Below are 57,671 nucleotides of genomic sequence, written 5' to 3'. Positions count from 1 at the left end.
ATGCGCGGGATGCAGGAACAACTCCTCGCTCGGAGCGATCTCTACCAGTTTACCAAGATACATAACTCCAATGCGGTTGGAAATATGGCGGACAATTTGCAGTCCATGAGCAATGAACAGGTAAGTAAGCCCCATCCTGCTTTGCAAATCCTGCAGCAGATTGACGATTTGCGATTGAACGGATACGTCGAGTGCAGATACAGCTTCATCAGCCATAATAAACTTGGGATTAAGCGCAATGGCTCTCGCTATACCAATTCTTTGCCGCTGTCCACCTGAAAATTCATGAGGATACCGGTTATACCATGACGCGCTTAAGCCTACCCATTCAAGCAGCTCCTCGACACGTGCTCTTCTCTCCTTCCCTTTCAACAGGTTATGCACCTCAAGAGGCTCACCTATAATATCTCCGACCTTCCAACGGGGACTAAGAGATCCGTACGGGTCCTGAAATATCATTTGCATGTCGCGTCGTGCTTTACGCAGCTCATCTCCATGTTGGAGAGTTAAATCATTTCCTTGGAACAGCACTTTGCCTGCCGTTGCTTTCTCCAGCTGTAGAAGCACCCGTCCTAGCGTCGATTTCCCGCTGCCGGATTCCCCTACAAGACCGAATACCTCTCCTTGTTGAATAGAAAAAGAAACATCATCCACAGCGCGGATGAACATACTGTTTTTATTGAAAATCCTCTTCTTGGCTTTATAAAATTTTTGCAATCCTCTTACTTCAAATAAATTACGCTTCGCGGCAGCTTCCCCTAGAGCAGTATCCACTGTATCTCATCGGTTAAAATCGCTTGGGCAGCCGGAAAAGACAGATTACGCTGCTGAGCTCCCCATTGTGTCTCAACCAGCTCTTCGGCATGCCAGCAGGCCACTTCCCGCCCGTTGATCTCTTGCAGCGGAGGATTGAATCTTACGCACTTATCCGTAGCGTAGGAGCAGCGTGGATGAAATCGGCAGCCTTCCGGAAGCTCCGTCAGGCTCGGAATCGATCCTTCTATCGAGTATAGTCTTTTATCCCGGTTGCCTTCCAACGTAAGAATCGATTGCAGCAAAGCTTTCGTATAGGGATGGTACGGCTGTTGAAAGAGCTCGATGGCTGCTGCTTGCTCCATGACCCTGCCTGCATACATAACAACAATCCGATCCGCTAATTGTGCAGCAATACCCATGTCATGCGTAATTAATAAAATAGACATGTTATATTCGGCTTTCAATTCTTGCAGCAGCTGCAAAATTTGCGCCTGAATGGTCACATCCAGTGCCGTAGTAGGCTCATCAGCAATGAGCAGCTCTGGCTCGCAGGACAAAGCCATTGCAATCATTGCACGCTGCAGCATACCGCCGGAAAGCTCGTTCGGATATTGGCGCATCCTCAGCTCAGGCTCCGGTATGCCTACTCTGTACAGCAGTTGGATGGACTGCTGCGCGGCAGCCTGTTTGCTCACTCGTTTATGCTGAATAATATTATCCACAATCTGACTGCCTATTGTAAAAACAGGATCGAAAGCTGCCATAGGCTCCTGAAAGATCATCGCTATTTTTTTGCCACGCAGCACCCGTAGCTGCTCCTGGGATAAGGCAGCTAGATCAACTCCTTCCAGCAGGATGCTGCCTTTGGAGATTACGCCGTTCTCATAATCAATCAACCTCATTATCGACTTGGAAGCTACCGTCTTGCCGCTTCCCGATTCTCCAACCAGGCACACGGTTTCGCCAGCTTTAATGGAAAGTGATACATCCGTAATCGCAGTAAGCAGCCCATGTTTTGTGGCAAAATCGACGGTCAAATGTTGAATATCGAGAAGTGTCAAGTCAATCCCTCCTGGAAAGATATCTTTAAGTGTAACTTAAATTCTTTTTTTCTTAGGGTCCAAGTGATCTCTGAACTTATCGCCTATTAAATTAACAGAAAGAACAAACAAAGTTATGGCCAACCCAGGAAAGCTCGCCATCCACCAAGCAACCGTTAAATACCCTCTTCCCTGGGACAGCAGCGTACCCCAATCCGGTATTTCTCTAAATACACCTAGACCAAGAAAGCTGAGCCCGGAGCCAATGAGAATGGAAGAGCCTACTCCAATCGTCCCCATAACAAGCAGAGGGGATAACGAATTCGGCAATATATGGCGCGTAAATATATGCCAGTGATTGGAGCCTATCGAATAGGAGGCGGTAATAAAAGGACGTCCTTTCATCGCAATCGCTTGACTCCTCATAACTCTGGCATAGCCCGGAATAGCGGAAACACTGACAGCTAACACCACATTGAAAAAGCTTGGACCAAGGGCAGCAGCAATGGCGAGTGCCAGCAAAAGACCGGGAATGGTCATTAGGACATCGACAATCCGCATAAGAACCCCATCGATCCAGCCTCCAATATAGCCGGACAACGCTCCCATGGTGCCTCCGGTTATCCCGCCAATAAGCACGGAGACAACTCCGATAAACAAGGAGTCACGGCTTCCGAATACGACTAAGGAAAATACGTCCCTGCCGTAATAATCGGTACCGAACAGATGTGCCGCACTCGGCGGCTTCAAGATGGCATCAGCCATCATTTGCGTGGGGGCGTAAGGTGCAATCCATTGCGGAAAAAGAGCGCATATACTAATTAGCAGGATGATAAGTCCGGCTATATAGACTAATGAATCCGTAATGGACAGCTTTTTATTGCCAATTTTAAGTAGGGATAGATGCAGCCTTTTTCCAGGCAATACAACTTCTGCTGACGCGGCATGCTTCACAAACCATTCTCCTTTCCTCAAAAAAGCTTCTACGCTGAACGTCTTACCCTGGGATCAATCGCAGAGTATGACACGTCAACCAGTAAATTTACAAGAACATACATAACGGCCGTGAACAAAATAATTCCCTGAACGACGGGCAAATCCTTGGCAGTAATGGCGTCCGCCAGCAGCCTGCCGACGCCCTGACGGGAAAACACGGTTTCGATTACGACGGCTCCGGCTAGCAGCTCCCCTATTTGCACGCCCAGCATCGTAATAGCGGGAATGAGCGCATTGCGCAGCGCATGTCGATACATAATGATGCGTTCAGGCAGCCCTTTGGAACGGAGCGTCACAATGAACTGCTCGTGAATGACATCCAGCATGCTGTTTCTTACCATCCGAACGATAAAGCCGGAGGTAACAAATCCAAGCGCCAAGGCAGGAAGCACCAGCGTGCTGAATCCATCCGACCCCATAGCCGGGAACCAATGAAGCTGAACGGAAAATATGAGAATTAACAGAATTCCTGACCAAAACGTTGGCGTCGATATGCCGAACAAGCTGATGATCCTTGCGATAATGTCAATAAACCGGTTATGGTGAACCGCTGAGAGCACTCCCAACAGAACGCCGATAACTATTGACACCAGGGAGCTGGCTAGAGTTAAAGCAACCGTCGATGGAAGCTGCTCCCAAATCTTAGGTAATACCGGATCTCCATTTACGAGCGATTTGCCAAAGTCGCCTCGAATCATATCCCAGAAGTAATGAGCGAATTGTATACCCAAAGGTTTATCCAAGCCTAGCTGCTGGCGCAGATTTTGCACGGCTTCCGGACTGGCGCTCACTCCATCCAGCATCGCCAAGACCGGGTCACCGGGAAGCAGGTACAGAATAAAGAAAACGAGCACCAGCGACCCGATAATGACCAGAAGGGAAGTGAAAGCCCTACGAATAATGGCTGAAGCCATAGCGATCCTTCCTTTCGAGGCTTATTTTTTCACCACATATGCATCATAGAACAGCGGGTAGCCTAGTGCGTCAAATTTCAAGCCTTTGGCCGTTTTTGCCGAGGCCACCGTGTAAGGGAATATATATATGGGAAATCCGATAGCATTTTCCACTACATAGCTTTGAATTTTTTTGTAAACTTCGCTCCGCTTTTGAGGGTCCTGCTCCTTCAGACCTTCTTCCAACCATTTATCAAGCTGCGGATCGGACAGATGGGTATGATTATGCCCCCAACGGCCTTCCTTTGGTATCGCATTAGTATGGAAAAAGCTGCGCAGAATATCAGGATCACCCGTCACATTGCTGACTCCGTACAAATCATTAGTTCCTTTGTCCATGACGATTGTTTGGGCATTCGTACTGGTCGTAATTTCAACATTAACTTGGATCCCCACCTGCTTAAGCTGCTGCTGGATCATCGCTGCTATATCATTACGTTTCTCGCGGTTTGGCGTGCTTGTCACGAAATACAGGCTCAACGGCTTCCCATTCTTCGCCCGTATCCCATCAGCTCCGCGCACCCATCCCAACTCGTCAAGCAGCTGATTCGCTTTGGGGATATCCGGCTTAATTGAATTTTCAAGTGAAGTATTATAGCCAAGTACAGAAGGCGTAAGAGGCGACCATGCCCGCTTATAAGTACCCAGATAAAGTGTTTTTACGATCGTGTCGACGTCTATAGCCAACTGCACCGCTTTTCTCGCTTTCAGCTCATTCCATGGAGCGTGGTCCTGATTGAGCATCAAAGTGAAAGGAATGCCGGCCGATTCTGCTTCTATTAAAGTAATGTTCGGATCATTTTTGAGCGAAATCAGATTCTGAGGCGGCACCGTTTCTACCGCAGAAATTTGCCCGCTCTGCACGGAACCGATCCTGGTTGCTTCCTCCGGAATGATTTTGAACGTCAGCTTGTCGATGTAGGCGGCACCCTTGTTTTGCGCTATTGGCGGACCCCAGTTGTAATCCGGGTTTCTATCAAGCGTAATCGCTGCATTTTCAACCCAGCTAACAAATTTAAACGGTCCTGTACCGACTGGATTTTTGGCGAGATTCTCGCCATATTTCTGAGCGGCCGCCGGAGAAACAATACCAAGGAACGCTTGGCTCAAGCTGCTCAAAAAAGCGCTGTACGGCGATTTCAAATTCACCTTTACTGTAAACTCGTCTATCACTTCTGAAGATTCATACGGTCCGATTAACGTTACGGCAAACCTCGACTTCGTGTCGGGATTCACAATCCGGTCAAAATTGTATTTAACAGCAGCCGCATTAAATGGGGTTCCGTCATGGAATTTCACGTCTTTACGCAGCTTAAAGGTGTAGCTTTTGGCATCCGGTGAAACGGTCCATTCCGTAGCCAGCCATGGCTTGAATGTCTGATCCGGCATCTGAACGATCAAGCTGTCAAAGATTGACCGCATAATTCGGTAATCCCCGGCACCTGGAAACACATTGGGGTCAAGCCCTCCCGGCGATGCAGCCACGCCAAATGTCAGCTCACCGCCCTTGGTGACGGCCTCCTGCTGATTGGCCCCCTGTGCTGCAGTCGGAGCTACATTACTCTTATCTCCTGAGCAGCCTGCTGCAACCAGCATCAGCGTTGTAAATATCGTCAACCTTTTCAATAAATTGCCCCTCATTGGAAGCCCCCCGTCCCTATATAAATGTTTAAAAATGAGTTCTATTCTTACGCAGATTCTTCAGCTGCTTATTTGCCGACAGCATCAGCGATTGCATCAGCTACTGTCTCAACGGCCGCCTCTTTATTCGATCTTGCCAAAGTGTAACGGTTTTCCGGGAACGGAAGCCCCAGATTGCCTCGCAAAGTATCATGCTCATAGTCAGTCCGGAACAAGCCTCGTTCTTGTAAGATAGGAACGACATGATCAACAAAATCATTTAGCCCCGTTGGAAGCACAGCACTCCCGATCATAAATCCGTCAGCTGCCCCCTCTTCGAACCAGCGCTGTATCGTATCCGCTATTTGTACAGGCGTTCCTGTAAAACCGCTTCTCGGCGAAGTGACTCTAAGCGCCAGCTGCCGCAATGTCAGATTTTCGTCTTTTGCCATTTTTTTAATGCGCTCGCTTGTGCTCTTAAAGCCTTCACTTCCCAAATCTCCGAGATCGGGCAAGGGTTCGTCCAGAGGGAACTGTTTAAAATCAAAATGGTCAAAAAACCGCCCCAAGTAATGTAAGGCAACATTAATATCAACAAGATTGGCAATTTGCTCGTACTTCGCTTTGGCCTCTTCCTCAGTAGAACCTACAATCGGGCTAATGCCCGGGAATATCAATACATCGCCTGCCGAACGTCCGAATTTCACGGCTCTCCTTTTCACATCCTGATAAAAGCTCTTAGCTTCTTCTATCGTTTCGTGCCCGGTAAATACCGCATCTGCCTCTTTGGCTGCCAAATCTTTGCCTGCATCTGACGATCCCGCTTGAAAAATTAGAGGCTGCCCCTGCCTCGATCTGGCAATATTAAGTGGACCCTGTACCGAATAAAACTCGCCCTTATGGTTTAAACGATGCATTTTAGAAGGATCTATAAATTGACCGGATTCCTTATCGCGTACAAAAGCATCATCCTCCCATGAATCCCACAGCCCTTTTGCTATCTGCAAATACTCTTCGGCGATTCGATAACGCAGCTCATGTGACGGATGCTCTGTTTTACTGTAGTTTAAAGCCGAGCCCTCCAAAGGAGAAGTTACCGCATTCCAGCCCGCACGACCGCCACTGATCATATCGATCGTTGCGAACTGTCTGGCAACCGTATACGGCTCACTGTAAGAGGTGGAGAGTGTTCCAACAAGGCCAATGTGTGAGCTTACTCCAGCCAAAGCCGATAAAACCGCAACCGGCTCAAACCGGTTCAAAAAATTCGGATGCGAAATTTCGTTAATATACAAGCCGTCTGCCACAAAAACCAAATCGAGCTTACCCGCCTCAGCCTTCTGAACAAGCTGCTTATAAAATTCAAAGTTTACACTTGCATCAGCAACGGCTTCAGGATGTCTCCAAGCCGCCATATGCCCGCCCGCTCCGTGCAGCATCGCGCCAATTTTCAACTTTCTTTGCTGTGTAATGGTAATCCCCTCCCAATGTTATATAGTGACTACTAAACGGTCAGCTCTGAAAAAGCTTCCTGCAGCAGTACATAAGCATAAAGCCGTTTTGCAAATTCAGGTAATGCAACACTAATAATAAGCTCGTCAATTTGATATTTGTGCTGAATGGCGATCAGCTTCTGACGGACTGTTTCTTTGGAACCGTAAATGATATTGGCCTTCGTTTCCTCAATCGTATAAGGCTCCGTTGTTTGCCGCCCGTATTCCTCTATCTGCTCTATGCTTCTCACCGTCAACGTCCGTCCGCTTTCCAACCGAATTTTGAAAATCTTCGAATTAGCTGCGGCCAGTTGCTCCGCTTCTTCGTCTGTATTAGTCAAGATGACAGATAAAGCGAGAATAGCTTGGGGCTGCTTCAAGTTCCCTGGCTGGAACTGCGAACGGTAGAGCTCAAAGGCTTCGCTTATAGTCCTTTCCTCACAGTTGATCGACTGTGAGAATACATAAGGGATTCCTAGACTAGCCGCCAGCCCAGCGCTCTCTATACTGGCTCCAAGCAAATACAAGTCGGCTGCTTTCTGCGGAAATGGCGTTGCTCTCACACCGTGAAGCGGATCATTAACGTCCAGCTCGTTAGCTAGAAATTGCTTCAATTCCACAAGCTTTTCTCCCAACGACTTGCTGTTCCCATAAGCATCCTGTTGCAGCGCTCTGGTCGAACGCGGTAAGCCTCCAGGCGCTCTGCCTATACCAAGGTCGACACGTCCTGGTTCGAGAGAAGCAAGAACATTAAAGTTCTCTGCCACCTTATAAGGGCTATAATGCTGCAGCATCACACCGCCCGATCCTACACGAATCTTTTTGGTTTTGGCCAATAAGTAAGAAATCAGCACCTCCGGCGAGGAACCGGCCAGTCTATCCGAATCGTGATGCTCGGATACCCAGAAACGGTAATAGCCCAGTTCCTCCGCCTTCTGCGCAAGCTTAACCGTATTCTGAAATGCCTCGCTGGCCGTTTCCTTCTCTCCAATCGGGCTTTGATCCAAGATGCTTAGCCGGAGTCCCATTATTTACACGCTCCCAATTAAATTATTTCCTATAGGTTTTGTTGGTATTAACTCTTATTAAAACTGTAACACCGCCTCTAGACACCGTCAATCGGTCGGATAATAGGTTCTTTCTATCCATTAATTTAATAATTCTATTAGAAGCATGATTTGAAATTTATTCCTTTAACCGTTTCCTGAAACAATTTATGCCAATGCAAGCTTTCCCCGTTCAGCGAGATCAGGTTGGTACGAAGTGAGAGACTATTTAAAGTCGGAAGCTCGATAGGAACCAGCAGGTTATCCTGAACCTCCTTTTGAACACAGAGCTCGGGAAGAAAGCTGATACCTACTCCCTTGAGCACCAGCTTTTTGGCTGTTTCCAAATTATCGATATGGTACACAATATTAGGGGGGAGGTGCAGCGAATCGAACAGCCTGTGAATTTTCATCCAGTCCAGAGAGCCGCATTCAAAAAATACCAATGGCTCATTAACAACATCCTCTACAGTCACAGCATCCATCCTTGCGAACGCATGCTCCTGACGTACAAAAAGACGGATAGGATCCTCATAAAACTTAACGGAATGGATATGGGGATGAGCAATGTTACGAACAAGTCCTAAGTCGATCTCTTTGCTTAACAATTTTTCTAATAAAGTCTCGGATGGAGCGGTGGTCAGTTTTATTTGAACATCAGGTACCTGCTCTTTCAGCAAAGGAAGTATTTCGGGAATCAAATAATTCGATACGGATACCGTACATCCAATTCTCAACTCATCAAGCGAAGAACTCTTATGCTGCAGCTGCTGCTTACCCTTTTTATAAGATTGCAAAATTTGCTGGGCGTAGGGCAGAAACTGTTTTCCTTTATCCGTTAAGCTGAAATGCTTGCCTTCTCTGTCAAAAAGCAGTGCATTTAATTCTCTTTCCAATGATTGAATTCGGGCTGAAATCGATGGTTGGGATAGAAATAAAGCGTCGGCAGCTTTATTGAAGCTGTTGAAATGGATTACATACACGAAAGCTTCCAGATTATCAATATTCATTCCATCATCCCTTTTCTTATGAAAATTTCATCTCCTCAACAATCCTGCTGTGCCCCGAAAACAAATAGAGATACACCCGCCTCAAAAAGAGGAATGATGTATCTCCTGGTAATCCGGTAGATAATTGATTATTCCGATATGTTTAGTATATTTTAAATATAGACCACCACAACTGTTATGTCAATGCTCTTATTCTTCTGTCATTAACTCAAAAAAGCTGCAGACAGCCGCAGCTTTAATGTATCTTTAAAGGCAATCATAGGGTAAACAAGCCCTTAATCACCATTAAAAATTGGCAATCAAACCTTGCGTTAAAGCGGATGATTTATTGTCCCACACCGTGCTTGGAATAAACCGCCGCAGTACGGGGGCAACTTCGGAAGCAAACCGTTCGACCTGCTCCAGCTGCTCCGATTCCGTCAACCCATCCACGCTGATACTAAGCACCTGATGCCCATAAGCGGAATGATAGTTCAAAATCTTCTCAATCACGCTCTCAGGGCTGCCTACCAGAATGGGACCGTTCTCTATGTTATCCTCCAGATTTTTGAAAGGCGTATGGTTGTGCTTGGCTGATGCTGTAGATTGAAAAGCATTGTAGTAAGGCCGGAAGCGATTGATTGCTTCTTCCTTGGTATTAGCCAGGTATAAGCTGCCCGCACCCGATCCGACGAGCGCCTTCGCAGGGTCATGTCCATAATGCTCCAAACGTTCCCGATAATGATCGATTAACGCTTTATATTTGGCCTGCGGGTGAAAAGTATTCGATGAGAAGATAGGCTCTCCATATTTGGCGGCCAGCTCGGTTGATAAGGTGCTTGATGCACTGCCGTGCCACACGGGGATAGGCAGCTGAAAAGGCCTAGGCTGTGTCGTTACATTATCCAGCGGCGAGCGATAACGCCCCTGCCATGTGACATTTTCCTCATTCCACAAACGCTTGAGAAGAGCGTACCGCTCAGCGAGCGATTCCCACTGCTCCTCCTCTGAAATCCCAAATAGCGGATAGTGACGCGGATCATTTCCTTTGCCAATGATCAGCTCAATGCGTCCGCCTGAGAGATGATCAAGAGTCGCATAGTCCTCAGCAACACGGACAGGGTCCAGCACACTTAAAACTGTAACCGTCGTTAACAGCCGAATCCTGGAGGTTCTCGCGGCGATAGCACTCAGGACAACCGGTGGCGAGGAAGACAAGAAAGGCTCTCCATGCCGCTCGCCTACACCATATGCCTCAAATCCCAGCCGTTCAGCAAGAATCGCCTGCTTCAGAACGTTCTCAAACTTTTGCTGCGTGTTCAAAGCTTCACCCGTCACAGCATTGGGTAAATTCATCATTAGGCTAAACAATGCGAATTTCATCTTGCATGGGCCCCCTCGTCAAAAGTTCTGTTTTCGGTGAATTCCATATTCGAAGCCGTGCCTATTCATGGGAGGCATTCCCATTATTGCGTAGGCTCCAGTGCTCGTTTCGACTCTGCGGCATAGCGGTTCACCGGAATGGTGAGTCCTAAATTTTCTCGCAAAGTATTATGCTCATATTCCGTTCTAAAGAGGCCGCGTTCTTGCAATATAGGCACGACTAGCTCAACAAAATCAGATAATCCCCCCGGCACCACGGTGCGAATATTAAAGCCATCGGCGGCTTCCTCCTCGAACCATTGCTGGATCAGGTCAGCGATCTTCTCCGGTGTGCCCATAAATGCGCCCCTTGGCGTTGATGCACGAATGGCAACCTGGCGCAGTGTCAGGTTTTGCTCTTTCGCTTCTTTTTTTATTCGGTCAGTTGTACTGCGAAAGCTGTTGCTTCCGAACTCCCCTAGATCAGGAAACGGTTCATCAAGAGGATATTGGGAGAAATCGAAATGCTCGAAGTATCGGCCCAAATAATCAAGTGCACTTTCAATAGTGACTAGCTCTGCCACCTCCTTATATTTGCGCTCGACTTCCTCATCCGTACGTCCAACAATCGGTCCGATGCCTGGGAAAATAAGGATATCCTCTGCGGAACGCCCATACAATTTAGCTCTGGATTTGACATCCCGGTAAAAAAGCTTCGCTTCCTCAATAGAATCATGTCCGGTATAAACGGCATCCGCCGATTTCGCTGCTAACTCCTTGCCCGATTCAGATGAACCGGCTTGGAAAACGACTGGATAGCCTTGCTTGGAGCGGGCGATATTAAGTGGTCCTTGCACAGAAAAGAATTGCCCTTGATGATTCAACCGATGCATTTTCTCCGAATTAAAAAACACGCCGCTCTTTTTATCTGCTACAAAAGCATCGTCTTCCCATGAGTCCCACAGCCCTTTTACAACCTCCAGAAATTCCTCCGCTATTTGATAGCGTAAAGAGTGAGATGGATGCTCATCCTTACTGAAATTTTTCGCTGAGCCTTCAAGTGGTGAGGTCACAACGTTCCATCCCGCCCTGCCTCCGCTTAATTTATCAAGTGAACCAAACTGGCGCGCAACCGTAAAAGGCTCGCTATAGGATGAGGAAAGCGTTGCTACAAGGCCAATCTTGGAAGTGACTGCGCTTAAAGCAGACAATATAGTAAGCGGCTCGAACCTGTTTAAAAAATGGGGGTTGGATTTTTCATTTATATAGAGGCCATCCGCAATAAAAAGAAGATCGAATTTTCCTGCCTCCGCAATTAATGCCTGCTGCCTATAGAACTCAAAATCAACACTCGCTTCGGTTGACACCTGTGGATGCTTCCAATAGGACATACTATTACCAACACCATTAATATTTGCACCAAGCTTCAACATTCGTCGTTTAGACATATTCGCACTCCTTAGCTTATAGTTTATTCGTTAATACCAATTATTCATATAGGAATTAATTTAAATCTTACTTTATCTCTCACAGTTAGTCTAATAGACATTTTCTATTTAAAAATATAAAAATCTGATCCATGTGACATTTTCAGAACGAAAGCTGTACATCAGCGTGGGGAGCTTCTAAGAAGAGCGGTCAGTGCTGTACCACGTGCAACACTCCAGCGCGTGGTGCGGCCCGGCGCTGCATGGCGACCGGTCAAACACCACGCAGCATCCCGGAAGCGAACGATAATAGCGGAAGCGTTGTTCCTTTATCGCCCGGAAAATCCCAAAAACAGAGAGACAACGGAACGGCTAGTTCCGTTATCTCTCTGTTTTTGGGCATATTGCGCCTATTCATCCGAAATAACGGAATCCCGACTTCCGCTATAGCCTCGAATTGGAAGCGGCAGACAAAATAACGGAAATCACTGTTCCGTTTCGCACCACGCAACACTCCAGCGCGTGGTGCGGCCCGGCGCCGCATGGCGACCAGCCGAACACCACGCAGCATCCCGGAAGCGAACGATAATAGCGGAAGCGTTGTTCCTTTATCGCCCGGAAAGCCCAAAAACAGAGAGACAACGGAACGGCTAGTTCCGTTATCTCTCTGTTTTTGGGCATATTGCGCCTATTCATCCGAAATAACGGAATCCCGACTTCCGCTATAGCCTCGAATTGGATGCGGTAAACAAAATAACGGAAATGTCTGTTCCGTTTCGCACCGCGCGCAGCGATTCTGCACGCGGTGTGGCGCTGCATGACCGTCGATCAGCTGCAACTTTCCTACAGAACTCCAGGTTGCTTCGCGCTTCGCTTCGATGCTACCCACAAACCCTTCTGATCATTGAGCAAGTTAAACGCAAAAAAACCAGATCAGCCTCAAAGGCCTCACTGGTTTATGTAAAGATCTATTTACAGGATTAAGCAGATACCACTTTGATCACGTTGCGAACGGAATCAGCGGATTTATCAAGAGCAGTCTTCTCTTCAGGCAGAAGCTCCAATTCGAAAATTTTCTCGATGCCTTCGCCGCCCAACAATGTAGGTACGCCCATGAACAAGTTGTCATAGCCATATTCGCCTTGAAGCAATGCGATAGCAGGGATAATACGCTTCTTGTCCTTGATGATAGCTTCAGCCATTTGAACAAGGGATGCTGCAGGTGCATAGTATGCGCTGCCGTTGCCCAACAGGTTAACGATTTCGCCGCCGCCTGTACGAGTACGTTGTACAATAGCTTCGATGCGATCAGCAGGAATCAATTTCTCGATTGGAATACCGCCAACATTGGAGTAACGTACCAAAGGAACCATGTCATCACCATGACCGCCCAATACGAAGCCGCGCACATCTTCAACAGATACGTTCAACTCTTGAGCGATAAATGTGCAATAACGTGCTGTATCCAATACGCCGGATTGGCCGATTACGCGTTCTTTTGGGAAACCCAAAGCTTGGTAAGCCACATAAGTCATAGCATCAACCGGGTTGCTCAAAATGATTACAATGGAGTTAGGGCTCGTTCTTTTTACGTTTTCGCAAACGGATCTTACGATGCCTGCATTCGTGTTAACGAGATCATCACGGCTCATACCCGGTTTACGAGCGATACCTGCTGTGATGATAACGATATCGGAGTTAGCTGTATCGTCGTAGTTGGAAGTACCAACGATGTTGCTGTCGAATCCTTGAACAGGCGAAGCTTCCAGCATGTCCAAAGCTTTACCTTTTGTAGGATTTTCCAGCTGTGGGATGTCCAGCAATACAACGTCTCCCAATTCTTTTTGAGCTGCTAGAAATGCAGTAGTCGCTCCAGTAAAACCAGCTCCGACAACAGTTATCTTTTTACGTGCGATTGCCATGATTAATTACCTCCTGAAATGTAGTTTCTAAAGATTCAAAAAGTGAGCTAACCAGGTTTAGGGATGTGCCTCCGGCCGTTGTTGAAAGTGTGTTCTTACACATTTCCCGAATCCTTATCACTCTTTTTGAAAAATTGTAAAAGCAACCTTTCACTCGGTTGAGTGTGCTCTCGCTGACGTACGCGTTGCTTTCTACTCACAGCTAACTTCGAACCAATTTCACATACACGCTAAAAGCGTGTCAGCGAGACGCTTGGGCGTTAGCCTCAAGCTCTCGCTGACGTACGCGCTCCACGTTCCCCAAGTCCCATCGAAGCTCCTCACTCCCGCCACAGACAACCTTCGTGGTCCAGGAGGCAAAACCTCTAGGGTCTCCCCCTCACTAAGGGGGATTTAAGGGATGTATTACGCCATATGCTTGATGATTTGGTCAGCGAACTCGGAGCATTTTACTTCAGTAGCGCCTTCCATCAAACGTGCAAAGTCATAAGTAACGGTTTTGTTGTTGATCGATGTTTCCATACCTTTGTAGATCAACTCAACAGCTTCCAACCAGCCCAGGTGCTCAAGCATCATAACGCCGGACAAGATTACGGAACCTGGGTTTACTACGTCCAAGCCAGCATACTTAGGAGCAGTACCATGAGTAGCTTCGAAGATCGCGTGTCCAGTTACATAGTTAATATTTGCTCCAGGAGCAATACCAATACCGCCAACTTGTGCAGCCAATGCATCGGACAAGTAGTCGCCGTTCAGGTTCAATGTAGCGATAACGTCGAAATCAGTAGGACGAGTCAAAACTTGCTGCAACGCGATATCCGCGATAGCGTCTTTTACGATAACTTTGCCAGCTGCTTCAGCATCTTTTTGTGCTTGATTTGCAGCATCTGTACCTTGCTCAGCTTTGATTCTATCGTATTGTGCCCAAGTGAAAGTTTTATCGCCGAATTCTCTTTCAGCCAGCTCATAACCCCAGTTCTTGAATGCACCTTCAGTAAATTTCATGATGTTGCCTTTGTGTACCAGAGTCAATGTTTTACGGTTGTGCTTGATTGCGTACTCGATTGCAGCGCGAACCAAACGCTCAGTACCTTCGGAGGAAACAGGCTTAACACCGATACCGGAAGTTTCAGGGAAACGGATTTTCTTAACGCCCATTTCATTTTGCAAGAAATCGATCACTTTCTTAACTTCAGCGGAACCAGCTTCCCACTCGATACCTGCATAGATATCTTCTGTATTTTCACGGAAAATAACCATGTCAACAAGCTCAGGACGTTTAACAGGGGATGGTACGCCGTTGAAATAACGAACTGGACGAGAGCATACATACAGGTCAAGCTCTTGACGAAGTGCTACGTTCAAAGAACGGATACCGCCGCCGATTGGAGTTGTCAAAGGACCTTTGATAGCTACGATGTATTCACGAATAGCTGTCAAAGTGTCATTTGGCAACCAGCTGTTGTATTTATTAAAAGCTTTTTCGCCGGCATATACTTCGTACCAAGCGATTTTCTTTTCGCCTTTGTATGCTTTTTCTACAGCTGCATCCAATACGCGTTTGGAAGCTGCCCAGATGTCAGGACCTGTTCCGTCGCCTTCAATAAAAGGAATGATAGGGTTGTTAGGTACGTTTAGCTTGCCGTCCGTGATAGTAATTTTTTCGCCTTCAGTAGGTGCGCTAAAGTTTTCGAATTGAGTCATGATTTCGTTTGCCTCCTTAAAATTGGGAAAGTATAAACACAAAATTGAACGGGAGCCACGGCGCTTGTCCAGTTCAAAAGAACCAGACTTGGATCACGCTGTAACAACCCGTTGGTTGCAGTAGACTTTATTGAAATCGATTAACGATTATCAATCGGAACATATTTTTGGTTGGAAAGACCTGTGTACTCAGCGCGAGGACGGATCAAACGATTGTTCTCGAACTGCTCAAGAATGTGAGCTGTCCATCCGGATGTACGGCTTACCGCAAAAATCGGTGTGAATAAATCACGAGGAATCTCCAGAGAAGTATAAACGGAAGCGGAGTAAAAGTCCACATTTGGCTTTAAGCCTTTTTGTCCGGTTACGATTTCTTCGATCTTAATTGACATATTATACCAGTTCATATTACCTGTAATTTTGCCCAACTGTTCGGACATTTTTTGCAAATGCTTGGCACGTGGATCGCCGTTTTTGTATACACGGTGACCAAAGCCCATAATTTTTTCTTTATTAGCCAGCTTCTCGTTGACATAGGCCTCTGCTTTTTCAAAAGTACCGATATCCTCAAGCATAGCCATAACCGCTTCATTCGCACCGCCATGTAATGGTCCTTTAAGAGCTCCGATAGCAGAAGTTACGCCGGAATAAATGTCGGACAATGTAGCTACAGTAACGCGAGCCGCGAAAGTTGATGCGTTCAATTCGTGGTCTGCATGCAGCACCAAAGCTTTATCCAATGCTTCGATTGCCACTTTATCCGGGTCTTTGCCAATCAGCATGTATAGGAAATTCTCGGCAACGGAATCGCTTTGCTTAGGAGCAATCGGCTCTTTGCCTTCACGAATACGAGCAAATGCAGCAATGATAGTAGGAATTTGAGCTTGCAATTTAATCGCTTTGCGCAGGTTGGATTCCGGCGACATATCGTTAGCTTCTTCGTCATACAAGGCCAGACTGGAAACAGCCGTACGAAGTGCAGCCATCGAATTCGTATCCTTAGGATACGTTCTGATTTGATCGATCACTTGACTTGGTACAGCTGCATATTGATTTAGATCTTTAACCAATTGAGCCAATTCGGAACGGTTAGGCAGCTTGCCATACCATAGCAAATAAGCTACCTCTTCAAATGTCGCATTTTCAGCCAAATCATCAATATCATAGCCGCGGTAAGTTAAAACACCGTCAATAATGGAGCTGATCGAGGACGTTGTAGCAACAATGCCTTCTAAACCTTTAGTAGCAGTCAAAACAATCTCTCCTTTACTTTACATGTTCGTATAATAACTACTATATCATAAATTACTGTTCACAAGAAAAACTCCTGATCGAAGTCCTTTTCGAAGAAATACATTCGTTACGGTATCATTCATTTTACCCAAGGTCGAATGTTTATTACTCTACTATAATTGATTTGGCAAACAATGTGAACAAAACAAGACATAAAAATTCATTATCAGCACAATAAACTTATGCTATCCCTTAATATTAAGATTGACTCCAGACACTCGATGCTACGGGCTTATTCTTTCCATTATCCGCTTAATGAACCCTAATAAATCATGGTGAATGAATCATATTGTGTGGAAAATGCAGGCTGGAAATCGCAGCGGACCTAATTAGTGATTCGTATGCCCCAGACAAAAAAAAACTCTCAATCCTTGAGGAAAGAGAGTTATTTGTTCAATAGCAATCAGCTCCCTATTCAAATAACGCTCGCTTTGGAGCCTTCTATAAGATTTGGATCAATTGTGTTTGTGCTGCTGTTCTCGTTGTTCGCAACACTCCCAATTGAATCACCAGGAGAAAATGCTGCTGCACCCCCATAGTTTCTGGAGGAGCTTGAAAGCACGATGCAAGCAGTATCCCCGATTTGAACGTTTGAACTTTGGCTAACGCTATTAATCTTAATATTTCCGACGATTGAGGGCATTGGTTGAAACCTCTTCCATCAAATTTACAAGCTAATGTAATATGTTATGGAATTATCGCCCAAACGTTCCGCTTCAGCTCCAGGGATGCTAAGACTGGAAAGTAGACAAATAACACAGAACCCATAGGTTTATGAGAGTCATACCTGTAATGAAGTTTTTTCCCTACAATTTGAAACTGTTAAATTATTGTTAGAAATTTTGCTCTCACTGAAATAGGTGGTAAAATAGTGCTTATATGTCCAAAAAAAATTAATGTTCACTAAAAGCGATACGCTACAATGTGCACACTATGGAGGAGTCTTATGCCAAACAGCCGCAGAATCGGCATCATTGATATCGGTTCCAATTCCATACGTCTTGTTATTTATGAAATAAATCCGCTAAATGCCTATAGAGTTATTGGAGAATTCAAGCAATCCGCCCGGTTAAGCCAAAGAATTGGTCCTGACAATACTCTGCCGCCTGACGATGTTCAAGCTATTGTCGGGATTTTATCGCATTTTAAACAAATATGTAATGCTAATCAGGTGACGGAAATTCGTGCAGCGGCGACAGCTGCCATACGTAATGCTGCTAATTCTCAAGCTATCATTCAAACGTTACATATTGAGTCCGGCATACAAGTTGAGCTTCTATCCGGCGAGGACGAAGCAAGGCTCGGTTTTCTTGGCATGATTCATTCATTGGATATTCCAGATGGAATCGTTATCGATATTGGTGGGGGGAGCACAGAGGTTACGATATTCCGCAACCGCACAAGATTGAAAAGTGTCTCGTTTCCATTTGGTGCGGTAAATACAGGCCGCAGATTTGCTACCAACGGTGATTGCAGCGAAGAGCAATTAAAACAAATTCGCCACATGGTTCAAGAAGCCGTTGCTAACGAGCCGTGGATTAAAATGCATCCCGGATTGCCTCTTATAGGGCTAGGTGGAACGATCCGCAGCCTTTGCAAGATCAATCAAAAAAGGCAAAAGTACTCACTTCCGGTTACACATAATTACCCTATATCCTCCATGGATATGGATGAGCTGATGCAATGGCTGTCCTCCCTCCCAAGTGATAAGAGAAAGAAAGTGGATGGCTTATCCAAAGAACGATTCGACATCATTGTTCCTGGAATGATCCTTTTGCAAACCTTGTTCGAAGCAACAGGCTCAACCCATTATGTAATTAGCGGCGCAGGCTTGCGCGACGGGCTATTCCTTGAAACTTTTTTACCTGATCATTTTGCTTCCATGAGCCTTCTGGAGCATAGCACACGCAACCTTCTGGCCCTTCACTCCACAGCCCCTGTCGCCCATCTGGAGCAGGTTACAGCGAATGCTGCAGTGCTGTTTAATGCTCTGCAAGCCATACATGAATTGGACGGTCGCAGCCTGCAAGTATTGCGCGCTGCCGCCTTATTGCACCGTATCGGCGTGGCTGTAAATTATTATCAGTTTGTTAAGCATTCCTTTTATTTAATTGCCCATTCCCGGCTCGACGGACTATCTCACAGAGAAACTCTTGTATGCGCAGCTGCCGCTTCCTATAAAACCAAAAACAAAGCCCAGCAGGTTTGTTTGCAGCATAAGGATATACTGTCCGATGTCGATTTGGATGTAATTACAAAGCTCGGAACGATTCTCCAACTGGCAATAGCTTTGGATATTTCCGAAACACAATCAATATCGTCGATCACCGCCGATATTGATCCCAAAAGCTTACTTATCCATGCTCAATTGAAAAAAGACCCCTCTTTTGAATTAAGAGAGGCCGAATCTGTACAAAAGGAATTCAGCAAAATTTGGGGCTTGAAGCCGATTATTCATACTTCTTGATGCTGCGGCTTCTTTTTCCATGATTTAATTTTCATTGCTTCAAACTGGCTGCGCAGCGGTTTCTTCTCATTGACTATCCGTGAATATAAGCCGCTCGACTGCAGCAGGCGTGCCTTGACGTTGTCCCCCAAGCTTAGCTCAAGTATCCGGATCAGCGTTTCCTGAAGATGCTTGTCAAACACTGGACAAATAAGCTCAATTCTCCGAGTTAAATTCCGCGTCATCCAATCCGCACTGGAAATATACACTTCTGGCTCTTGATCGTTTTGGAAATATAAAATACGCGAGTGCTCCAAAAACCTGTCGACTATGCTAATAACCTGAATATTTTCGCTTAATCCCGGTACGCCCGGACGCAAGCAGCAAACACCGCGTATGATTAAATCTATCTTGACTCCGGCTTTGGAAGCCTCGTACAGCTCCTCCACCATCTGTTGATTCGATAAGGAATTTAGCTTGGCAATAATATGAGCCGGCTTGCCCTCTAAGGCATGCTGGGCTTCACGGCGTATTTTCTCGAACAGCTTATCCTTCAAGTCTGTGGGCGCGACTCCAAACGCCTTCCAATTATGCGGTGCGGAATAACCCGTAACTTCGTTAAAGAGCGCAGACGCATCCTCTCCAATGATCATATGGGATGTGAACAGACCTACATCTGTATACAGCCTCGCAGTGCTGTCATTATAATTGCCTGTCCCTACATGCACATAACGCCGCAATCCGTCCTGTTCCTGACGCACTACCAATGTGATTTTTGCATGTGTTTTCAAGCCAACCAGACCATATACAACATGGCAACCAGCCTGCTCAAGCTTTCTGGCCCAAGCAATATTACGCTCCTCGTCAAACCGCGCCTTCAGCTCAACCACAACCGTAACCTGCTTGCCGGACTCCGCAGCACTTGCCAAAGCTTGAATCAACGGTGAATTTCCGCTAACCCGATACAACGTCATTTTGATAGCCAAAACTTGACTGTCGTAGGCCGCTTGGCAAATAAAATCAGTTACAGCATCAAAAGATTCATAAGGATGATAGAGCAGTACATCCTGATGCTTCAGCTTATTAAAAATATCTTCCGTGTCAGCCAATTCATGAGGATAAGCAGCCTCAACCGGCTTATACCTCAATTGCTCATAACCTTTTAAAGTGCCTGCCAGCTTCATAAAATAAGTCAAATCCAAAGGACCGTCGATTTCAAAAATATTGTCCATAATTTCGAATTCATCCTGAAGCACAGTGAGCGCATACGGATGAATTCCCTTCTGCACCTCCAGACGGACCGGAGAGCCCCAGCGCCGGCGGCGCAGCTCCTTCTCAATTTCCTCCAACAGATCCTCCGCGCCTTCTTCATTCAAGGTTAAATCGGCATTGCGCGTCAATCTGAAGCCATGTACAGAAATAGGAGTGTAGCCGGAAAACAACGTATGGATATGCTGTTCAATTAAATCCTCCAGAAGGACAAATTCATGCTTCTTGCTGTTGGATCGTGCAGGCACCTCAATACAACGCGATAAATTGGAGGGAACCTGAACAATGGCAAAATAAGGCTCGTCCTCCGGGTCATCGCCTTCCTTCATCAGAACTACCGCTAAATATACAGCTTGAGTATGTACCAAGGGAAATGGACGGCTCTGATCGACTGCCATAGGGGTCAGCACTGGAAATACGATTTCATGATAGTAAGAATCCATCGCTTTGCGCTGATTCATATTGAGGTCTTCGTAATCCGTAAAGAGAATGCCTTCTTTGGCCAGCTGCCTGGTAACGTCACGATATGATTTGTATTGTTCCGCTACCATTTTGGCCGACCGCTTCATGATACGTTTGAATAAACCTGCCGGTGTGTAGCCGGTAAAATCCTTTTTCACGTACCCGGCTTTAATCTGATCTTTGACCCCAGCAACACGAACGCTCATAAATTCATCCAAATTGGATGAAACGATGGCAAGGAATTTGACCCTTTCCAGCAACGGTGTATCGGCATCCTGAGCTTCCTCAAGCACCCGCCAGTTAAACTCGATCCAGCTCAAGTCGCGATTGATATAGTTTGATGAAGCTTCTCTTTCTCTTTGCGCCATCTCTTTCATATTGTCCTCGTAACCTCCATAGGATTCGACCGTTTTCGCGAATGAAATAAACAAAAGCGAGCTAATCTATTATCATTCATCTATCTTCATGGTAGTTCGACAATGTAATCAGAAGATGTGAAGTTTGTAAATTGTATGTAAAGATGAGAAAAGCTTTTTTTGATTAAGATACATTCATGTCTTTGTAAGTATCTCTTTCTATAAGCAGCTTATCGTTGAATATTTTATTGCATTTGCAGTAATTTATACAGTTCAGGAGCCGCTTTGTCGATACGCGTCGGCTTCCAATCCCGATTCACCCACACATGCCGCGTGCTCCCACTAACGAGCAGCTCGGTTCCGCGTCTAATTTCCGAACTAAAATGCACTCGCAAATGTGTATATTCTTCAATCCTTGTACATATGGTTATCAAATCATCGTATTTAGCCGGAAGCTTGAACTGCATCTGCGCATCCACTAAAGGCAGCAGTAATCCCTGCTCTTCGATTTTATGATAAGGCATGCCAAGGGTGCGAATTAACTCAGTCCGGCCTATTTCAAACCAATTTAAATAATTCGCATGATAAACGACACCCATTTGATCCGTCTCTTGATAACGAACCCTTATTGTATGCTCAAACCATGGTGATGAAGAAGACGACACATAGGAACCCCCTTAGAGATATCGCAAGAAATCTATTGGTCATGAGTAAAAAAAAAAGAGTGAAACCGATGTATAGACTCGACTTCACTCTTGGGGGGAAGCTACAACGCCCTAGCTTCTATTATAGGACGCGTGCACGACCCGAATAGATTACGCCTACTTCCGGATAGATCGATACCTCTACACCGTCTCTGATGAGCTCCAAAGCGCCATCAACACCAACAATAACAGGCTTGCTCAAGCTGATGCCGACAACTGCCGCGTGGGAAGTAATGCCGCCTGTCTCTGTAATGATTGCAGAAGCTTTCTCAATGGCAGGGATGTATTCCTTGTCCGTAGTTAAGGTAACAAGAATGCAGCCTTCCACCGCTTTGGCATTAGCTTCTTGTGCAGTGCGGGCAACGACAACCTTGCCGGTAGCGATTTGTGTTCCAATACCTTGACCCTTGGCAATCATTTCACCAATTTGGTGAACTTTAATTATGTTTGTTGTTCCCGAGCGGCCTACAGGTACGCCTGCCGTAATGACAACTGTATCGCCAAGGCTAACATGGCCGGCTTTTACACTGCTGTCTACTGCATGCTCGAACAGCTCGTCCGTCGTTTTGCAGTCTTCACCTTTAATTGGCACAACACCCCATACCAACGATAGACGGCGCAAAACATGATCAATTGGAGTAACGGCAATGATTGGAGCTTTCGGACGGTATTTGGAAACCATACGTGCCGTATATCCGCTTTCCGTAGCTGTCAAAATCGCTCTCGCTTCCAAATCCAAAGCTGAGCTGGCTACCGCTTGGCTGATTGCTTCGGTAACTGTTTTTTGCTGTGCATTGCTTTGACGAATGAAAATTTCGCGATGCTCAAGCGCCGCTTCTGCACGCTCAGAAATTTTGGCCATAGTCAAAACGGACTCAATCGGGTATTTCCCAGCAGCCGTTTCGCCTGACAGCATAACAGCATCCGTTCCATCAAAAATCGCATTCGCCACGTCACTTGCTTCCGCACGAGTCGGACGCGGGTTGCGCTGCATCGAATCCAACATCATAGTAGCTGTAATAACCGGTTTACCCGCCTGGTTACATTTTTTGATCATTGCCTTTTGTACGATCGGCACATCTTCAGCAGGAATCTCAACTCCAAGGTCACCACGCGCTACCATCAAACCATCCGAAACCTCAAGGATTTCATCCAAATTATCGACACCCTCTTGGTTTTCGATTTTGGAAATAATCTGAATATGGTTGGCATTGTGACGTTCCAGAATTTCACGAATCTCAATAACGTCACTCGCTTTGCGCACGAATGAAGCAGCGATGAAATCTACCCCCTGCTCAATACCAAACACTATATCATTAGCGTCCTTTTCCGTAATACCAGGCAAATTGATTTTCACGCCAGGTACATTAACGCCCTTCTTACCGCCCAACAGACCCCCGTTAACGATACGGCATTTGATTTCGGTGCTGTTCACATCCGCAACTTCCAAACCGATCAAACCATCGTCAATTAAAATGGTCGCACCAATTTTAACATCCTTCGGCAAATCTTTATACGTAATATGAACACGCTCAGCGTCCCCAACAATTTCTTCTGTTGTCAGTGTAATAAAGTTGTCTTGAACAAGCTCAACCTTCTGGTCATCCTTCAGCTTGCCTGTACGAATCTCCGGTCCCTTGGTATCCAACAGGATGGCTACGATTTTATCCAATTCCTGAGAAGCTTGGCGTACATTCTTGATCCGGTTGCCGTGCTCTTCAAAGTCGCCGTGTGAGAAGTTCAGTCTAGCTACGTTCATACCTGCATTTATAAGCTTTTTGAACATGTCCAGTGATTCGCTCACCGGACCGATTGTACATACAATTTTCGTTTTACGCATGATTATGATTACCCTCCTGAATGTAAGTAAACCTTCCGATTTGTCTGAACTTTTTATACCGATCTTCGACTAGTTCTTTCTCTGTAAGAGCCGTTAGTTCCTGCAAATGCTTTATTAAGGTTTGTTTAATCTCCAGAGCCAATGATTGGACATCACGGTGGGCTCCTCCGCGTGGTTCTTGGATAATCCCGTCGATAACGCCAAGATTTAAAATATGCTCCGCAGTGATTTTCATGGCATCAGCTGCTTCCCCTGACCTTGATGCATCTTTATATAGGATCGATGAAGCCGCCTCAGGCGTACTAACTGAATAAATCGCGTTCTCCAGCATAAAGACCCGGTTGCCTACTCCTAATGCAAGCGCGCCTCCGCTTCCGCCTTCCCCGATAACTACACATAGAATTGGAACTCCAAAAGAAGCCATTTCCATTAGATTTCTGGCAATTGCTTCGCTTTGTCCACGCTCTTCAGCTGCGCTGCCGGGATAAGCTCCAGGCGTATCGATAAAAGTAATGATAGGACGTTTAAACTTGTTCGCTTGTTTCATTAATCGCAAGCCTTTACGCAGTCCGTCAGGATGAGGCATACCGAAGTGTCTTGCAATATTATCCTTCGTATCCTTACCCTTTTGATGGCCGACCACCGTTACCGGTATTCCGTTCAAACGCGCCAATCCACCGACGATAGCCAAGTCGTCACCATATAACCTATCGCCATGCAGCTCCATAAAATCTGTAAAAATAAGCTGTATGTAATCCAAAGTCGTTGGACGCTGAGGATGACGAGCCAGCTGCATTTTCTCAGAGGTCGACATGCTGCTGTATAGCTGAGCAGCCAGCTGCTCGTAGCGCTGCTCCAATCGGGCTATTTCATCCGAGAAGTCCATTTGCTTATCAGAGCCGAATTTCCTAAGCTCCTCAATTTTGGCCTTTAGCTCAAGAAGCGGCTGCTCAAAGGGCAATTCACCCGCCATTTGCCACATCCCCCTTCACTACGTGCATATCCAATAGTCTAACTAGCGTGCCTTTAATTTCCTTACGGGCTACTACCATATCCACATGACCATGCTTTAAGTTGAACTCTGCTGTCTGGAAGTTATCCGGAAGCTTCTGACGGATCGTCTGTTCAATAACCCGGCGCCCGGTAAAACCGAAGGCTGCTCCAGGCTCAGCAATAATGTAATCACCAAGCATCGCATAACTAGCCGAAACGCCTCCGAAGGTCGGATCTGTAATTACCGAAATAAACAAGCCGCCTTGTTCATTCAACTGAGCTATGGCTGCGCTTGTCTTGGCCATTTGCATCAAGCTGAGTATACTCTCCTGCATGCGGGCTCCCCCGGAGGTGGAGAATACAATCAACGGATATTTCTTCTGAATGGCATGCTCAATAGCTATCGTCACTTTCTCACCGACAACAGAACCAAGAGAGCCGCCCATAAAATCGAAGCTCATTACAGCAACGATGACCGGAAAACCGCCTATAGTTCCTTCGCCTGTAATAACCGCGTCACTCATGCCAGTAGCTTCCGTAGCTTTATTGTATTTGTTCACATAATCCGGAAATTCAAGCGGATCCTCTGAAATCATTTCACTATCATATTCAAAAAAACGGCCCTCATCCATAACCAACTGAATGCGCTCGACCGCATTTAATTTGAAATGATAACCACAGGCTGTACAAACCTTAAGGTTTTTGTCCAATTCCTTAGTAAATTGAATGGTGGCGCACTTCGGACATTTATTCATTAAGCCTTCAGGAATTTCCCTTCTTGGCTTGTCCTCAGGAACTATTTTCACACCATCCGCCGCACGCTGAACAGGTCTATCCGAGCCTGGTATTGTGGCGTACTTTCTCTTCTTCTGAAATAAATCTTTAAATTGCACGATCTGCACCTCGCTTGCGGTTGATGTTCAAATGCGGTCCATCTAAGATCTATGCAAAATGGAATTCAGCACATCTTGAACCTCTTCCAGTTCACCTTCAGGGACTACAATTTCAAACTGGTTTTTCGTCATATTAATGGCCCGCACCTGGACAAGAAAGCCCTCTTCTGTCAGTTTCGTCTTGATTCTATCCGCAATTTTCGCTGTCGGAGCTATATAAATAACGGTCCACATGAAAAAAGACCTCCTGAACATAATGCACTAATAATATCATATCTTCTCTTTTTCCCGCAACAAAGGCTTATTGCTAATTATAATGTGTATGGAAATACCGAGGCCAGCTCCCGTCAGAGCGGCCGCAGGTATATAATCATCCCTTTATGTTGGTTCGTCTTTCGTATGCGGCACATCCAGATCCATTTCATCTTGATGCCTGTGAGCTATACGTGCGGATGCTGCAGCGGCAAGGCCGGCAACTAAATCATCAAGAAATACATGAATACCGCTTGGGTGGTCATTGAGCTCCCGTATAATTCCCATCTTTTCTTTATCCAAATAGCCAAAGCTGGTTAGGCCAATCATACCATAGACATGTACAATACCGAGAGCCAACGTCTCATCGACACCATACAAGGATTCATCACGTTCCATAATGGATTGCAGCGGCTCAGGAAGCAGCTTTTGTTCAGCCAATTCATCCAAAGCAATGCCTGTATATAAGGTATATTGCACTTCTCGCTTTTTCAAAACGGTAAGGACGCTGTCGATGCAGTCTTCCTTTTGCAGCTGCGGATTGTAAGGAAACTGCAGCTTGTAAACGATATCGGCCACCTTCTCAACGGTGACTCCCCGTCTTCCCAAGCTTTCCACTATGTGCTGATGGGACATGTGACATCGCCTCCTCCATAACTCGGAATGACCTTCCGGGTTACTAAATGTATGCGGAGGAGCAGCGATTTATAATATCATAATTTATTAGTTTATTGCGAAGCTCAACGATTTTGTAAGTAAAAAAATTATTTCACTTTCACGGATTCTTTGCCAAGCAGCTCTTCAATGGCCTGGAACAGCTTCGGTGAAGGCTTCACTTTATATTGATCGCTCAAGCCCAACGTTTTTTGGCTTTTCTCATAATACAGAATAACGGACAAGGGTCCTCCTTGCTCTGCAAGCAGCTGCTTCAGAGCTGTCAATACTTGCGGCTGCTCATGATCAGCCGAGATTTTGACATACACCCGCTGCGGACGCGATGCCGTCGATGAGGACGTGCCTGCCGGAGCGGCCGATCTGGTCGGCTGGTCAGCGGCCGCGGGACTTACTGCTCGGCCCGGCGAATTCGGCCGTGCAGCGGAGCCAGACTGAGGCGGACGCGCCGTCTGGCCGGACGAAGCCACGCGCGGCGCGGCAGCGCCTTCGCGGGCCTGTGGCTGCGGCGAAGCTTGCGCTTGGCGGCTGGGAGCCGCAGAGCGGCCCCCAGTGCCGGCAGGAGCTGCACGATCGCCGCCAGTGCGGGCGGAAGCATTATGCGCCGCAGGGCGGCGCACAGCCTTCAGCTGCAGCTGAGGATCACTCAGCGCTACCAGCTGATCGGCAAACAGCTTAATATCCTCGTCCCCCTGCTGCAGCTTGGCCCGGACCAGAACGGGATTCCCCTTCTGGACGAGTGGCGCGAACTGCTTCCAAGCTTCCGGAAACAATACGACCTCCACCTTGGCTACACGGTCCTCCAGCTCCATGAAAGCCATGGGCTGGCCTTTCTTGGTCACTATCGTCTTGTTGGACAGCACCAATCCCGCTACAATCACCTCGCTGTTGTCAGGCAGCTCCTGCAGCTGATGGAGCATATCAACCTCAATCACCCGCAGCACCGCTTCATAGTCATCCAACGGACTGCCAGAGATGTAAAGTCCCAACAGCTCTCGCTCCAGCTCCAGTTGCTGGGTCATCGTAAAGGGACGAATCTCCGGATATTCGACCTCCCAGTGAACGTCCTCGACGAACCCGAACAAATGCAGCTGCAAGTCATCCCGCTCCTTGCGCCATTTGACAGCAGCTTCAATCGTCTCTTCGAGCATCGCCAGCTTTTGAGCCCGGTGTCCAGTCAGCGAGTCGGCGGCTCCGCCTTGAATAAGCGACTCAAGCACCCGCTTATTGCACACGCGCAGATCGACCCGCCGGCACAGGTCGAGCAAACTCTTGTAGGGGCCGCTGCCGCGCTCCTGCATGATCGACTCGATCGCATGCGTGCCGACGTTCTTGATCGCGGCGAGCCCGAAGCGAATCGCGCCCGCGCGCGATTGCGCTGCAGCTGCATCCACGCCGGATGCGCCCTCGGCGTCAGCAGCGGCACTGCCGCCTGCGAGGCTCGGCTGCGCCGCAGGCGTAAACACGATGCCGCTCTCATTGACGTCGGGCGGCAGCACGACGATGCCCATGCGGCGGCATTCGTCCACATATTCAGCCACCTTATTGTGGCTGCCCATTACGGCTGTCAGCATAGCAGCCATAAATTGGACCGGATAATGCGCCTTCAAATAAGCGGTCTGGAACGCCAGAACGCCGTAAGCTGTCGCATGCGCGCGGGGGAAACCATAGTCAGCGAAGCGTACGATCATGTCGTACACCTTGTTCGCCTCCGTTTCACTAAAGCCTTCGCTCACGCTGCCCTTTACGAAATGCGCGCGCTCCTCGTCCAGCACTTCGCGCTTCTTCTTGCTGACTGCACGCCGCAGCAAATCGGCCTCTCCGAGGCTGAAGCCCGCCATTTTGGAAGCAATCTGCATGATTTGCTCCTGATACACGATAATTCCGTATGTATCTCCAAGAATCGGCTCCAATAAAGGATGTGGATATTCCACTTCCAGCTCGCCATGCTTGCACCCGATATACCGTGGAATAAAATCCATTGGACCCGGGCGATATAACGCTACCACTGAAATAATATCCTCGAAATCCGAAGGCCTTAAATCCTTCAGCACCCGGCGTACTCCAGCCGACTCCAGCTGAAATACACCTGTTGTGTCGCCACGGCTTAGCAGTTCATAGGTTGCAGGGTCATCCATGGGAATCTTGTGGAAATCTACCGATTCCCCTGTCTGCTCTTTGATCCATTGGAGCGTACGCTCGATAATAGACAAGGTTCGCAAGCCAAGAAAATCCATTTTGAGCAGTCCAATCGCTTCCAAATGCTCCATTGAATACTGGGTCAATGCAGTCTGCTCATTGCCTTCCTGCAGCGGTACATATTGTGTCAGCGGCTCCCGGGAAATAATTACTCCTGCTGCGTGCGTAGAAGCATGCCGGGGCATCCCCTCAACCTTCATCGCGATCTCCAGCAGCTGCGCTGTCTTCGGCTGTCTCGCGGCAAGAGCTTTCAAATCGGGATTGGCTTCGATAGCCTCCGCCAATGTCATCCCGAGCTGAGACGGTATCATCTTGGCAGCGCGATCCACTTCTCCATAAGGAATATTCAGCACTCTGCCCACATCGCGAACAGCCGCCTTCGCCGCCATAGTTCCGAATGTAATAATTTGGGCTACCCGATCGCGTCCATATTTGTCCACCACATAATCTATAACCTCGTCACGGCGCAAATCGCTAAAATCAATATCTATATCGGGCATCGAAATCCGTTCCGGATTAAGGAATCGTTCAAACAATAAATGATAACGGATCGGGTCTACATCCGTGATCTTCAGTACATAGGCTACCAGGCTGCCAGCAGAGGAACCCCGGCCCGGACCTGTTACGATGCCTTGCTGATGAGCGAAACGGATAAAATCCCAAACAATTAAAAAATAATCGGAAAAGCCCATTCGTTCAATTACAGATAACTCATAATGGAGTCTTTCCTCAAGCTGCTTGCGGTAGCTGTTATCCTCTGATTCCAGCCACGCTTCGACATTCCCGTAACGCTCCTCAAGCCCTGTCTGACACAATTCAGCAAGATAACTGCCTGCTGTCGCATTGGGTGGAATAGGCTCGAACTGCGGCAGGATCGAACGGCCGAATTCGAGCTCCAGCTCACATCGTTCTGCCACGATTCGACTATTTTCTATCGCCTGCGGCACATGAGGGAACAGACGCTTCATCTCTTCTTCGCTTTTCAAATACAGCTGGCTTGAATGGAAGCGCAGCCGTTCCGTATCATCTACCGTCTTGCCTGTCCCTATGCAAATCAGAATATCCTGGACCGCATGATCCGGCTCACGAACATAGTGAACGTCATTGGTCGCGATCAACGGAATGCCTGTATCCTCGCTCAATTGGAGCATGCTTTGCATCACTTTTTTCTGCTCCATCAATCCATGATCCTGAAGCTCCAAGAAAAAATCATCACCAAAAATGTCCTTGTAACGAAGCGCAGCAAACTTGGCCTCCTCGTAACGGTCATGAAGCAAGTGCTGGGAAACTTCACTTCCAAGACATGAGCTGGTGCAAATAAGCCCTTCCGAATATTCAGCCAAATGCTTAAGGTCAATCCGAGGCTTGTAATGATGTCCCTCCAAATGTCCTATTGAGCACAGCTTCATCAGGTTTTGATAGCCGGTATGATTCTTGGCGAGCAATATTAAATGATAAATCGGCTGGTCCTTCCGAGCCCCTTTATCCCGAAGCGAGCCTGCCGTGTAGTAAACCTCGCAGCCGATAATCGGCTTGATACCGCGCTGCTTGCAAGCTTTATAGAAAGGTATGGCTCCATACATGACGCCATGGTCGGTCAACGCCAACGCCTTCATTCCGAGGTCGGCCGCCCGTCCAACCAGATCATCGATGCGCGCCGCACCATCCAGCAAACTATATTCGCTATGTACATGCAGATGGACAAAATCGCTCACCCGCTCCACCCCCTTGTTGGTAATCCTTATGCCGCCAAAAATATTTCTTTTATTTTATCATAATACGAACACTTGTACCATAGATTAGACAAGCAGGACATCATGCGCGGTAATAAAGGAAGGATGGGAACGAGGAATGTCAAGCTTTTTAACAAAATGCGTAGTCGATTTTTTTGTGGCGTTCGGAGTTGTTCTTGGAGGAACTATGCTTGGCGGGATAGCAGCCGTATTTATTATGGAACCGCCTACAACCCGAATGCTGCTAATCTCGGAGCAGATCAAAATCTGGGCGCTGGTAGCTGCAGTAGGCGGGACGATCGACCCCATTCGTGTAATCGAAAGCAACTTGGTTGAAGGCTATATGTCGCCCGCGATCAAACAAATTTTATATATCGTATTTGCTTTTATAGGAGCCCACTCAGGCACGACACTCATTCAATGGATTTGTAAAGGAGGCAGCGGCAATTGAAGGTACCGCCCTTTGAACAGTTTACCGGGCTGATGAAAGCAACGGGCCTGCTTATTGCCGGGGGCATTATCGGCTGCGCTGTATTTACTGCAATTTATCATCACCATCTTAATACGGTACTTATAAAAAATAAAGAGCTCCAGGCTGAGAATGAAAAGCTTATTCAAGACAATAATTCGTATAAAAAAAGCAAAAATCAGCAAAGCACAATCAATCAAATTGATGTCACCGTGGAATCGGGAGATCTCGATCCTCTCGATAAGGTAACCGAACAGGAAATCGAACGCCGCCTGCGCAATGATCTCAGTGTCGTCAAGGGGCAAAAAATAACTTATTTTGCAGAATCGCCCCATGTGTATCAACGACTGCTGGCCCAGAAAACGTACCATGCCATTCAGGATAAGGATTATACCGTCAATGTTAAAATCATGCTGTTAATCCATACAGAGCTTAAGGTATGGGTCACAGCAAAGGAATGGAGGCGCACCGTCCCATAGGCAATATTGAGAACACAAAAATGAGAACAGCTTTAGGGGGAGTCGCGGATCACTGCGGCCGCTCTTTATTAGCTAGCCTCGTTGCATTTCCCAACAAAAATCGTTACATTAATAAAGATCCAGTTTGGACGTCATTTCTGCGCCACACCATGGATACAACTAAGAAATGAATAAAAGGATGTGCCTGTGATGGAAATTCTCCAAGCTTTGTTACCTATATTTATTTTTGTTCCATTAATTTTATCGGTCTATTACAGCTTTCGGTCAAGGAGAAACCAGGATCCCAAGCTTCGCGGGATTTATGCGGCACGCATGAACATTGCGATGGGTGCAATGCTTGTTGTTATCGCTGTTTCCCAGCTGTTTTTCTTTACAGATTCTAACCTGCGCCGCGTTTTTGGCACCATTTGCTTTCTGCTTGGCCTGTTTAACCTGTTCGCGGGTCTGCGCAATCATAGCGCTTATAGCAAGCTGTAGACATTCTCGAGCTTAAACCTGATCGATGAATTGGGCGGTCAGCATGGCTTTGGCTACTAATGTCGGGCCGTGATAAATTCCCACATCAATTTTTCCGAATTTGCGGCTGACCTCAATTATTTTGGGATGGATTTCGATTTGGCTGTCGATTTGCACCGGCTTTACAAAATAAGAGGACATGTTGTCCATCACGAGGTCGCCCTTCTTCACATTTTGTACAACATGATAAGCCGCTTGCGTCATCAGAATCGTCAATACCCCCTCTGAGACTGTCCCGAGCTGATTGGTCATCTGAGGCGTAATCAAGCCCCGGTAAACCGTCTGCCCTTCCTTGCTTCGCTCCTCCTCAAACCCGGACCAGATCAAATCCTCAAACGTTTCGCCGTTTTGCGGCTGGCGTTGGATTTGCTGCATCGCTTTAAGCACGTCCTTGCGACTGATAACCGCCATTACTTTGCGATTCGTATCAATCACCGGCAATAGATCTATGCCCTCCCACACCATCATATGGGCAGCAGAGGCTACTGAAGTGTTAAGAGCAGCTGTCAGCGGATTGCGCGTCATCAGCTTATCCATCGTCTGCTCCGGCTGTGCTCCAATCAAATCCTTGGAGGTAATCATCCCTGTCAATCGGTTCCATTCATCAACTACGGGAAATCGGCTATGTCCTGTCTGTTCGTGAAGCTGCTGCCAATCCTTCAGCATATGATGGCCCTTAAGAACCATAACCTGCATTTGCGGAGGTACAATATCCTCGATAAGCAGTATTTTTTTCTTGATGAGACGGTCATAAATAGCTCTATTAATCATCGATGCCACTGTATAGGTGTCATAGCTGCTCGATATTATAGGCAGGTCCAGCTCGTCCGCCAGCTTTTTCACCTCATCGCTAGTGCCAAAGCCTCCTGTAATTAACACACCCGCCCCTTGCTCCAGTGCACATGTATGGGCTTTACTGCGGTTTCCTACAATGAGCAAGCTGCCCGGATCAATATAACGCATCATAGCATCCTGCTGCATCGCCCCGATAACAAACTTGTTCAATGTCTTTTGCAGTCCATCCAGACCGCCGAGCACTTCCCCGTCCACGATATTAACAACCTCAGCAAAGGTTAGCTTGTCTATGTTATCACGCAGTTTTTTTTCTACACGGATGGTTCCGACCCTCTCTTTGGTGCTGACTAGACCAAGATTATCCGCTTCCTTTATGGCACGGTAGGCTGTCCCTTCACTAACCTCAAGCTTTTCAGCTATTTTCCGAACCGAGATTTTGGAACCTATCTTAAGACCCTCGATATATTTTAAAATTTGTTCATGCTTGGTAGCTGCTTCCTGCGTTGATTGCTCCAAAACTGTTACACCCCGTTTCACAATACTGTATTATTCTGTATCACTTATTATAAGCTCTATTTGAATGAAACAAAAGCGCTTGTAATAATCAAATTGCTCATTTCGTTAAAAATATGAACCAAAACTAGGCATTCGCATAGGATGGAGTAGAAACTTTTGGAGGTGCACGACCGAATGTATAATCAACCAACAGCTGTACAGAATCAACCGTTGTATCAAATGGACCCTACAGTGTGGGAATCTATGAACAAATTGAAAGATCATGTCCATGGGCTTTGCGCCAAACACATGAACCATCCGGTTCAGGTACAAACGGTTCAAGGGCAAGTGTACCATGGTTATATCATCCATTTCGATGACTCCCACTTATACTTACGGCCACTGGAAGGACATGTGCGCGCATTCGCCAATCCTTACGCTTATAACAACGTAATTCTTCCTCTGGTATTGTACAATCTGCTCGCCATCACTTTATTGCTCTGAGAAGAAGCCCTTTCATTATCACAAATAAGAAAAGCTTCTGATGGTAGCCCTTTCGAGGAAGATACACTCGTGTCTAAATTGTAGCTTTTCTTGCAATATCAGGCTTGTTCAGCTCCGCTGAAAACTATAAAGTCTGATATTATAAGAAAAAGCCTTACAGAGTCCTTGGTGTACGATCTACTTTTGTATGCTTTGGAGGGATGGATGTGGGATTACGGCCGCTGTTGAAGTCGTGTTTCTTGGAATGGAAGGCTTGCAGCGGGAGGAACATGAGCTTCTAAGGCAGGTCGCATACCCGAGCAGTTACCGGAGGTGACGATCAGGGTAGACGCTTACACTCCTCCACCCCACACCGGATTCCCTCTTTTGTTCTACTCTGTGCTTTGCGCCGCTTCCTTACTCCCCTATGCCGGTCTTCGAACCGTTATTGATAACCATGAACTTCTCTGCTGGTGTTCCATGTACGGTTAGCTTCGCTATATTTTAGCGCAGAGATCACCTGCACATAACCCTAAACAACACGCCAGTATTGCATCCACGGAAGTGTAGGGTATTGCAGAAGTGAAGGGCAATGCGGAAGTAATTGTTCCTTTATCGCCTGAAAAGACCAAAAATCAGAGTGATACGGGAACAGCTAGTTCCGTTATTGCTCTGTTTTTGTGCATAAATGCTCCATTCAGCCAACATAACGGAATTCCCGCTTCCGCTATCGCCCCGGATTGGAGGCGCCAGATGGAATAACGGAACTTTCAGTTCCGTACAAAATCCTCCAGGGTTCATCTCCGCTATCCCTATAATCATGGGGTGCATTTAATGATCTTAAGTTCTAATGTAGGTCTAATCTAAGCAAGGTAGACAGGTTACTCACTCATTCTTCATTCCTTCGAAAAGCTTTCTGATCCGAAACTCTTTCATCGAGGATACATTTCAATCTTACAGGCAGCTTGTCTTGCGAGATAAATAGGGTACCCTCGGCAAACTTAATGTTAGAAAGGGCATCTCACTTTAGTGCTGTAAGGCACTTGATCTTTCTTATATGTAAAATAAACCGTATTCCCGCAAATCCGGGGAAACGGCTTTTTTCCTATGTTCCTATTTGTTGCTTTTGTTCCTATTTGTTGCTTTTCGCTCAGCGCATTTTTTTAAATTGCAGCATTTTACGTTTGCCTTGAAGCATTTGCTCCAGCTGCCATTTTTTCATATGCCTAACCTTCGCCATCTCCCGTTTGGACTCATCATCAACTCCAAGAATTTCATGCAAATGCGCAGCAATGATTACAAGGGCAAAAAACACCCAGACGATTCCGAAAATGGTCGGCAGTGTAAATCCCGAGTGAATATCCAATCTAGGGACGGCAAAAAACAGCATGCCTAACGCCAGCCCCATATACATAATATTTTTCGTTCCTTTCAATCGATCATCCCTCCCTTTCATTACAACTTGTACGATACATTGTATGAGAGAGCCGAACAAAATAGCACCCCGGCTCGACGCAACAATTGGGCAGGTCGATCCGGTAATCGGGATAGAACATCACGCGCATGCTGCATATTTTGAAGGCATAAGAAGGAGGATGAATTCACCTTGAAAAAACACCCTGCTATGACGCATTCCCTGCATCGTGCAGTTGCTGAGTGCAAACGATCTAAAACCCGAACCACCGTTCCGGTAATCGTTCAATTCACGGGCAGCCACCCGGACTCTCACAGGAAGCATCAGTCCAAGCTTATGAAAAAGCTTTGCCTGCACAAGCATCACTTTCTGGATAAAGGAGGATTATGGCTGGTAGGTGGCTGGTCCGCTCATGTTTCTCCTTCCTGTCTGGATGTCATCTGTAACCATAAAGGTGTTTCCAAGGTCGTTTTGGATCGAAAAAACAAAACCAAGCTTAACATCGCAGCTCCAGCAGTCGGCGCTACCACCTTGCAGCGAAAACGACTGACCGGCCAAGGGGTGACTATTGCGGTTCTTGATACAGGTGTCGCTCCCCATCCGGATTTAACGAAACCTTACAACCGGATTAAGTCATTTAAAGATTTTATTCGCAATAAAAAAAAACCGTATGACGACAACGGCCATGGAACGCATGTAGCTGGAGATGCTGCCGGCAACGGCTATTTAAGCAAAGGGAAGTATAAAGGAACGGCGCCAAAAGCCAAAATCGTCGCTGTAAAGGTACTCGATAATCAAGGCGGCGGCTTCGATTCAACCATCATCAGAGGCATTCAATGGTGCATTGCGAATCGTAAAAAGCTTGGTATTCGCGTCCTGAATTTATCTCTTGGCAAGCTGGCTTTGGAGCCATGCAAAAACGACCCGCTATGCCAAGCGATCGAGAAAGCAGTCAAAGCCGGTATCGTTGTTACCGTTGCAGCCGGAAATTCAGGCCCAGCCAAAGGCTCCATCACTTCACCGGGAACAAGCCCCTTGGCGATAACGGTAGGAGCGGTGGATGATCGGCGTACGGTCAAGCAATCAGATGACCGAATTGCCGGATTTTCAGGCCGCGGACCGGCTAAAGGCGGCTTAATTAAGCCGGATACGGTAGCACCCGGCGTCAATATCGTTTCGCTGCGGGCTCCTGGATCTCTCCTCAGTCGCTTATCTCCACAAGGAAACCTGCCCAAAGGATATATGCGGCTGACCGGCACCAGCTTTGCTGCACCGATTACGGCGGGAACAGTTGCCCAGCTGCTGCAGAAGAATCCACGGCTTCGCCCGTCACAGATCAAAACATTGATTAAGCGAAATTCATTCTCCTTGAGATTGCCTTCCAACACGCAAGGCACCGGTGAATTAAATATGCGTTTTGCTGCGGGCTCAAGGGTAAGATAGCTTATCGAGCAGAAATTTCAGCCTCATGGCATAACCGATTGCTTGCGGAATTGCTGCGGCGACATTCCTGTTATCCTCTTGAATAGCGAGTGAAAATATTTCATATCGTGATATCCTGCCTGCTCGGCAATTTCACTTATTTTACTATTCGTTCTGTTCAGCAGCTCGCAGCATTTTTGAATTCTAACGTTATGCAAATACTCCGTATAGGTTTGCCCCGTCGCCTGTTTGATCAGTCGGTGGAATTGCCTTGGACCTACGTTAATTTGAGCGGCGATTTCAGGCAGCGACGGCGGGTTATGAAGCTGCTGTTGAATATATCCAAGTGCCTCGTCCATTCGATTGTTCTCAGGCAACGAATCGGACCACGGCCCTGCTGGCTGTCTGGAGCGGTATAGCAAAACCAGCAGCTGCATGACATAGGATAGCAGCATGAAGCGCCGCGCCGCCTTGGCCTGTGAGAATTCGTTGTGCAGGCGGCTCATCAATACTCCGATATCCCCGAACTGCTCTTTTTGCTGAAACCATGTCGTTTCTTTTTGCAATGCAAAAAGAACGTCTCTATCACCCGAAGTCAGAAGCTCCGAATAATTACGCGACATTTGTTCAAAAAGCTGCTCATGAAAAAGACAATTGTATACGATGAGCCTGTCCTTCGCCGCTGCATGCGCAGGCCTGAATACATGCGAGGTGCCAACAGGAATGAAAAATACATCGCCTTTTTGGACAGCAATGATCTCATCCCTTATATAATGAAATCCTTTTCCTTCGCTTACATACGTAATTTCCACAAAATCATGCGAATGCTCGAGCAATTCAAACGACTCGCTTGCCCTGTTCACATACAAGGGAAAGTCGGGTTCGAAAAACATTTGTCCATGCATCGATTCAATCGTTCTACGAATGGTCATCGGCTCATAATCTCCTTAAATACTCCCAACTTGTAAAGGGTTACAATGTCAGTATAGCCCTATAACTATGTCTATAACAACCCATTAACTTAATCACTTGTCATAATAAAATGAAAGACAAATCCTATCCAAAAGAGGTGTCCTCATGCATGATTTAATTGTTAAGAAGCTTAGATGTGAATATCGCAATAATCCTGTCGGGATCGATGTAGTAAAGCCCAGGCTAAGCTGGCAGCTGGCAGCGAGCGGGAGAAATGTGAAGCAAGCCGCTTACCAAATCCAGGTTTCGACTGATAATACCGGGGCCTTCACAGGGCCTCTCGTATGGGACTCAGGAAAGATAATTTCCGACCGTTCCGTCCATGTGGAGTACGAGGGAGATCAACTGCGCTCCAGCACCCAATATTCGTACCGGGTACGGGTTTGGAGCTCACTCGATGAGGAAAGCGTATGGAGCGAGACTGCATACTGGATAACCGGACTTTTAAGCTCGGACGAATGGAAAGCACAATGGATCTCCGGAATGTACGGTCAACCGACTGAGCAGTCGAGCCATCAGACCTGCTGCGTAAAGCATTTGATATTACCGCTGAAGTTAAATCAGCCGTAGCCTATGTCACTTCCTTGGGCTTGTATGAGCTGCAGCTCAATGGTCAGCGAGTTGGCGATTGGCTGCTTACACCAGGATGGACCAGCTATACGAAAAGGCAGCCCTATCAAACGTATGACGTTACTAAACTGCTGCAAGCAGGCGGCAACGCCATCGGCCTGATGCTTGCCGACGGCTGGTACAGAGGCAACCTGGGCTGGAAGGAGCAGCGCAACTCCTTCGGTGAATACCGTGCCGGGCTTCTGCAGCTTCATATCGTGTACGCTGACGGGAGCGAGCAGACCCTATCCACAGATGCCAGCTGGAAAGCATCGGAAGGGCCTGTCCGGATGGCAGAGCTGTACCACGGCGAGACGTATGACGCTCGGATGGAGGTAACCGGATGGAGCACCTCCGGCTATGATGACACGAACTGGAAAGCCGTTACTCTTGTGGATTCACCTCTGGAATTGCTAATCGCACAAGAAAATGAACCTATGAGGATCGCAGAGGAGATTCGTCCGGTTCAAGTACTGCACACTCCAGCCGGTGAAACCGTACTTGATATGGGACAAAACATGGTTGGGTGGATTCGATTTACGGTAAAGGGCGAAGCTGGGCAAACGATCACGCTTAAGCATGCGGAAGTGCTGGACAAGGACGGAAACTTTTACACAGGCAACTTGAGATCTGCGAAGCAAACCGTAACCTATATATGCAAAGGTGACGGAACGGAAAGCTACGAGCCCCGCTTCACCTTCCAAGGCTTCCAATACGTCAAGGTGGAGGGCTATCCGGGCGAGGTGCTTCCTGAGCATTTTACGGGCTGCGTCATTCATTCCGACATGGAACAAACAGGCAGCTTTGAATGCTCGCATCCTTTGATTAATCAGCTTCAGCACAACATTCTATGGGGGCAAAAAGGGAATTTTGTCGATGTCCCGACGGATTGCCCGCAAAGAGACGAACGATTGGGCTGGACTGGCGATGCTCAGGTATTTGTACGCACATCGGCGTTCAATATGAATGTGGCATCCTTTTTCACCAAATGGGTTCGAGATTTGAAAGCGGATCAATTCCCTGATGGAGGGGTTCCCTTTGTCATTCCCGATGTTCTTTCAAAGGATAATCATTCCTCATCCGCATGGGGAGATGCAGCCGTCATATGTCCATGGACGATGTACTTATGCTATGGAGACACGCGCATTCTTGATGAGCAATATGACAGCATGAAGGGCTGGGTAGAATACATACGCAGCCAGGGGGCCAACTCCTTATTGTGGAATACCGGCTTCCACTTCGGGGATTGGCTCGGTCTGGATGCACGGGAAGACAGCTACACGGGCTCAACGCCCAAAGATTTGATTGCTTCAGCATTTTATTATTATTCCACCAGCTTGCTGAGCCTTGCTGCCGAAGCGCTCGGCAAACGTGAGGATGCGGAAAGCTACCGCAGCTTAGGTTATAAGATTAAAGAGCAGTTCCGCCAAGAATTCATTACTCCTGCAGGCAGACTTGTTGCGCCTACTCAAACCGCTCATGTTCTGGTGCTTATGTTCGGGCTCGTAGAAGGAGAAACGCGCAGCCGCGTGATCCGTACACTGGTGGAATTGATTGAGGAACAGCAGTTCCATCTGACAACCGGTTTTGTCGGAACCCCTTACTTATGCCATGTACTTACGGAGAACGGTTACCATGACGTAGCGCTTAAACTTGTATTGCAGGAAAGCTATCCTTCCTGGCTGTTCCCTGTGACAAAAGGTGCGACAACGATGTGGGAGCATTGGGATGGGATTAAGACGGACGGAAGCTTCTGGAGCGATGATATGAATTCATTCAATCATTACGCATATGGGGCTATTGGAGATTGGCTTTACCAGGTTGTAGCCGGCATCGATACAGATCACAAGCAAGCGGGCTATAAGCATATTCACATTCGCCCCAAGGCAGGTTACGGGTTCGATTATGTGAAAGCAAGATATGAATCGATTTACGGAGAGATTCGGTCAGAGTGGGCGCTGTCTGAGGATGGCGAGCTGACCATTACTATCACAATCCCGCCTAATACGTCAGCTACGGTGCAGCTGCCCGATGCGCGGCTGGAATCATTGACGGAAGGAGAAACCTCCGTTCAGTTCGCGGAAGGTATTCATGTTCAAGAGCAAACAGCGGAAGGTGTCACGATGCTGGTCGGATCGGGCAGCTATCGATTTCAATATTTGCAGCAGCGCCGTTGAACAGCCCTCTAAAATAAGCAGTCGCCTAATAACCAACAGCCCTCGGTAAGTTCAATTCCCGAATGGGGCGGTCGGCAATGGGGTCGGCAGCCTCCAAATATCACCTATCCTATTGTGATGTGCTTCGACACATTCCAAACGCTGATATGGACGCTGCCTTCTGGCTCGTCAATGTCAATAAAAAGCAAATCGGCAGCAAGAAAAAGTTGTTGCCGATCATAGCTTGCTATGCTGCAGGATCGGATCTTCCGCTTATAGTGAATAAAAGGCTGAACCCTCATATGACTATTGGCTATACCGCCGCTCTGACCGATGTATAGGCTTCTTTACCCTTTTGAGATAGCCCTTCCTGGGTATTCTCAGTGAATAGCAGAAATGAGGTCGCCTTCCAACGAGTGCTAATCGCGGGTATCGGGGTTACGGGTTACGGGTTACGGGTTACGGGTTACGGGTTACGGGTTACGGGTTACGGGTTCGTAACCAGCATGGCATGGCAGCCCAGCGGACCCCAAGCAATTATCAGGAAAATGTCACGTTATTTTCTACCAAAATAGCGTTTCAAGCCCTATAACTGGAATTTCTCCTGCTAATTGTAAGGATTTTGGGTGATCTCAGCCATAACAACTAGATTAGCAGGAGTTTTTCCAGTTAGCTTACTTTCAAACGATTTCCAGGCTGGATTAACGGGAGGATTTCCATCTATCGTCTTTCTTCCGGCAGCAGTCAGAGTATCCTGGTCTCCTTTACAATGAAAGCAACCTTTGAACATCTGTTCTCGCTTCATGACTTAAGCAACATAAGAGGGGATATTCCCACTTTAGCGCTGTAAAGCACTTGATTTTTTTTATATATCTAAAAAACCTCTAGACCCACTATAGAAGTGGAGGCTAGAGGTTTTTTTGCAATGTAATCATCAATAAGAGGGCGAGAGCCCTCATCACTTTTAGGACAGCCCTCTCATGCTGCTGCTCTTAAGCTGCACCACGCTGCGGCGGGCGACTGCGGGAGGAGCGCAGCGATTTTCGGATTCGCCCATAGACGGAAATGAGCACCCAAGGGACAAGCAGGCTGAGCAGAAAAGCACTGATCGTATAGGCGTAATAATCCAGCATACTTCCGCTGCCGATCACTGCATGTGTACGCCAATAGGTAAGTACGGCCGGATGCATCAAGTAGATGCCGAACGATACCGCGCCCAGCGAGAGCAGCGACTTACTCACTCTAGGCCAGTGCTGTAGAAGCTTGCGCCCAATCCATATAAAGCTCATAGCTGCGAACATCGGATATATGTTAAACAACAGAGTGTACCAAGTATTATCCAGAACCGCCTTCGTCATTACCTCCAGCAGGAACAAGCCCATAAAGCCCAACCCAAGCAGAATCGTTAAAGGCAGCACCCACCGGATATGCCTGGAAATCCATGCTGCAAAGGTGTCGTAATTCATGCCAATATATCCGCCCAAAGTAAATAGGCTGAAATAGGTTACACATAGCGATGCCGTATGGTTTAACGGTTCGATCCAATGGTTGTAGCTGTAGAAAGCCACCTGAATCGCAATGCCTATAAAAAACAAACTTTTACGAAAGCCGCTCCACGCCCTGCAAAGCCAGACCAACAGCGGGAACAGCAAGTAAAACTGAACAATAATAACCATAAAATACAGATGGTACGAGGCATCTGCCCAAGGCAGCAAGTCAAGAAACTGGCCCCAATCCCAGTGCAGCTGTTTAGGCGTGAACACCCACTGATTATACAAATAATAAAACGCCGACCAAATCAAATAAGGAAATAAAATTTGCTTGACGCGTTTCAAATAAAAGGTAACCGCTTGTTTACCGCTCCAATCATCGATGTAACGGTAAAAGAGCACCAATCCGCTAAGGAGAATAAATAGCGGAACTGCAAAATTGCTCAGCTTATTAACAGCAAGAAATAATGCTTGTGAGCCTGATCCGACAGGCAATTCTACGGTCGCCTCGGATGTACCATGAATAATAAGCACTGCTAGTATGGCGAAGGCTCTTACGATGTCCAGCTCCACCAGTTTCGATTTCTTTTTGACCAATGCTATTCCAATCCTTCCGTCCTTAATTCATGTTATAAGAGGTTATTCTGTTATTCAATAAGCCTCTTATGGATTACGAAGTTTCCCAGATGATAAGGTTATCTTCAAGCATTGTACCACATTTAGGTATGCCTGTATCAAGGGTTAAGCAACCGTTTACATTTATGCAAAAATACTTATGTTTACTTAAATATATTTTAAAATAACTTATAATTAGCTTATTATTACTTAAATGATATTGCAGATTAGCTGATTACCACTTATAATTCCACTTATACAGTAGATTCGATACCTTATCTTAGGGGGAACTGGAGCGGTGTATCAAGAAGAGCGGCTAATTGAAATCGTACAATATTTAGAGAAGCACAAACGGATCAGCACTGAGAACATATGCGGATTGTTCGACGTTTCACGTGACACTGCGCGCCGGGACATTATTAAGCTGGAGGAGCAAGGCCATATATTGCGGACCCGAGGCGGAGCTATATTGTCTACATTGTCCAAATCGATCGCCAATTACGACGACAGGCTTCTGGACGAAACTACAACCGAATCGAAAAAAGCGATCGGCAAGCTTGCCGCCTCTCTGCTTCATGACGGTGAATATTTGCTGCTGGATGCCTCAACCACCGTACAAAGCGCCGCAGAGCAAATCTATACCAAAGGTCATGTTGTAGTTACGAACTCAATAGACATTGCCGGTATTTTAAATCAAAAAGAAGGCATTTCCGTCCATCTGCTCGGGGGCTTACTCCATCAGGAGCATCGGTTTATTTACGGCTCCCGCGCTATTGAAATGCTCAGTGATTATTATGTGCATAAGCTTTTTTTGGGAGTTTGTGCGATTACAGCTGAGGGCATAACTACACCGAATGAGGAGGACGGCTACATACTGAGAGAAATGATGCGCCGTGCCGATCAGGTCATTTTGTTGGTTGACCATACGAAATTCGGCAAACGTCAATTCCACCGTATAGCTGGCTTGGAGATGATCGATATTCTCATTACCGATCAGGAGCCGGATGAACGATTGAAGGAAGCTCTGCTTCTGCATGAAATAGACATCATGATAGCCAAAGGAGAGACTCAACCATGATCAAGCTGATAGTTAGCGACTTGGACGGCACTTTGATGCAAAAGGATCATACCGTTCGGATAGAGGACCAGGAGGCATTAAGAAAAGCTATCGAAAGCGGCATTATTATTACATTTGCTTCCGGTCGTATGTATCCTGAAATCCGTCATGTTATGGATTTAATCGGCTTGGAGGTGCATGCTGTATCACAGAACGGCGCTTACGTGCACACCTCTGGGAAAAACTTGATCCGGCACGACAGCTTTGAAACGGAGCTGATTCGGCAGCTTGCTGTTGCCGCGCAGGAAACTCCTTTTTATACCGTGATGTGCAGCCCCGATACTTATGTGGTCACCACCCATAGCGCTGAAAATGAAAAGGTCCAACAAAATTTGTTGGCCCCTCTCATAGTGATGCCCCACGCTCTGGAAGCGCTCGGCGGTGAATTAATGTGCTGTAAAATTACTTATTTGGGTGATGTAGAGAAGTTGTTGACTTTCAAAGAACAATTGCTGGCGGTTCATGGTGATAAGATCGATGCCTATATAGCCGACGTCAACTGTCTGGATGTCATGCCGAGGCATGTTTCCAAAGGAGCAGGTTTGCAGGCGCTGCAAGCACATCTAGGCATTCAGCCTGAGGAAACCATCTGTATTGGCGATTCGTTCAATGACGTATCGATGTTCCGAACCACGCCGCACAGCTTCGCCATGAGCTCCAGCCATTCGGATGTGAAGTCGCAGGCAGCTTATGTTGTGAGTAGTGTGGCCGATGCCATTGATTGGGCATTGAAGCTAGGCCTCAGCTAAGTGGATGATTAAGGGAAAGGCTGCTGCCTGTATTTACTGATGGGCAGCAGCCTTTATCTGTCCCTTCACACGGATAAATGAGCTTTAAGCCAATCAAAGGCTACTCGGCCGGAAACCTCATGCTGCCCTGGATGGATGTCCTTATCAAGCTTATCATCCGCATTTGCTGCATGATAAATTGCTTTCAGTTGATCGATCGCCTTGAGCGTGCCATGAATCGGAAACCCCTTATCCTCTTGACCGGACTCTATAAGCAGAGGCCGGGGAGCGATCAAACCGAAAATATCGGGCATCTCGGCAGCATTAAAAAGTCCTGGGATATAATTATCCGAGCAATGAGGCTTCGCGAGAATGCTATCCCTGTAAGTATTCGTGTAGCCGCTGATGACGGCTGCACGTATTCTTTCATCGATAGCAGCCGTTAGTGCCATGACCAGCCCGCCCCCGGAGAATCCATAACAGCCTATCCGGTCCGATGCCGTATCGCTGCGGGACTGTAAATAGTCTACGCAGCGCATCATCTCATGCACCCGGTATCCGGCAAGTGTCTTTCCGGCCATAAGAAGATTCGTCGATAACCGGAAGCATGAATTTTCCTTGGGCTCCTTAGCCCTGTCCTGCTCCAGCCTTCTATCTCCTAAGCCGAGTAATTCAGGCACTATCACCATAAATCCTCGCTTAGCCAGCTCTATCGGGAAATCCTTGTATATCCCCGCTTCCCCCGGCCGGACACTGCCATCCGGGAGCAGCCCCGTTAACTCCTTATACCCATAGCCATGACCGGGACAAGCCACGATAGCAGGGTAGGGCTGTGAACCGTTCTTAGGGATTAACAAATAAAACGGCATTATCAAATGCGGAGCTGTAGTAAGCTGTATATGCTCCCGAATATATTCTCCGCAATCAACCCTCTCCAAAAGAACCGGATCCAACTTAGTGTCTGATTTAGGCGGTAAAACTAGTGATTGTATAAGCACTTCCTTTAAACGATTTCTCCATTCAGCCCATTCATCATAGGTTCCCGCTTGAAAGGCGTACGCAGGAGTCTCCTTATACAATTGTGCAAGAAAATCATCCGGATTCCACATGTCAGCTGCACCCTCCTTTCCCTAGACCGTATAAGCTTTGCGAAGCACGCTTGTAACAACCGAGTCGTCCATACCCAGACCCGGGCCTGTAGGAGCATTTATAACCCCATCCTTGACTTCCATTTGCGGTGAAAATAAGAAGCGGGTATCTTTAACTCCCGTTTTGTTTTCCTGGAACTTACCTATATTAGGAATATAAGAAGCAAAATGAAGTACATAAACGTACCCATATCCGCTGGATATATGCGGTGTTACCGGTATTCCTTTTAAAGCAGCCATCCTTGCAATCCTTGTGTTCCGAATAAAACCGCCGTTATATTGCAAATCCGGTTGTACTACCTGTGCTGCGTCATTAGCGATGATCCATCTGAAGCGCCTCATGCTTGTTTCCTGTTCTCCGAATGCCATAGGAATTCTTAATGCATCGGCCACTTCCTTCGTATCCTCCAGATGCTCGAAGGGACAAGGCTCTTCATAGAAGAATGCGTTGATTTCCTCCAGCATTTTGCCATATTCAATAGCCATAGGAGGATCATAGGAGCCGTTGCCGTCCGCATGAATGCTCATCTCATCACCGAAAATTTTGCGCGTCATATAAATAAGGCTCTCGGAACGTCCGTGAATAGAGTCGGTATTTTTACTCATCCGGCCCCCTACCTTGAATTTAATTGCCTTCGCGCCAGTATCGGCTACCTTTTCTTGGAGTACCGCGATTTCCTCTTCAGGTGTCGTTCCTCTGTTACCGCTCGCCACATAAATAGGAACCTCGTTGCGGATAACTCCTCCCAGGAGATCCCCTACCGACTTACCGCTTATTTGGCCCAGCAGATCAAGCAGGCTTGCTTCTACCCACGAAATGCAGCACCATAATGCTAGCCCCGACAGCTTATAGTTATTTTCATAAACATAGACGCCGTCTAAGAGCGCTTCCAAATCCCTTGCATCCTTGCCTATAAAAAACGGGATAATCAGCTGCTTAAGAAGCGGATGCAAATATTCCGCCCTCTCGCTTGCCACTGACACTCCTACAGACCCGTCCTTTGACCTGGTGCGCAGAAAATATAAACCGTTGTTAAACAGAAGTTCCATCGATTCTATAATTACAGGAGATTTAATTTCATCAGCCTGCAGCACCTTGGAAGTAGCCGCGGCCTCTAAGTCGTCAAGGGTAACATCCTTTTGCGCTTGAGTTAGAGCGCCGTTCAAATGCAAATAAGACAGGTCCGAATATTGGTTTCCCATAGTTACAGCTCCTTATTGTTTATAAAATAGTACTTTACATGGACGGTACATAACAGCTTATTCCCCGCCTTCGTTGTTTAACCACATGTCCCGATACTGCCCCGGCGTCATGCCTGTCGTTTTTTTGAAATAACGGATAAAATTTTGCGGGTTATTATATTGAAGCTTCTGAGCCATATCCGAAATTTTCATTTCCGTTTCCACCAGCCATTTCTTGGCAACTTCCATCCGGTGCGTAAGCAAATAATCAGTAAAATTAATGTCCAAGCTCTTCTTCAATGCGCGACGGATATAGCTGGAATGATAGTTAAGCCTTGAAGCACATTCCTCGAGCGTTAGCTCGCGGTCATATTCACTCTGAATAATGCGGATAACCTCATTGGATATTTTATTGTACGGTGCTTCATTGCTTTGTTCTCCCGAGCGAATGATGGGCTCAATGATTTGCTGGGTAAACCATTGCTCAATTTCTTGAACGGTATTAAGCCTTTTCAGCTGTACATACAGTGGTATGGCATTCGTATCAAGCGAAGAGAAGGCGGTATCCGGCAGCTCCGGAATGTACAGCAAATCCAGCAAAAGCTTCATCAGCCAGTTCTGCATTTGGTTGTGCGTCAGCTCCCGGTTGGACAAAATCTGCAAAAATTCCTTCAGCAAAGCAGAAGCCCGTCTTTCATCCGAGAACTTTACTGCCTCGACAAGCTGCTTCTCCAAATGCTCGGGAAAATACACCATTTGCGTCTCCGGCTCTTCATTCTCGATAAAAAGAATCGTCTCGGTATCCTTCGTAATACGGTATTTCAAAGCGTCCAGACCTTCAGCATACGCTTTCGGCGTACTATCGTAGTTTGAATACGGGCGGCTAATCCCTGCGCTGACAGGCAGACCAAGAAAGGCCAGCACATTTTCCTGAACCTGCTTGATTGTATCGTACATGAATACCTTGAAAGCTTCAACCGATTCATGATCTCCGCTAAAGACAGTCACCTGCGATTGTTCAATGACAACAGGACTCAAGCGATGCTCCGGCGGAACCGTGTCCTCGACAATGTTACTGATCGCAAACAACAGCAAATCGCGGTCGCTTTCCAAATAACGAGTTTGCTCCAACGTGTCGATCTGAATGGCTACCACGGCAAGCCAGCGAAATTTCCGGGAAAATCCGAATAATTGAAGCTGCTCCTCGATTTCCTTATGCGTCAATTCTCCCTGCACCAGCTTGAATATCATAAACGGTTTCAGCTGCTGCCTCAGCCTCTGCACGTGACTGGTCATATGAATGTAATTCTGCGACATCTTCTCCATTCGCCGCTCGATTGCCTGGAACTCATCCTGCGGCTCCTGAGGATCGGAAGCATCGTCTGAACCAGCCGTCTTCTGATACAAGCTGCGCAAGGGGGAATAAAGCTTGTTTGCTCCCTGCATTGACAGCAGAATAATCAGGACAATGATAATGACACTTGCCCAAATGGTAGCCCATCCGATTGATTTCGACTCGCGCGTAATACTGTCTATTGAGACAATAGACAGATAGGTCCAACCGTTATAGGAACTTTTGCGGAAGGTAAAGCCATATTCCTCTGAACCGATTTGACCGATTCGATAGCCGCTGGCTTCCGGTGTCTGCTTTACATCGCCAAACAATGGTGAATTTCGCAAGGCCGAATCAAATCCGGACTTCAGGCTATTAGTTATGATCTCCCCATTCTCATCGAGAATGACGAGGGACCCCAGCTCACTGCTTTTCGGCAGCAGCCTGAACAGCTCTTGATTGGACATTTGAGTGACTAATAACGCAGATGGATTGCCCGAATAGCTAGGAAACCGTTTGACCAAGGTTATACTCGTAGCCATGGACTCCCCGTTCCGGTCATCCGATACTTGAGTAACCCATTTGAAGGGCTTGTCCAGAAGCTTGTAAGAAGAGAGTCGGTTCGCATCCGAAAACTCATCCAGCTTAACATAGCCTTTGTTGCTAATGACCCATTGATGTTCCAGGTTAATTAACTGAATATCCCTAATCCCAAGCTCGTAGATTTGAATACGCTGCAGCGTTTCAAGCAATTTATCAACCAATGGAAAATCCTTTGCTTGGATCGGCGTTTGAAGAACATCGCTTACTGCCTGTGAGCTCGCCACCTGAAAGATCGAAAAATCAATGATTTTCAAAGTATTTTCAAGCTGGGTTTGTGTTTGCAGCAGCAATTGATCATTCCCCTGCAGCACCTTGCTTTCAATAATGCTGGAGGATTTGAGATACGAAAAAATGCCCAGGACTATAACAGGGATAGCTCCAAACAACAGGCATAAGGTGAATAATTTAATCTGATAGCGGGACAAGCTCAGCTTCATGGCGTTCTCTCTTTCTTATGTCCATAGGGAGATAATTCTGCCACCATTATCGCACAGAGCTTGATGAAATCATATAATCATCAGCGAGACATTTGAAAGAAAAGTGAAGGGGAACCCGCTGCGGCCCCCCTTTACCGTTACTTTTTCATCGTTTTCTCATAATCGCTCTTATATTCAGTGATCACTTGGTCGCCGCCATTTTTCTGCCAATTCGCCACCGCCTGCTCAAAGCCCTTCTCGTCAAGTTCACCTATAATGAATTTAGTTCTGGCATCGGTAATCACCTGATCAAGCTGCTTTCCTTTTTCCATGTACGTTTTGGAGAGGAGAGGCAGAGCCGGATTTGGAACGGCATATTTCTCGTTTTCCTGAATCAGCTTATTGAATTTGGCTACGCTTGGATCGACATTGCCTGCAATAGCCTTGCTGCCATCAAATACCATTAACTGGAATAAAGTGTTGTACACCTCATCTGTGAAAACCTTCTCGTCGATGCGAACAGCTTTACCATTTTCTACCTTATAGTGTTTGCCTTCAATTCCCCAAGTCATCAGATTTTGTACTTTCTCATCACCAAGCTTGTCGATAAATGTTAATACCTGCTTGAGCTCAGCCTCTGTTTTTACACTTGTTTTGGGAATCATGAACACACTATTATAGCCGGTGCCCCCTTGTACCTTGATGCCGTTAGGACCGCTTACGTTCGGGATGGTGTCCAGCTTCGCGTTCGGATTCGATTTGAATAAATCAGTAAATCTCGCATTCAAATCATCATAAGCCCCGATGTAGACACCTGCTTTACCTTGATTCAGCAGTACCGTACGGTCTTTAACTACAGGGAAATCACTGTTGAATACTTTATCCGCATACATTTGCTTAAGCAGCTTAAGAGTATCCATGTAAGGCTTGGTCATGAAATCCGGCGTCATGCGGCCGTCTTTATACTCCCAAGTATTAGGTGCCCCCAAAATGGACAGAAAGTGATAAAATTGTGCGCTGTTGGCGTCAAATGCAATACCGAATGTATCGTTCTTTCCATTCTTGTCCGGATCATTATAAGTGAATGCCTTGAACACATTCAATAATTCCTCTATCGTTTTGGGCTCCTGAAGACCCAGGTTATCGAGCCAATCCTTACGGATAATTAGACCGTTACGTGCAATCGCTCTCCACCGGAATATACCGTAAACTTTGCCGTCAATGGAAATGTTATTCAAGCGGGCTGCATCCAGCGTTTTCAAGTTCGGGTAATCCTTCAGATAAGGCCCTACCTCCCAGAATAAGCCGGCCCGCGCCGCCTCGATGATAGCCGGATTGCGATCGTCCTTGACCAGCAGCACCTTCGGCAAATCTCCTGCCACAGCAATGGAAGCCGTAACCTTCTCACTGTAGCTGGCGCTTGGCACCCAAGTCACGTTAAGCTTAGTGTTGGTATATTCCTGCAGCAGCTTCATCGGCTCACTGTCCATTTTGGGCGGCTCAGCAGTCAAATACTGGTTCATCATCGTAATTTCGATCGGACCGGCTGGAGCGGCACCACTTGGTTTCTTTTCTCCTTCATTTGCACATGCCGAAGTGATGACGAGTGATAGGGCACCTGCGGTAAGCAGACCCTTTTTGAATAATCCTTTTGTATCCATTTATATGCCTCCTGATATCATTGTATATTAGTAATTCGTTCAAAGAATCGATTCCGTCTAACCTTTTACAGAGCCGAGCAATACTCCTTTGGCAAAATGCTTTTGCAAAAACGGATACACAAGCAAAATCGGCACTGTCGAGACTACGATAACCGCCATCTTGATCACTTCGCCGGGAGGTGCAACATAGTCGTTGCCCATTTGCTGGGAATCCCCGATTCCCCCTTGGGATAAAATGACAATTTGGCGAAGCCATACTTGAATGGGCCATTTTGTATTATCGTTGATGTACAGAATAGCATTAAAAAATGTATTCCAGTGCCCCACTGAATAAAATAAGGCAAAGGTAGCCATTGCTGGAAGCGAAAGCGGCAGCACAATTCGGATTAAAATCTGAAAATCATTGCAGCCATCGATTTTGGCCGATTCCTCCAGCCCGTCTGGAAGCTGCTGAAAGAAATTTCTCAGTATAATCAGGTTAAACGCGCTTATAGCACCTGGAATGAGCAGCGACCAATAACTATTTAGCATCCCAAACGATTTGACGACAAGAAATGTCGGAATCATGCCTCCGCTGAACAGCATCGTAAACAGTACGAGCAGCATGATAGGCCGGCGCCCGACAAATTCATTTCTCGCGAGCGGATAAGCCGTCAAAGTTGTGAAAAAAAGATTGATTAAAGTCCCTGTAACGGTGATGAAGATCGTCACGCCTAGACTCCACAGAATTGTTTTTGTTGAAAAAATATACCGGTAACCATCCAGAGAGAATTGAGTCGGAAACAAGACAACTCCGCGCTTGACCAACTCTTCTGAAGCTGTAAGCGAGCCTGACAGTACGAATAAAAATGGAACGACTGCAAATAAAGCAACTGCGATCAGGATACCGGCATTAACTATATCAAAAAAGCGTGAACCGAGCGATTGGCGAACCATGGCAACATCCTCCTTTCCACATTAGTAAACTCCCTGCTCTCCCATCTTCTTGGCCAATTTGTTAGCTGCAAGCACCATGGCCAAGCCTACTAACGACTTAAACAAGCCGACCGCTGTGCTGAAGCTGAATTGTCCTTGTTGTACACCATTGGAGTATACATAAGTATCAAATACCTCTCCTACTTCCCTATTTGTAGAATTGAGCATCAGGAAGATTTGTTCGAAGCCGGTATCGAGAAAATTGCCGAGACGAAGTATGAATAAGATGACAATAGTGCTGCGAATAGCCGGCAATGTGATATGCCATAGCTGTCTTAAGCGGCTAGCCCCGTCCATCTTGGCAGCTTCATACAGAGTTGGATCCACCCCAGAGAGTGCAGCCAGAAAAATAATCGTTCCCCAACCGGATTCCTTCCATATGACCTCAAGAATGATCATCGGACGGAACCAGTCGTTAGACATCAAGAAATTGATTTTGCCCATTCCGGCATCGACGAGCATATTGGTGATGATGCCCCCCTCTGTTGAGAAGAAGGTATACACCATCCCGACAACGACTACCCATGATACGAAATGCGGAATGTAGATAGCTGTCTGGATCGACCTTTTGAACCATTCCAGCCGCAGCTCATTAAGCATCAACGCGATTACTATCGGGATTGGAAAGAAGAAAGCGATATTATAGATAGCCAGTATAAATGTATTTTTAAACAGCAGCCAGAACACCGGGTCATGGAAAAAACGGTCAAAGTGCTTGAAGCCAACCCAAGGGCTGTTCCAAAACCCGCGAAACGGGAGATAATCCTTGAAAGCAATTAAGACCCCCCACATTGGTAAATATTTGAACAAGGCGAAATACAACAAGCCCGGAGTAACCATTACATACAAGTAGCGGCTTTTGACAATCCGGCTCCAGAGAAGGCTTGCCTTACGGCTGTAATTAGTCTGTGCCGCGTTCGTTACCTGAGTTTTCAATCTTCATCCTCCCGTCTTGTTGTTTAACAGTTCATGTGGATTCATACCAAGTACATCTTCAATACGAATCGGGCGGTTCTCCTGGACCGATCTCCAGACGGCTTCACCCGCAGCTACTGAATAAGCGCCATCCATCGAGCCCGACAAAATGGGATACGCCCGCTTCGGATCGGAGCCGAGGAAAATATCCTCCAGCAAGGCCGGATCTCCCCCGCCGTGACCACCTTCCCTATGTACGACATGTATCGTTTCCTTCGATCCGAATAACGGGAAGTAATCGATAGTTTGTTCCGGCACCGGGAACGGTACTCTTCCAGAGGAATGGTATTCCATCGTTTCGATGCGGCCCTTCGTTCCATTAATGGCAAGGCGGTAGCCTTCATAAGGAAGCGAGAAATTGACGGAGTAGGACAGCAGCGCTCCGCCGTCATATTTGACGTTCGTTGAATAGGTATCTTCGATATTGATTTCCGAATCGAAGATACAGGAATCAGCCCGATAAAGGCTGTACGGTGCTTTAGCATTTGCGTCTGCCGGGCCTTCCGTACCGATATGGTCATCTTTCACATGTACTTCCTTGCTTCGGGATGACCAACGCATAAAATAGTTGCAATCCTGTTTGACATCACAGGTTGCACAATAGCGTCCGTCCTCCTTTTTCGGATTCATGGCTCCATCAGTCCCGTAATAGTTGCGCGCTCCATAAGCAAACACTTCTTTCGGCTTCTGGCCAATCCACCAATTAACCAAATCGAAATGATGGGAGCTCTTATGAATGGACAGCCCTCCGGAATGCTCGCGAATACGATTCCACCGTTTAAAGTAGCTGGCTCCATGGTAGGTGTCGATGTACCAATTTAAATCCACAGAGGTCACTCTGCCGACCTTTCCTTCCAGCACCATTTCTTTAATGCGGCTATGAATCGGAGCGTAACGGTAATTAAATGTAACGGTGACCGTCCCTTTACTCCTTGCTTCCGCCTCCATAATTTTGCGGCAATCATCGCCGGTTGTAGCCATCGGCTTCTCGGACAGCACATCCAGATCATGCTCCAGCGCCTGGATAATGTATCCGGCATGAGTATCGTCCCGTCCGACTACGATTATCACATCTGGCTTTGTCCTTTCAACCATCAAAGCGAATTCGGACGGATTGTATTCAGGTACAGCCGCTAATTCCGGGTATTTGATTTTACAAACCTCAAACCGTCTGGGATCGCTATCCAGCAATCCAACGATGTCAGCTTGATTCGAAAAGGTTTTGAGCATCGGGCCGATAAACATTTTCATGCTTCGATTACTGACCCCGCATATGGCGTATCTTTTTCTCATGCAGCACCTCATTTGTAATAATGAACTTCAGGTCGACCGTTGAACCTGACTCTATTATTTATTACAGCACTAATAACTGGCTACAATCCTCAAAGCGACAATTGAATGGCTGACATGCGAAAAGCGTGCTGCGGCGGGCATTTAGGACCCGATAATCCTAAGCGCTGCTTTTAGTAATCTTTATAGATACAACGTGTAATTGACCGTGGAAATTGGGGAATTGGATGGGATAAACAGCAAGAACCTGAGGCTCGGCCTCAGGTTCTTGTTATCAAGTTATAGGTTGTGCCACCTTTGTTTCCTTATGAGCCAAAGGAGTACAGCTTGCTCCATTGCTTGCCGCCATCCGTTGTTTTATACAAAACGGAAGGCTTGGAGTACGCATACGTCAGCAGCCAGCCTTGTTTGTCATCCACGAACGATGCAACGGCATCCTGCCCGGGAAGCTTCTGGCTTCCATTCGTCCAGTTCGTTCCCGCGTCAAGCGTCCAGCCAACGGATACCTCACCCGCGTCTCCGCATGCGCGGCAATAACCCAGCATGAAAGCAGCTTGCGGAGATAGCGGCAGCAGCTGTCCGGGACTATTGCCTGGACCTTTAGGTACGTTTTCACTGCCGGATTGATACCCGGGAGCCGGTCCGCCTCCTGCCGTAGAATTGGCCACAACAGGGATCCATTTATTCCCGCCGTCCTTACTATGCAGCAGCGAATAAGAGGTCTGTGTCATACCTGAATCTCCAATAAGCTGAACCCAAACATCATCTTTGTTTGTCGATCGGATCACAGCCCCATTCAATATGCTCCCGACGGGTTGGCTATACACGGATTGCCACGTTTTTCCCCCGTCCTTTGTATGTTCAATTTGGAACTTATCCCCATTGTTTACTACAGCCCAGCCAACTGAACTGGAATTAAAGTAAGCTTCACCTGATATTCCAGCAGGAACTGGAAGCTCCTTCCATGTTTTTCCGCCATCCTGTGTAGTTTTATTTCCGCTGAAGCCTTCTTGCTCGGATATAAAATGAATTTCCTTACCTAATGCAGCCGATGGATTAATGACCGTCCAGTTTGCACCTCCGTCAACCGTATGAAGAAGGTTGCTTTTCTTCGGGCTTCCGGCTGGAGAGCCTGCCCCAGGGCCATTCATTTCGCCTTCATATGCCCAGCCTACTTTCGGCTTATCGCTTAAAAATGAAAACAAAGCAATATTCCCTGTTCCTGAATATTGTTTATCCCAATGCTGTCCCCCATCTGTTGTATGGGAGATAAAGCCATTGCCGCCTGCCCAGCCTTCAGTTGCACTAACGAAAGCAACCGCTGTTGCAGCAGCCTTGGACTTCGTCTGATCAGAATTCGCCGGATTTCCTTGCGAAGGGTCCTGAGGCTTGGAAGAAGGCACAGAGCCTGTTCCATCCGTTGGTTTGGCTGCCGGATCCGTCCCGGGTGCCGGTTGGCTGATTGCCGCTGCTGTCGGTTCTGGCTTCACAGCCGCGCCTCCAGCCGCAGGTTTATTGTCACATCCGGCAACTATCAGCAGAACGATGGTCGAGAGCAGAGCCAGCTGCGTTATGCGTAAGTATCTCATCTCTATTCCTCCCTGTTCTAATGGATTTAGCGATTTAATTTGCTTGCTTGTGTCCGACCTTATAGACGATTCTTAAACAAATTAAGTTACAACTATTTTAGACAAAATAAAGAAGGCTGAATCAGTTCAGCCTCCACATTCATTATTTTTTATATGGTTTAGTCGCGACCTTGCAGTTTCAATACTTTGTATGGATGCAGCTCCGCATCAACCACATCAGCGATAACAACAGGATCATTATCAAAAATACGGCGCGCTTCTTCCTCTGAATCCGCTTTAAAAACAACCATGCCATATGCGCCGTCCGTACATGCCCCCGACATTATGAGAATGCCTTCAGCCTGCAGCCCGTTACAATAATCGAAGTGAGCGCCCATCGCTGTCATTTCTACAAGCGTTAACGTTTGCAGGAAATCCTCACGCCTCGGTTTAAAAATATAAACAAATTCCAACTGTTCCATTAATCCTTATCTCCTTTTGTTAACGCTTCTTTAACGAAAATACTTATAATAGTCATTCACATAGTAATTGAACTTTTGACGATGTGTCAAGCCATCTTAATCGAGGAATCCGGATGGGATATCTTCCGGCTCAATTGCTCGCTTGTTCTATCATGCAAAAAACAGGGTAACCGCCGCTAGTAGATTCAGCTTAGTTGAAAAAATCAAAAAGCGCCCTGCCACACAAGGGCAAGGCGCTTTCATTGATTACCAGCGGAGATTTCTGCACACCTTCGCCTTTATGGAAGCTTCCGCTTTTACACCGCTTTTCTTGAACAATTCTTTAATAGTCTTTTGGAAATTGTCTTCATTGCCCTTCACCGCCGATTTCTTAGGTTTGAGTAAGTCGACGCGATAAGGCCCAGCTTCCGCTCTCGCAATAGGTCCGTCAGTTCGACAATTGGTATCGAAATCAATTCCTAGCTTGTAACCAGCCTGCAAATTTCCTATTCCGGCCGTAAGCTTGGCCATAGCCTCCATTGAAAACTCATTCTTGGCAATATCCTCGAACGGAGAAACCTCTATTCCTAGCCCTACACCAAAGCCAGTGTCTACGCAGGAAGAAACACCCTCACTGTCGATGCACACCTTGCCGCCAATCCCGACAACCGCGTATACGGATGCTCCTACGCACACTTGACCGCAAGGATCGCGAAACATAATCGGGTTGTTATTGACATATGCATACAGATTCGTCTGACCGCTTTCGAGTAGAACTGAATCCCGTGCCGTCCAGCGGCCTGATACAGGGTCATAATCACGGAAACCAAAGCGAATCAACCCCGTATCCCGATCCTCCAAGCCGCCCGCATAGCCGATCAGTAGAACAAAGGCCGGATTAGAATCGGATTGCAAGCCGCCATAGCTGTCATAACGCAGTTCCTTCACGACAGCGCCGTCGCTGTCCAGTACCCGTTGAGGCGTGCCCACAGCATCAGAGACGACATAGTATCGCGTTCCACCTCTCTCCAGCGCAATGAGCAATCCCATTTCGTTGTAGTAATACATGGAGAGTTGGCCGTTCGGATCAACCGATGCTGTCAATAGATGGAGCGACTCGGGATTTCCGTACAAATACTGCGTCTTCCTGCCTTGGCTGTCTTCCTTGGCAACCCTTCGGCCGATGCCGTCATACGTATACTTATAGGTGCCATTGGTCAAAGCATTCATATACGTGACGCCAGTAACACTCTGGTTGTATGTGCCACCAGTAACGGAATTAGTAGTCGTGAAGCCGCTCCCGGCACTGTTCACAGTCGCTTCGAGCAGCTCGCCACGAACACCGTAGCTGTACGTATCCGAGCCCCGCTGTTTAAGGAATCCGTCTACATCGAATGTGTAGGCAAGAGAGCCTACACGCTCCAACACATCGTGCTCCCCGTAAACACTGACCACTTGCGCTGCTCCGTTAACAAGACTCGTGATCCGGTTTTTATTCACATCATAGCTGTACACTTCCGTAACCGCATTGCCGCCCGGCTCCATCCGCGTCATGCCTTTCAGTTGTCCGTCAAGATCATACTCGTAATGAGTGGTCTCCTTGCCCTTCGCGGAATCGACTATAATGTCTGTTACAAAGTCTCTGGCATCATAAGCATAGTGTGCCTTGTATACCTGGCTTCCCTTCAGCAAATAGGTTACACTGTCGATTTTGCCATACCTGTCGTAATCCACTTGAATGTCCATCTTGCCATCATCCATGGAACCGACTGCCTTCAACGGACCGCCGCGTTTAAACTGGAAGGGACCGAATTTAGTCAGGTTGTCTTCCTTGTCATATTGGAATGGCGTGTTATACACAGCTCCACCGACCGTCATC

The 57,671-nt window shown here is 47.0% G+C and carries 48 protein-coding genes (2 of these 48 cut by a window edge); 11 read left to right on the top strand and 37 right to left on the bottom strand.

Features of this window, described 5'->3' with window-relative positions; all coding sequences use genetic code 11:
- The 15 genes from NV381_RS26130 to NV381_RS26060 all read right to left on the bottom strand — a co-directional run.
- Window positions 1–774: the 5' portion of an ABC transporter ATP-binding protein gene (locus NV381_RS26130; RefSeq protein WP_308862294.1), read on the bottom strand. It extends 222 nt beyond the left edge of the window; 774 of the gene's 996 nt are visible here — the first part of the coding sequence; the start codon lies at window positions 772–774; its stop codon lies off the left edge, out of view.
- Window positions 759–1,817 (bottom strand): ABC transporter ATP-binding protein, encoded by a 1,059-nt coding sequence (locus NV381_RS26125; RefSeq protein WP_258216235.1) that lies wholly within the window; start codon window positions 1,815–1,817, stop codon window positions 759–761. The genes NV381_RS26130 and NV381_RS26125 overlap by 16 nt, the downstream gene beginning before the upstream one ends.
- A gap of 36 nt (window positions 1,818–1,853) precedes the next feature.
- Window positions 1,854–2,684 carry an ABC transporter permease gene (locus NV381_RS26120; RefSeq protein WP_419182301.1) on the bottom strand — a complete coding sequence of 277 codons (831 nt, stop codon included), beginning with the start codon at window positions 2,682–2,684 and terminating at the stop codon, window positions 1,854–1,856.
- Window positions 2,685–2,779: 95 nt separating this feature from the next.
- Entirely contained in the window at window positions 2,780–3,706 is a 927-nt protein-coding gene (locus NV381_RS26115) for an ABC transporter permease (protein WP_258216234.1), read from the bottom strand.
- Window positions 3,707–3,727: 21 nt separating this feature from the next.
- The gene (locus tag NV381_RS26110) at window positions 3,728–5,386 is read right to left on the bottom strand and encodes an ABC transporter substrate-binding protein (RefSeq protein WP_258216233.1); all 1,659 of its coding nucleotides are present in this window, start codon (window positions 5,384–5,386) and stop codon (window positions 3,728–3,730) included.
- A gap of 68 nt (window positions 5,387–5,454) precedes the next feature.
- Window positions 5,455–6,837 (bottom strand): LLM class flavin-dependent oxidoreductase, encoded by a 1,383-nt coding sequence (locus NV381_RS26105; RefSeq protein ID WP_258216280.1) that lies wholly within the window; start codon window positions 6,835–6,837, stop codon window positions 5,455–5,457.
- Window positions 6,838–6,869: 32 nt separating this feature from the next.
- Window positions 6,870–7,886: an LLM class flavin-dependent oxidoreductase gene (locus NV381_RS26100; RefSeq protein WP_258216232.1), complete on the bottom strand. Its 1,017-nt coding sequence runs from the start codon at window positions 7,884–7,886 to the stop codon at window positions 6,870–6,872.
- 137 nt (window positions 7,887–8,023) lie between these two features.
- Complete coding sequence (locus tag NV381_RS26095; RefSeq protein WP_258216231.1) at window positions 8,024–8,914, bottom strand: LysR family transcriptional regulator; 891 nt, start codon at window positions 8,912–8,914, stop codon at window positions 8,024–8,026.
- A 285-nt stretch (window positions 8,915–9,199) separates the two neighbouring features.
- Window positions 9,200–10,276, bottom strand: coding sequence for an LLM class flavin-dependent oxidoreductase (locus NV381_RS26090; RefSeq protein ID WP_258216230.1), 1,077 nt, complete (start codon window positions 10,274–10,276; stop codon window positions 9,200–9,202).
- An 83-nt stretch (window positions 10,277–10,359) separates the two neighbouring features.
- Window positions 10,360–11,703: an LLM class flavin-dependent oxidoreductase gene (locus tag NV381_RS26085; RefSeq protein WP_258216229.1), complete on the bottom strand. Its 1,344-nt coding sequence runs from the start codon at window positions 11,701–11,703 to the stop codon at window positions 10,360–10,362.
- A 253-nt stretch (window positions 11,704–11,956) separates the two neighbouring features.
- Window positions 11,957–12,310 carry a hypothetical protein gene (locus NV381_RS26080; RefSeq protein WP_258216228.1) on the bottom strand — a complete coding sequence of 118 codons (354 nt, stop codon included), beginning with the start codon at window positions 12,308–12,310 and terminating at the stop codon, window positions 11,957–11,959.
- 352 nt (window positions 12,311–12,662) lie between these two features.
- On the bottom strand, window positions 12,663–13,604 hold the full coding sequence (gene mdh, locus NV381_RS26075) for a malate dehydrogenase (RefSeq protein ID WP_258216227.1): 942 nt from the start codon (window positions 13,602–13,604) through the stop codon (window positions 12,663–12,665).
- Window positions 13,605–14,009: 405 nt separating this feature from the next.
- A complete protein-coding gene (icd, locus tag NV381_RS26070; protein WP_258216226.1) occupies window positions 14,010–15,308 on the bottom strand; it encodes an NADP-dependent isocitrate dehydrogenase in 1,299 nt (432 codons plus the stop codon).
- A 140-nt stretch (window positions 15,309–15,448) separates the two neighbouring features.
- Window positions 15,449–16,561, bottom strand: coding sequence for a citrate synthase (gene citZ / locus NV381_RS26065; protein ID WP_258216225.1), 1,113 nt, complete (start codon window positions 16,559–16,561; stop codon window positions 15,449–15,451).
- Between the two features lie 455 nt (window positions 16,562–17,016).
- Window positions 17,017–17,244 (bottom strand): spore germination protein, encoded by a 228-nt coding sequence (locus tag NV381_RS26060; RefSeq protein WP_258216224.1) that lies wholly within the window; start codon window positions 17,242–17,244, stop codon window positions 17,017–17,019.
- Between the two features lie 303 nt (window positions 17,245–17,547).
- Between NV381_RS26060 and NV381_RS26055 the strand changes: the two genes are divergently transcribed.
- Complete coding sequence (locus NV381_RS26055; RefSeq protein WP_258216223.1) at window positions 17,548–19,068, top strand: Ppx/GppA family phosphatase; 1,521 nt, start codon at window positions 17,548–17,550, stop codon at window positions 19,066–19,068.
- Here the strand turns inward: NV381_RS26055 and NV381_RS26050 are convergent.
- From NV381_RS26050 to NV381_RS26015, 8 genes are all read right to left on the bottom strand, one after another.
- Window positions 19,056–21,155 (bottom strand): RNA degradosome polyphosphate kinase, encoded by a 2,100-nt coding sequence (locus tag NV381_RS26050; protein ID WP_258216222.1) that lies wholly within the window; start codon window positions 21,153–21,155, stop codon window positions 19,056–19,058. The two genes, NV381_RS26055 and NV381_RS26050, sit on opposite strands and share 13 nt — an antisense overlap.
- 224 nt (window positions 21,156–21,379) lie before the next feature.
- Window positions 21,380–21,799, bottom strand: a complete 420-nt coding sequence (locus tag NV381_RS26045; RefSeq protein WP_258216221.1) for an acyl-CoA thioesterase — start codon at window positions 21,797–21,799, stop codon at window positions 21,380–21,382.
- 121 nt (window positions 21,800–21,920) lie between these two features.
- Window positions 21,921–23,678, bottom strand: a complete 1,758-nt coding sequence (gene pyk, locus NV381_RS26040; RefSeq protein ID WP_258216220.1) for a pyruvate kinase — start codon at window positions 23,676–23,678, stop codon at window positions 21,921–21,923.
- Window positions 23,671–24,651, bottom strand: coding sequence for an acetyl-CoA carboxylase carboxyl transferase subunit alpha (gene accA / locus NV381_RS26035; RefSeq protein WP_258216219.1), 981 nt, complete (start codon window positions 24,649–24,651; stop codon window positions 23,671–23,673). The genes pyk and accA overlap by 8 nt, the downstream gene beginning before the upstream one ends.
- Window positions 24,641–25,564: an acetyl-CoA carboxylase, carboxyltransferase subunit beta gene (accD, locus tag NV381_RS26030; protein ID WP_258216218.1), complete on the bottom strand. Its 924-nt coding sequence runs from the start codon at window positions 25,562–25,564 to the stop codon at window positions 24,641–24,643. Before accD ends, accA begins: the two co-directional genes overlap by 11 nt.
- Before the next feature lie 42 nt (window positions 25,565–25,606).
- Window positions 25,607–25,798, bottom strand: a complete 192-nt coding sequence (locus tag NV381_RS26025; protein ID WP_133225429.1) for a glutamate decarboxylase — start codon at window positions 25,796–25,798, stop codon at window positions 25,607–25,609.
- 144 nt (window positions 25,799–25,942) lie between these two features.
- Window positions 25,943–26,452: a phosphatidylglycerophosphatase A gene (locus NV381_RS26020; protein WP_258216217.1), complete on the bottom strand. Its 510-nt coding sequence runs from the start codon at window positions 26,450–26,452 to the stop codon at window positions 25,943–25,945.
- 128 nt (window positions 26,453–26,580) lie between these two features.
- Complete coding sequence (locus tag NV381_RS26015) at window positions 26,581–30,402, bottom strand: DNA polymerase III subunit alpha (protein WP_258216216.1); 3,822 nt, start codon at window positions 30,400–30,402, stop codon at window positions 26,581–26,583.
- A gap of 136 nt (window positions 30,403–30,538) precedes the next feature.
- Between NV381_RS26015 and NV381_RS26010 the strand changes: the two genes are divergently transcribed.
- From NV381_RS26010 to NV381_RS26000, 3 genes are all read left to right on the top strand, one after another.
- Entirely contained in the window at window positions 30,539–30,871 is a 333-nt protein-coding gene (locus NV381_RS26010; protein WP_258216215.1) for a YtrH family sporulation protein, read from the top strand.
- Window positions 30,868–31,368 (top strand): hypothetical protein, encoded by a 501-nt coding sequence (locus NV381_RS26005; protein WP_258216214.1) that lies wholly within the window; start codon window positions 30,868–30,870, stop codon window positions 31,366–31,368. Before NV381_RS26010 ends, NV381_RS26005 begins: the two co-directional genes overlap by 4 nt.
- A 189-nt stretch (window positions 31,369–31,557) precedes the next feature.
- Window positions 31,558–31,845: a YtpI family protein gene (locus NV381_RS26000; RefSeq protein WP_258216213.1), complete on the top strand. Its 288-nt coding sequence runs from the start codon at window positions 31,558–31,560 to the stop codon at window positions 31,843–31,845.
- A gap of 12 nt (window positions 31,846–31,857) precedes the next feature.
- On the opposite strand, the gene NV381_RS25995 is transcribed toward NV381_RS26000, so the two are convergent.
- Window positions 31,858–33,195 carry a DRTGG domain-containing protein gene (locus NV381_RS25995; protein WP_258216212.1) on the bottom strand — a complete coding sequence of 446 codons (1,338 nt, stop codon included), beginning with the start codon at window positions 33,193–33,195 and terminating at the stop codon, window positions 31,858–31,860.
- A 174-nt stretch (window positions 33,196–33,369) separates the two neighbouring features.
- Between NV381_RS25995 and NV381_RS25990 the strand changes: the two genes are divergently transcribed.
- Entirely contained in the window at window positions 33,370–33,678 is a 309-nt protein-coding gene (locus NV381_RS25990; protein WP_258216211.1) for a hypothetical protein, read from the top strand.
- Window positions 33,679–34,807: 1,129 nt separating this feature from the next.
- Here NV381_RS25990 and NV381_RS25985 read toward each other — a convergent pair.
- Entirely contained in the window at window positions 34,808–35,092 is a 285-nt protein-coding gene (locus tag NV381_RS25985; RefSeq protein ID WP_258216210.1) for a hypothetical protein, read from the bottom strand.
- A 171-nt stretch (window positions 35,093–35,263) separates the two neighbouring features.
- Here NV381_RS25985 and NV381_RS25980 point away from each other — a divergent pair, with 171 nt between their 5' ends.
- Window positions 35,264–36,514, top strand: a complete 1,251-nt coding sequence (locus NV381_RS25980) for a S8 family peptidase (protein WP_258216209.1) — start codon at window positions 35,264–35,266, stop codon at window positions 36,512–36,514.
- A gap of 23 nt (window positions 36,515–36,537) precedes the next feature.
- Here NV381_RS25980 and NV381_RS25975 read toward each other — a convergent pair whose 3' ends face one another.
- Window positions 36,538–37,425 carry an AraC family transcriptional regulator gene (locus NV381_RS25975; protein ID WP_258216208.1) on the bottom strand — a complete coding sequence of 296 codons (888 nt, stop codon included), beginning with the start codon at window positions 37,423–37,425 and terminating at the stop codon, window positions 36,538–36,540.
- 145 nt (window positions 37,426–37,570) lie between these two features.
- Between NV381_RS25975 and NV381_RS25970 the strand changes: the two genes are divergently transcribed.
- The 3 genes from NV381_RS25970 (at window position 37,571) to NV381_RS25960 (ending at window position 40,571) form a co-directional block, all read left to right on the top strand.
- Window positions 37,571–38,035: a hypothetical protein gene (locus NV381_RS25970; protein WP_258216207.1), complete on the top strand. Its 465-nt coding sequence runs from the start codon at window positions 37,571–37,573 to the stop codon at window positions 38,033–38,035.
- 14 nt (window positions 38,036–38,049) lie between these two features.
- Complete coding sequence (locus NV381_RS25965) at window positions 38,050–40,251, top strand: alpha-L-rhamnosidase (protein WP_258216206.1); 2,202 nt, start codon at window positions 38,050–38,052, stop codon at window positions 40,249–40,251.
- A 77-nt stretch (window positions 40,252–40,328) separates the two neighbouring features.
- The gene (locus NV381_RS25960) at window positions 40,329–40,571 is read left to right on the top strand and encodes a hypothetical protein (protein WP_258216205.1); all 243 of its coding nucleotides are present in this window, start codon (window positions 40,329–40,331) and stop codon (window positions 40,569–40,571) included.
- A 651-nt stretch (window positions 40,572–41,222) separates the two neighbouring features.
- Here the strand turns inward: NV381_RS25960 and NV381_RS25955 are convergent.
- Window positions 41,223–42,317 carry an acyltransferase gene (locus tag NV381_RS25955; protein ID WP_258216204.1) on the bottom strand — a complete coding sequence of 365 codons (1,095 nt, stop codon included), beginning with the start codon at window positions 42,315–42,317 and terminating at the stop codon, window positions 41,223–41,225.
- A gap of 316 nt (window positions 42,318–42,633) precedes the next feature.
- Here NV381_RS25955 and NV381_RS25950 point away from each other — a divergent pair, with 316 nt between their 5' ends.
- Together NV381_RS25950 and NV381_RS25945 are read left to right on the top strand one after the other, a co-directional pair.
- Window positions 42,634–43,413, top strand: a complete 780-nt coding sequence (locus NV381_RS25950) for a DeoR/GlpR family DNA-binding transcription regulator (RefSeq protein ID WP_258216203.1) — start codon at window positions 42,634–42,636, stop codon at window positions 43,411–43,413.
- Window positions 43,410–44,201 carry an HAD family hydrolase gene (locus NV381_RS25945; protein WP_258216202.1) on the top strand — a complete coding sequence of 264 codons (792 nt, stop codon included), beginning with the start codon at window positions 43,410–43,412 and terminating at the stop codon, window positions 44,199–44,201. Before NV381_RS25950 ends, NV381_RS25945 begins: the two co-directional genes overlap by 4 nt.
- 65 nt (window positions 44,202–44,266) lie before the next feature.
- Here the strand turns inward: NV381_RS25945 and NV381_RS25940 are convergent, their stop codons facing one another.
- From NV381_RS25940 to NV381_RS25895, 10 genes are all read right to left on the bottom strand, one after another.
- The gene (locus NV381_RS25940; protein ID WP_258216201.1) at window positions 44,267–45,289 is read right to left on the bottom strand and encodes a dienelactone hydrolase family protein; all 1,023 of its coding nucleotides are present in this window, start codon (window positions 45,287–45,289) and stop codon (window positions 44,267–44,269) included.
- A 21-nt stretch (window positions 45,290–45,310) separates the two neighbouring features.
- A complete protein-coding gene (locus NV381_RS25935) occupies window positions 45,311–46,531 on the bottom strand; it encodes a mandelate racemase/muconate lactonizing enzyme family protein (RefSeq protein ID WP_258216200.1) in 1,221 nt (406 codons plus the stop codon).
- A 57-nt stretch (window positions 46,532–46,588) separates the two neighbouring features.
- Entirely contained in the window at window positions 46,589–48,883 is a 2,295-nt protein-coding gene (locus NV381_RS25930; protein WP_258216199.1) for a helix-turn-helix domain-containing protein, read from the bottom strand.
- 137 nt (window positions 48,884–49,020) lie between these two features.
- Window positions 49,021–50,523, bottom strand: coding sequence for an extracellular solute-binding protein (locus NV381_RS25925; RefSeq protein WP_258216198.1), 1,503 nt, complete (start codon window positions 50,521–50,523; stop codon window positions 49,021–49,023).
- A gap of 57 nt (window positions 50,524–50,580) precedes the next feature.
- Window positions 50,581–51,459, bottom strand: coding sequence for a carbohydrate ABC transporter permease (locus NV381_RS25920; RefSeq protein WP_258216197.1), 879 nt, complete (start codon window positions 51,457–51,459; stop codon window positions 50,581–50,583).
- Window positions 51,460–51,480: 21 nt separating this feature from the next.
- Window positions 51,481–52,338, bottom strand: coding sequence for an ABC transporter permease (locus NV381_RS25915; RefSeq protein WP_379369784.1), 858 nt, complete (start codon window positions 52,336–52,338; stop codon window positions 51,481–51,483).
- 99 nt (window positions 52,339–52,437) lie between these two features.
- Window positions 52,438–53,766 carry a Gfo/Idh/MocA family protein gene (locus NV381_RS25910; RefSeq protein WP_258216196.1) on the bottom strand — a complete coding sequence of 443 codons (1,329 nt, stop codon included), beginning with the start codon at window positions 53,764–53,766 and terminating at the stop codon, window positions 52,438–52,440.
- A 302-nt stretch (window positions 53,767–54,068) separates the two neighbouring features.
- Window positions 54,069–55,352 (bottom strand): WD40/YVTN/BNR-like repeat-containing protein, encoded by a 1,284-nt coding sequence (locus NV381_RS25905; RefSeq protein ID WP_258216195.1) that lies wholly within the window; start codon window positions 55,350–55,352, stop codon window positions 54,069–54,071.
- A 158-nt stretch (window positions 55,353–55,510) separates the two neighbouring features.
- Window positions 55,511–55,813: a YciI family protein gene (locus NV381_RS25900; RefSeq protein ID WP_258216194.1), complete on the bottom strand. Its 303-nt coding sequence runs from the start codon at window positions 55,811–55,813 to the stop codon at window positions 55,511–55,513.
- Window positions 55,814–56,059: 246 nt separating this feature from the next.
- On the bottom strand, window positions 56,060–57,671 hold the end of the coding sequence (locus NV381_RS25895; RefSeq protein ID WP_258216193.1) for a fibronectin type III domain-containing protein. The gene runs 7,034 nt beyond the window's last position; only the last 1,612 of its 8,646 coding nucleotides appear in the window; its start codon lies off the right edge, out of view — the gene reads right to left on this strand; it ends in the stop codon at window positions 56,060–56,062.

It is taken from the genome of Paenibacillus radicis (ex Xue et al. 2023), from assembly GCF_024722015.1.
Classification (GTDB): domain Bacteria; phylum Bacillota; class Bacilli; order Paenibacillales; family NBRC-103111; genus Paenibacillus_S.
This window is presented reverse-complemented; position numbering and strand designations above follow the sequence as displayed.

Bases quoted from the DNA above. Each gene is read 5' to 3' on its own strand.
- NV381_RS25930 (WP_258216199.1), bottom strand. From the start codon at position 48,883: ATGAAGCTGAGCTTGTCCCGCTATCAGATTAAATTATTCACCTTATGC.
- NV381_RS26100 (WP_258216232.1), bottom strand. From the start codon at position 7,886: ATGGGACTCCGGCTAAGCATCTTGGATCAAAGCCCGATTGGAGAGAAG.
- NV381_RS25925 (WP_258216198.1), bottom strand. From the start codon at position 50,523: ATGGATACAAAAGGATTATTCAAAAAGGGTCTGCTTACCGCAGGTGCC.
- NV381_RS25915 (WP_379369784.1), bottom strand. From the start codon at position 52,338: ATGGTTACTCCGGGCTTGTTGTATTTCGCCTTGTTCAAATATTTACCA.
- NV381_RS26010 (WP_258216215.1), top strand. From the start codon at position 30,539: ATGTCAAGCTTTTTAACAAAATGCGTAGTCGATTTTTTTGTGGCGTTC.
- NV381_RS25900 (WP_258216194.1), bottom strand. From the start codon at position 55,813: ATGGAACAGTTGGAATTTGTTTATATTTTTAAACCGAGGCGTGAGGAT.
- NV381_RS26050 (WP_258216222.1), bottom strand. From the start codon at position 21,155: ATGAAAGAGATGGCGCAAAGAGAAAGAGAAGCTTCATCAAACTATATC.
- NV381_RS25910 (WP_258216196.1), bottom strand. From the start codon at position 53,766: ATGAGAAAAAGATACGCCATATGCGGGGTCAGTAATCGAAGCATGAAA.
- NV381_RS26055 (WP_258216223.1), top strand. From the start codon at position 17,548: ATGCCAAACAGCCGCAGAATCGGCATCATTGATATCGGTTCCAATTCC.
- NV381_RS26025 (WP_133225429.1), bottom strand. From the start codon at position 25,798: ATGTGGACCGTTATTTATATAGCTCCGACAGCGAAAATTGCGGATAGA.
- NV381_RS25935 (WP_258216200.1), bottom strand. From the start codon at position 46,531: ATGGGAAACCAATATTCGGACCTGTCTTATTTGCATTTGAACGGCGCT.
- NV381_RS26085 (WP_258216229.1), bottom strand. From the start codon at position 11,703: ATGTCTAAACGACGAATGTTGAAGCTTGGTGCAAATATTAATGGTGTT.
- NV381_RS25970 (WP_258216207.1), top strand. From the start codon at position 37,571: ATGCATGATTTAATTGTTAAGAAGCTTAGATGTGAATATCGCAATAAT.
- NV381_RS26090 (WP_258216230.1), bottom strand. From the start codon at position 10,276: ATGAAATTCGCATTGTTTAGCCTAATGATGAATTTACCCAATGCTGTG.
- NV381_RS25940 (WP_258216201.1), bottom strand. From the start codon at position 45,289: ATGTGGAATCCGGATGATTTTCTTGCACAATTGTATAAGGAGACTCCT.
- pyk (WP_258216220.1), bottom strand. From the start codon at position 23,678: ATGCGTAAAACGAAAATTGTATGTACAATCGGTCCGGTGAGCGAATCA.
- NV381_RS25945 (WP_258216202.1), top strand. From the start codon at position 43,410: ATGATCAAGCTGATAGTTAGCGACTTGGACGGCACTTTGATGCAAAAG.
- NV381_RS25975 (WP_258216208.1), bottom strand. From the start codon at position 37,425: ATGACCATTCGTAGAACGATTGAATCGATGCATGGACAAATGTTTTTC.
- NV381_RS25990 (WP_258216211.1), top strand. From the start codon at position 33,370: ATGTATAATCAACCAACAGCTGTACAGAATCAACCGTTGTATCAAATG.
- NV381_RS26115 (WP_258216234.1), bottom strand. From the start codon at position 3,706: ATGGCTTCAGCCATTATTCGTAGGGCTTTCACTTCCCTTCTGGTCATT.
- NV381_RS26060 (WP_258216224.1), bottom strand. From the start codon at position 17,244: ATGCCCTCAATCGTCGGAAATATTAAGATTAATAGCGTTAGCCAAAGT.
- NV381_RS26110 (WP_258216233.1), bottom strand. From the start codon at position 5,386: ATGAGGGGCAATTTATTGAAAAGGTTGACGATATTTACAACGCTGATG.
- NV381_RS26095 (WP_258216231.1), bottom strand. From the start codon at position 8,914: ATGAATATTGATAATCTGGAAGCTTTCGTGTATGTAATCCATTTCAAC.
- mdh (WP_258216227.1), bottom strand. From the start codon at position 13,604: ATGGCAATCGCACGTAAAAAGATAACTGTTGTCGGAGCTGGTTTTACT.
- NV381_RS26000 (WP_258216213.1), top strand. From the start codon at position 31,558: ATGGAAATTCTCCAAGCTTTGTTACCTATATTTATTTTTGTTCCATTA.
- NV381_RS25960 (WP_258216205.1), top strand. From the start codon at position 40,329: ATGGGGTCGGCAGCCTCCAAATATCACCTATCCTATTGTGATGTGCTT.
- NV381_RS25920 (WP_258216197.1), bottom strand. From the start codon at position 51,459: ATGGTTCGCCAATCGCTCGGTTCACGCTTTTTTGATATAGTTAATGCC.
- NV381_RS26020 (WP_258216217.1), bottom strand. From the start codon at position 26,452: ATGTCCCATCAGCACATAGTGGAAAGCTTGGGAAGACGGGGAGTCACC.
- accA (WP_258216219.1), bottom strand. From the start codon at position 24,651: ATGGCGGGTGAATTGCCCTTTGAGCAGCCGCTTCTTGAGCTAAAGGCC.
- icd (WP_258216226.1), bottom strand. From the start codon at position 15,308: ATGACTCAATTCGAAAACTTTAGCGCACCTACTGAAGGCGAAAAAATT.
- NV381_RS25905 (WP_258216195.1), bottom strand. From the start codon at position 55,352: ATGAGATACTTACGCATAACGCAGCTGGCTCTGCTCTCGACCATCGTT.